This is a genomic window from Serinibacter arcticus (genome assembly GCF_003121705.1).
Lineage (GTDB): Bacteria > Actinomycetota > Actinomycetes > Actinomycetales > Beutenbergiaceae > Litorihabitans.
Window position 1 is genome coordinate 2,645,185 of record NZ_PYHR01000002.1, and the last position, 57,671, is coordinate 2,702,855.

Below are 57,671 nucleotides of genomic sequence, written 5' to 3' on the forward strand. Positions count from 1 at the left end.
GCGGTTCGCCGCGACGTCGCCGGCCTACGACGCGACGCGCGAGCGTGTGCTCGGGACGCCGCAGCTCGAGTGGGAGACGACCGGCACGGGTGGGGGCACCCCGCCCGAGGTGATCGCCGCCGCCGTGCTCGCCCACGTCGACGACCCGCGGGACGAGCGGCTGCGTCTGCTCGTCGGCGACGACGCTGCCGGCGCCGTGGTGGCGGCGCTGGAGGGCCGACGTGCCGACTACTCGCGCGACCCGGCGTTCGTCGCGGCCGAGCGAGCGGTCCGGGGTGAGGAGTGATGGCGCGGGCGTCGACCAGGCAGCGTGTGCACCGGGCCGTGCTCGAGCTCGCAGGTGAGGTCGGGTTCGGCGGGCTCACGATGGAGGCGATCGCGGCGCGGGCCGGCGCCGGCAAGCAGACCCTCTACCGGAGCTGGACGAACCCGGGCGCGATCCTGTTCGACGCGCTGCTCGACCGCGATCGAGGCGACGCCGGCGACGCGCTCGTCCCGGACACCGGTGACCTTCGCGCTGACCTCGTCGCGCTCGCGTCCGGGATCGTCGCCGAGCTCAGCGATCCGGCGAGCGACCGGCTCCTCCGGGCGGCGACGGCGCAGGTGCTGACCGACCCCGACCTGAACCTCGAGCTCCTGCACCGGTTGCTCGAGCCGCAGATGCGCGCGATCGGGGAGCGATGGCGGATCGCGGACGTCGACGCCCCGGACGAGCTCGCCGAACTCCTCGTCGGGCCGATCTTCCATCGCTGGCTGCTCAGGACGCGTGCGTTCGACGACGCGTGGCTCGGTCGCCACGTCGATCGGGTGCTGGCAGCCGCGACGCGCTGAGCACACGCGCTCGGACCGCGCCTCTCGAGCGGCGCGGAACGGAACCCCGCCTACCCGGCCCCGCCCTCGCCGTCGCGCGCCGCCCACACCATGCCCTGCTCGATCACCCGGAACACCCACGGGTCCGCGAGCGTCTCGACCGAGTGCCCGACGGTGCACGCGAACACGCGCCCGGCTCCCCACTGCCGCGTCCACACCACCGGCACGGTGACCGGCTCGCTCCACGGCTGCCCCTCCCGCACCGCGTGCGTGGTCTCCACGAGCACGTCGTCGGCCGCGTCCGTCTGCACCCAGTACTGCTCCGACCGCAGGGCGAGCGTCGGCTCGAGGCCCTCGAGCACGGGGTGCTCGGCACGGTCGGGCACCACCCGGATCTCGTGATCGATGAGGTCCCCGGGGTGCGCCACGAACTGCCCGCCCACCAGGTGGTGGAAGTCGGTCGCCCCGCGGAAGGAGTCGAGCAGGCCGCCGTGCCACCCCGCCAGGCCCGTCCCGGCCTCGACGGCGCGGCGAAGCCCGGCCAGCTCGTCGGCCAGGATCTCCCCGTTCGTCCACGCCTGCACCACCAGGTCGGTGCGGTCCATCGTGTCCTCGTCGGCGTAGACCTCCAGGGCGTCCTCGACCGTCACGTCGAAGCCCAGCTCCTCGAGCCTCGGGATGAACAGGTCGGTCGTCGGGACGGGGTCGTGCCCCTCCCAGCCACCGCGTACCACCAGCGCGCTTCGTCGCACGTCACTCCTCCTTGCTGAGAATGAGGCCCTCCACGGCCTCCGGTGAGAGAAAGCTGTCGATCACGAGCGTCGCGGCACCGACGATGCCCGCGTTGCTGCCCCCGCGCGCCGTGCCGATCTGGAGCCGGGCCGTGGCCAGCGGCATGCACCGCTGGTAGACGACCTCCCGGATCCCGGCGATGAGCTGGTCCCCGGCCAGCGCCAGGAGACCCCCGACGACGATGCGCGAGGGGTTGAGCAGGTTCACGGCGCTCGCGAGCGCGAGCCCGATGTCGCGCCCCGCCTGTCGCACGTGCGCGTTCGCGCGGACGTCGCCCACCCGTACGCGAGCGATGACGTCGTCGGTGGAGACCGGCGCGCCCTCCTCCTGGCCCAGGTTGCGGGCGATCGAGGCGAGCGAGGCCACCGCCTCGAGGCAGCCGTGGTTGCCGCACCGGCACAGCACGTCCTGCTTGCCCGGGAGCGACAGGTGGCCGATGTCCCCGGCCGCCCCCTGCGCACCGCGCCGCAGCGCACCGTCCATGAGGACGCCCGCGCCGATGCCGGTGGCGACCTTGACGTACAGCAGCTCGCGCTCGCCCGGGTAGATCATCCGCTGCTCGCCGAGCGCGATGATGTTGGCGTCGTTGTCGACGGCGACCGCGACCCCCAGCCGCTCCGCCAGGTGGCTCGGGACGTCGACGTCGTTCCACCCCGGCATGATTGGCGGGTTCGCCGGACGCCCGGTGAGGTGGTCCACGGGGCCCGGGACGCCGATCCCCACGCCGGCCAGGTCCGACGCCGGTCGCCCGATCTCCGCGAGCAGCGCCTCGGCGGTGTCGGCCACCCAGGCCAGCACCCGCTCGGGTCCGTCGGTGATCGCGACCAGCTCGTCCCGCTCCACGAGCAGCGTGCCCGCCAGATCGGTCAGACCGATCCGGGCCCGCGTGGCGCCGAGGTCGACGCCGAGCACCACGCGGGCGCTCGGCGCGAAGGCGAACGTGGCCGGTGGCCGGCCGCCCGTGCTGCTCGCCTCGCCGGTGGGCGCGAGCACGCCGATGCGGCACAGCGCGTCGATGCGGGCCGCCACCGTCGAGCGCGAGTGCCCGCTCTGCGTCATCAACCACGCGCGGGTGCGCGGGGCGCCGTCGCGGAAGAGCTGGAACGTCTCGCCGGCCCCCGTGGGTCGCGCCGGGAACTTCCTCAATGCGTCCATGAGCACAGTGAACCCCCTTGAGCTGCCGCGCGACGGCGCCGCGCAGCCGGCCCGGCGTCCTCGCCCGGCCCTTTGGTCTCCTTGAGATGAAAGTACTCGATCTTTTGATTGACGGCCAGCAAAAGTCTGCTTACGGTCGACGGGTGGTCAGAGGGGACCGCTCGTCGTCGCGTCGGGTCCGCCCGGTGGAGACGCCCTCCCGCTGACCTGCGTCCGCAGTCGTCGTCGACAGCCCGAGGTCCAGGAGGTGATCGACCCACCACCACCGTCAGCAGCACCCGTATGTGACATCAGACCAAAGGAGCTTCTGGTGAAAAACCTGCTCGCACGCAGGTCGCCCGGCGTCCGCCGCGCGATCGCGGCAGCCGCCGCCGCCACCGTGGCAGTACCCATGTCCTTCGCCGCGATGGCCTCGGCCACCGCGGTCCCCCTCCCCTCGCCCGAGCCGGAGATCGTCGTCGAGGAGGAGGACTTCTCCGTCCTCGTCTTCTCCAAGACCGCGGGCTTCCGCCACGACTCCATCCCCGCCGGCATCGCCGCGATCGAGAAGCTCGGCGAGGAGAACAACTTCGCCGTCGACACCACCGAGGACTCCACGCAGTTCACGGACGAGAACCTCGCCAACTACGACGCCGTCATCTGGCTGTCGACCACCGGCGACGTCCTCAACGCCGAGCAGCAGGAGGCGTTCGAGACCTACATCGGCAACGGCGGCGGCTACGCCGGCGTCCACGCCGCCTCCGACACCGAGTACGACTGGCCCTGGTACGGCGAGCTCGTCGGCGCCTACTTCGCCGGTCACCCCCAGAACCAGACCGCCACCATCAAGGTCGAGGACCACGCGCACGACTCCACCGCGCACCTGGACGACGAGTGGGTGCGCTACGACGAGTGGTACAACTTCCGCTCCAACCCGCGCGACACCGTGCACGTGCTCGCCTCGCTCGACGAGACGACCTACCAGGCCGGCGCCTCGGCCATGGGGATCGACCACCCCATCGCCTGGTGCCACACCTTCGACGGCGGCCGCTCCTGGTACACCGGTGGCGGCCACACGATCGAGTCCTTCGAGGAGCCCGACTTCGTGCGGCACCTGCTGGGAGGCATCCAGACCGCCGCGGGCGCCGTCGAGAGCGACTGCACCGCGACGCAGAGCTCGAGCTTCGAGCGCGTCGACCTCAGCGACTCCACGTCCAACCCGATGGCGCTGAAGGTGGCCGACGACGGCACCGTCTTCTACATCGAGCGTGACGGCCGGGTGCAGCGCATCGACGCCGACACCACCGTGACCACGACGGTCCTCGACCTCAGCGTCACGCAGAGCAACGAGGACGGCCTGCTCGGGATCACCCTCGACCCGAACTTCTCCGACAACGGCTGGGTGTACCTGTACTGGTCGCCCACCGACCTCGGTGGTTCCGGGCCGCACAACCGGATCTCGCGGTTCACCTACGACGCGGTCGCCCAGACGATCGACCCCGCGAGCGGCGTCACGCTGCTCGAGGTGGCCACGCAGCGCGACACGTGCTGCCACGCCGGCGGCGACATGCTGTTCGACGACGAGGGCAACCTGATCCTCGCCACGGGCGACAACACGAACCCGTTCGAGTCCGGCGGGTTCTCGCCGATCGACGAGCGCGCGGGCCGCTCCAGCTACGACGCCCAGGGCACGTCGGCCAACAGCAACGACCTGCGCGGCAAGCTCATCCGCATCACGCCGCAGGACGACGGCACCTACACGGTGCCCGAGGGCAACATGTTCGCGCCGGGCACGGAGCTGACCCGCCCCGAGATCTACGCGATGGGGCTGCGCAACCCGTTCCGGATCGGCATCGACCACACCTCCGGGAACCTGCTCGTGGCCGACTACGGCCCCGACAGCAGCCAGGCCTCGCCCACGCGCGGCCCGATCGGGACCGTGGAGTGGAACATCGTGGCCGAGCCCGGCTTCTACGGCTGGCCGCACTGCACCGGTGACAACGCCGGGTACAACGACTACAACTTCGCGACCGGGCAGTCCGGCGAGCCCTTCGACTGCACCGGCGGCGTGGTCAACGACTCCCCGAACAACACCGGGCTGACGGAGCTCCCGCCCGCCATCCCCGCGGAGATCTACTACAACGCGGGCGGCTCGCCCACGACGCCGGAGATCGGCGGCGGCGGTGCGCCCATGGCGGGCGACACCTACGTCTACGACCCCGAGCTCGTCTCCGACGTCAAGTGGCCGGCCTACTGGGACGGCAAGGCGATGTTCGGCGAGTGGAACAAGGGCACGATGTACTCGATCCAGCTCGCACGCGAGGACCGGACCGACATCGTCGACGTCAACCGCGTCCTGCCGGGCATCTTCGACCCGTCCGTCGGCTTCAACCGACCGATGGACTTCGAGTTCGGGCCCGACGGCGCGCTGTACGTCATCGACTGGGGCTCGGGCTTCGGCGGCAACAACCCCAGCTCCGGCATCTTCAAGGTCAACTACGTGCTCGGCGAGGTCTCGCCGATCGCGCGGGCCACGGCCGACGTCACGAGCGGTCTCGCGCCGCTGGAGGTCTCCTTCTCCTCGGATGGCACGCGCCACCCGAACGGCGAGGCGATCACCCTCCAGTGGACCTTCGGCGACGGCTCCGAGCCGAGCACCGAGGCCAACCCCGTGCACGTGTACGAGGAGGAGGGCAGCTACGTCGCCCAGCTCACCGCCACGGACGCGGAGGGCCGCACCGGCGTCGCGAACGTCACGATCGTGGTGGGCAACATCGCGCCCACGATCACGATCACGTTCCCCGAGAACGGCGGCTTCTTCGACTTCGGTGACCAGGTCGCCTACGAGGTCGTCGTGGAGGACCCCGACGGCACGGTCGACTGCGCCGACGTCACGCTGTTCACCGCGCTCGGCCACGACTCGCACGCCCACCCGTTCGAGGAGCTCTCGGGCTGCTCGGGAATGATCCAGACGGCGCGCGACGAGGGCCACGGCATCAGCGAGAACATCTTCTGGGTCATCGAGGCCAGCTACATCGACGACGGTGGCTCGGTCGGCGTGCCGCTGCGCGCCGACGACCTGCAGGTGCTCCAGCCCAAGACGCTCCAGGCCGAGTTCTTCACCTCGACCGGGCGCCTGGACTCCTCTGACGCGGCCGGCGACCCGGGCGTGGTCATCGAGCCGACGACGGACGTCGCCGGTGGCGGCTCCAACATCGGCTACATCGAGGCCGGTGACTGGTGGGCGTTCGACCCGATCAGCCTCGCGCAGATCGACACGATCGCCCTGCGTGCCGCGTCGCCCGACGGCGGCGGGACCGTCTCGCTCCGCTGGAACGACCCCGAGGGGCCGGAGCTGGCGAGCATCGACGTGCCGGCCACGGGTGACTGGCAGAGCTACGTCACCACCTCGGGCGCCCCGGTCGAGGTGCCCGAGGGCACCGGGACGCTCTACTTCGTGAGCCTGGACGGCGGACTCAACGTCAACTGGGCCGAGTTCAACGGCCGCGGCGTCACGGACAACGTGCGCCCCGACGTCGCGCTCACGATCGACGACGCCACCCCGACGGCCCCCGCCACCGTGACCGCCACGGCCACGGCGTCGGACCCCGACGGCGAGGACAGCGAGCTCACCTACGAGTGGGACGCCGGCCTCGGTGACGGCTTCGCCGACGGCGGGCCGGAGTTCACCTTCACCTACGAGCAGGCGGGCACCTACCGCCTGCAGGTGCGGGTCACCGACCCCGGTGGCGCGTTCGCGGTGGAGTACCTCACCGTCACGGTCGTCTCCGAGTCCTCCCCGCCGCCGATCTGCCTCACCGGCCGCTCGGACGACTTCCTGGGCGACGAGCTCGACGACGACCGGTGGACCACCGTGGTGCGCCGCGACCAGAACATCCGGGTCGCCGACGGCTCGCTGGTCATCCCGGCGAGCAAGACCGACATCTACGGGCCGGGCGGCGACGTCAGCAACATCGTGCTGCAGGAGCTGCCCGACGGCGACGTCGTCCTCACGACGGAGGTGAGCATCGCGGCCCGCGAGCAGTACCAGCAGGCCGGGCTGATCATCTACGGCGACGACGACAACTACGCCAAGCTCGTGATCCAGGGCCGCACCGCCTCCCCGGACGCGGGGGCACGCATCGTGCAGCTCGCCGTCGAGGAGAACGGCACGGCGCAGGAGGTCAACACCAGCGGTCTCGGTGTCGACTTCCCGGACACCGTGCAGCTGCGCCTCGCCCTGACCGACGGGATCCTCACGGGTTCGTACTCGGCCGACGGCCAGTCGTGGACGGAGCTGCCGGACACGCTCGAGCTCGGTGAGGTGAGCGAGCTCGGTGAGCTGAAGGTCGGCCTCACGGCGTTCGCCAACACGTCGTCGGTCAGCCCCGTGATCGACGCGTCCTTCGGCTGGTTCCAGATCAGCCCGGACGACACGGCCACGACGCCCGGACCGGACGACCTCTTCGACGGTGACGCGCTCGACGCGTGCCGCTGGAGCGTGGTCCGCGAGGACACCGACCGGTACCGCGTCACGGACGGGTGGCTCGAGCTCGACACCACCCCGACGGACATCTACGGCACCGACAACGGCGAGGTTCCCAACATCGTCGTGCAGGCCCAGCCCGCCCAGGACTGGACCGTCGAGACGATCGTGGACGTCACCGCGCTGGACCAGCAGTACCAGCAGGGTGGTCTGATCCTGTACGGCGACGACGACAACTACGTGAAGCTCGACGTCGTCGCCCGCAACGCGGTGGGGTCGGCGCGCGACCTCGGTCTGGAGCTGCGCAGCGAGGCCGGCGGCGTCGTGCTCAACCCCCAGCCGGGGGTCGACGGGCTGGAGGGCGACGTGTTCCACCTGCGCCTGACCAAGGAGGGCGACACCTTCACGGGTGCCTTCTCCGCGAACGGCGAGACGTGGACGCCGCTGGCCGAGGCCGTGACGAACACGGGACTGGCCGAGGCCAGGGTCGGTCTGTTCGCGCTCGGCGCGGCGGCCGAGCCGATCGTTCCGGTGCGCTTCGACCACTTCCTCGTGGTCGACGACGAGGAGGTGCCGGTCGAGCAGGCGTTCGTGGACGTTCCCCCGGGCACGAAGTTCTTCACGGAGATCTCGTGGCTGGCGTCCGAGCGCATCTCCACCGGCTGGGTGCTGCCCGACGGCACGGCGGAGTTCCGTCCGGTCACGCCGGTGGCGCGCGATGCGATGGCGGCGTTCCTCTACCGCCTGGCGGGTGAGCCGGACTTCCAGCTGCCCGAGGTGTCGCCGTTCGTGGACGTGCCGACGAGCAACCAGTTCTACACGGAGATCGCGTGGCTGAGCTCGGCAGGCATCTCCACCGGGTGGGACAACGGTGACGGCACGGCGAGCTTCCGCCCGCTGGAGCCGATCGCGCGCGACGCGATGGCGGCGTTCCTCTACCGCTACTCCGACGTCGAGGGCTACCCCGTCCCGGAGGTCTCGGCCTTCGACGACGTGCCCACGACGAACCAGTTCTTCACGGAGATCTCCTGGCTCGCGGAGAACGGGATCGCCACCGGGTGGATCGGTGAGGGCAACGACGGGACGGACATCTTCCGCCCGCTGAACCCCGTCAACCGTGACGCCATGGCGGCCTTCATGTACCGGCTGGAGCACATGGGCTAGCCGCAGGCAGCAGCACGCCGGGCACGCCCGGCAGCACCTCGGCGCGGGACTGGGATCTCCCGGTCCCGCGCCGGGGCGTCGGCTCCGCCGACACCTCATGACCTTTGCGACCCTTCACGACCCTTGCGACCCGGAGGCCCGACATGACCCGACCCCGACCCACGACCGCGGCTCGCCTGCGGGCGTCGCTCGCCGCCCTGCTGCTCGGACTCCTGGGCGCGGTGGCGCTCGGTCCCGTGGCCGCGCAGGCGCACGGTGGCCCGATCACGATCGAGCTCGGCACCGACGGCGGCGGGGGTGTCGACGCGTTCCTCACCTACGTCAACGACGGCCACCCCGTGGAGGAGAGCGCGGCGATCACCGTCGTCGCGGTCTCGGACGCGGGGGAGGAGGTCGGGCCGCTCACCCTGCAGTCGGCGACCTCGGGGGTCGGCTGGTACCGCTCCGACGCCGGCGTGCTGGGCGAGGGGCACTGGACGGTGACGGCCACGGTCACCGAGCCGTCCGAGGTCGAGGCCACGGTCGAGCTCGACATCGTCGCGCCGCCGGTGCCCGAGGCGGCGCCGGAGTCGGCGCCGTCCGAGGCTGCTCCGGAGGTCGAGGCGGGCGGCGAGTCCGACGGGGCCGCCGAGACCGCCGCCGAGGGCACGACCGAGGTCGGCGACGCCGCGTCCGACACCACCGCGAGCGCGGGTTTCCCCTGGCTCGTGGTCGGTGGGGTGGTGCTGGTCGCGCTCGGAGCGACGATCGCCGTCGTGCTCAGCCGGCGCAAGCGGGCCGCGCGCGCCTGACCCCGCCCCGGCCGCCTCTGCCCCGCGCGCCTCGCTCTCTGCGGACGGACCTCGCTCTCTGCGGACGGTTGCTGACGCCGTCGTGCGCCCAGGCCCCTGACCTGCGGCGATGCTGCGGGCCGCCGCCGCGGCCGGATTCTGTCCGCAGACAGCGAGGGCCGTCCGCAGAGAGCGAGGCCGAAGCTGCTCGACGGCGTCCCGGGACGCAGCGGGCCGCGACCACGACGTCGAACTAGCCTGACGAGATGACGCCGCTCTCGCGCCGCTCGCGCGCCCTTCCCCTCGTGATCGCCGCGAGCGGACTGATCCTCGTTGCCGGGTGCGGGGCGCCGGCGGCCTCGGAGTCGACCGCCACGTCGCCCGGAGGCGCGCTCGACTCTCCGTCGCCCCACGTCGACCCGTCCGGCTACGTGCCCTTCGACACCGACCTGTCGCTCGAGGAGGCGCAGGCGAGGGTTGAGTCCAACGGGCTGACGGACGACGTCATCGGCTACCGGTTCGAGAGCGACGCCTGACCCGAAGGGCCTCGCGAACGACCCGAAGGGCCTCGCGAACGACCCGAAAGGCCTCGCGAACGGATGGCGGACGAGCGGACGACCTCGACGGGCACACCCCTCGCCCCCGACGCGCGGCAGACTAGGCGGCGGCGAAGGACCGCGAGCGCGGAAGGGGGCGGGGTGAGCCGGACGTTCGGCACGTTCGTACCGCCGGGGAGGAGCCCGAGGCCCTCGTCGGCGCGCACCTGGACCGGCCGCTCGCCCGGACCCTCCACTTCGACGCGCTCACGCGCCCGGTGACGCAGGAGCACGTGGACGCGTTGCGCCGTCGGTCCCCGGTGCCGACCGGGAGATCCGCGACCCTGTGGCGCCGCGCCTGGCGCAAGCCCTGGCAGACGGGGGTCCTCGCCGGGGTGACGGGCGCCGTCGTCACCGCCGCGGTGCTCGCCGTCGCGACCTTCCCCGACGTCCGGCCGGCGCTCGCGGCCGCGGCGGTCGTCGCGCCGGCGTTCATCCTGCTCGGGGTCGTCGCGGCGGTCGTCACCGCCCGGCGGCAGCGACGCCGGTGGACGCCGTCGGACCGGCTCGCCGAGTTCGCGGCGGTGAACGGGCTGCAGCCCGAGCCCGACCCGCACGCGAGCCTGCTCCCGCCCGCCGTCACCGCCCCGCCCGCAGCAGCCACCGAGGCCCGGCCCGCGCCCAGGGACGTGCGCCACGTCCTCGTCGTCCGCGGGATCGTCCAGGGCCGGGCCTTCGTGATCGGCACGAGGACGTCGAGGTCGGGCGCGCCCGGGGCGGACGCGGTCCAGCACCTGCGCTGGGCGGCGATCACGAGGGACCCGACCCTCGAGCTGCCGGAGCAGGGGTGGGACACCTTCGTGGCCGGCTGCCGGGAGCTGCTCGGCGAGGGGGAGCTGCTGGTCGACCACGGCGATCGGTGGATCACCGTCGGGCTCGACGACGACGACGCGCGCTCGCTGCGCCGCGTGCGGTCGCTGGTCGTGGCGATCGACCTGCTCCTCGGGCTCGAGGACGCGATCGAACCGACGGACGCGCCGGTCGCGGAGTGACGCCGCCTCACGCCGGACGCCTCACGCCAGACCCTCGTCGTCGAGCTCGAACCGCACCTGACCGACCACCGTCCGGGCGTCGACCTCCAGCGGCATCCCGTCCGGCACGAGGCGCCGCGCCAGCGCGACGACGGCGTGCGCCGACGTCTCGATCGACGTCGGGTACCGCTCGGCCCACGTCGACCACACGACGACCTCCTCGGGCTCGCGGCCCGCGGTCGTGTCGACGTCGACGAGCTCGCCGTCGCGCACCGTGCGCACGAGGGCGGGCGCCCAGGGCACGGCGGTCCGCTCGCCGTCGTGACCGAGGGCCATCAGCGGCAGCAAGGTCTCGCGAGATACCGCATCGACCCCCGGCCTGAGCCGCCGACCAAACCCTGGCCTCGGCCGGGTCACCCACTCCGGGAGGAGGTCCCACGCCGTCCGGCACCGCAGACACGCCTCGGAGTAGGCGTACGGCATGAAGGAGCGCGGGGGGAGCTGCACGTGGGCCACCCGCCAGCACAGGTCGCACACCACCGCCGGGACGAGCCGGCACCCCACGAGCTGCCCGGGCGGTCGGCCGTGCGCGAGGCCGTGCGTGAGGCAGCCGCCGGTGCCGGAGGTCAGCCCGATCACGCGGACGCACGGGCCCGGCTCGGGGTCGCGACGTCGCACGATCCCGACGTCGACGTCCCGGCGCGCCACGTAGCGGAAGCCGACGCCGGGCTCGTGGTCGAGCACGACGTCCTTCGCCCGCAGCCAGTCGAGCCAGTGCCGGACCTCGGCCGTGTCGCGCAGGGGAGCCTCGCCGTCGAGCAACCGCGTGGCGGCGAGCACGAGCCCCCACTCGGGCGCTTCCAGCATCGGCATCTCGAAGGCCCAGGGCACGCGGTCCCAGTCGTGACCGAGGGTGGCGAGGACCGCGTGGGGCAGCACCACCTCGAGGCTCGCGTTGTCGGGGTGGTCGGCGTGGGCCATGGCGATCCGGGGACGACGAGACATGGAGGAGGCTCCTCAGGCTGACGCCGTCGATCACGACGGCGGGACGCGTCTTCCCGCCGCGGGCTGCGGCGGGCGGGTCTTCCTCCGGGAGCACCGTGTCGCGTGACGCGGTTGCTGGCCAGCAAGCCGGAGGGCTTGTCGCTGGGCCTCGTGACCGGGATCGAGTCTGCCACGACGGCGACGACGCCGCCCCCGGCGAGTCCGTGGACCCACCGGGGGCGGCGTCGTTCGTGCGGGTGGTGCGGGTCGTTCAGGTGGTGCTGAGGCTCAGCCCCGCTCAGCCGATGTCGGAGAACCCGGCGTCGTCGTAGCGGTGCAGGAACGCGGCCATCGCGTCACGGTTGATGGGCGCGACGGGCTGGTAGATCGCCGTCCCGTCGTTGCCCTGCCAGCCGGTGGCGATCTCCTCGTGCACGAGCCAGGTGATCTCCTTGTAGAACTGCGTCTGCGGAGTCACGTCCGTGAACGGGGAGGTCGCCGGGGCGGCGAACTCGGGCTCCTCGGCCATCCGGTAGAGGAAGGCCGCCATGGCATCACGCCCGATGGGCTCGAGGGGGCGGAACGAGGCCGTCCCGTCGCCGTTGTCCCACCCGGTGGAGATGCCCTTCTCCGACAGCCATGAGATCTCCTCGTAGAACTGGTCGGAGGGGGCGACGTCGCTGAACGGCGAGACCTCGGGGGCCGTCCACTCCGGCGAACCGGCCTGGCGGTAGAGGAACGCTGCCATGGCGTCACGGGCGATCGGGGTGAGCGGACGGAACTCGCGGGTGCCGTCGGCGTTCTCCCACCCCGTCGAGATGCCGTTCGTGAAGAGCCACTGGATGTCGTCGAAGAACATCGTCCCCTTCGGCACGTCGACGAACGCCGGCAGCGCCTCGCTGATGAGCGCGGTGCCGAACACGGCGGGAGCGCTGATCGTGAGGCTGGCGCCGCCCGCCGTCGTGACCTCGCCCGTGAGGGCGTCGGTGAAGGTGAGGTCCGCGAACTGCTCGGGGATCTCGACCGTCACCTCGCGGTCGGTCGTGCCGTTGTTGTACGCGGTCACGGCCAGGACACCCTCGTGCTCCCGGGCGAGGACGATGAGGTCCTCGTCGAGGTAGATCGGGGCGTCGATGCTGCCACGACGGAGCACGTCGTTGTCGTGCCGCATCGCGATGAGCTCCTGATAGTCCGCCAGCAGCGACTCGTCCGGGCTGCCGCCCTCGTCGGCCCACGGGTAGGTGCGACGGTTCTGCGGGTCCTCGCCGCCCGTGACGCCGACCTCGTCGCCGTAGTAGACCGCCGGGGTGCCCGGGAAGGTCATCTGGAAGAACACGGCGAGGCGCAGACGCTGCTTGGCCTGCTCGATCGTCGTCGCGGACGACGTGGTGCTGGTGTAGCCGAACTCGTGCAGGGCGCGCGCGGCGTCGTGCGTCGAGAGCAGGTTCATCAGCGCGTAGAAGGACTCCTCGGGGTAGGACTCCCGCATGAGCTCGATGTTCTGGTAGACCTCCTGCGCGTCACCACCGTTGGCGTAGTCGATGACGGAGTTGCGGAAGATGTAGTTCATCGTGGTGTCGAAGGTGTCACCGAGGAAGAACTTCGAGGAGTCGAACCAGGTCTCCGCGACCGCGAGGGCGTCGGGGTCGTCGGCCTTGAGGTTCGTGCGCCACTCGCGCCAGAAGTCGTCGCTCACCCATGGGGCGACGTCCATGCGCCACCCGGAGGCGCCGCGGTCGAGCCACGTGGTGGTGATGGAGTCGTCGTTGCGGAAGGCGATGTTCTTCCACGCCTCGGACTCGGCGAGCTCAGGCATCGAGGCGCCGCCCCAGCCCGCGTAGGACTGGCCGTCGAACTCGTACAGGTCGGCCCACGGGGACTCGGGCTGCACGGTGCCGCCCTCGAACGCACCGAGGTCGTCGTAGCGTCCGTAGCGGTCGAAGTACCGGCTGTCGGCGCCGCTGTGGTTGAACGAGGCGTCCACGACGACGCGGATCCCGCGCTCCTCGGCCTGCTGGGTCAGCAGCTCGAAGTCCTCGTTCGTGCCGAAGCCGTTGTCGACCTGGAGGTAGTCGGCCGTGTCGTACTTGTGGTTCGAGCCGGCCTCCATGATCGGCGTCATGTAGAGGATCGTGACGCCGAGCTCCTCCATGTAGTCGAGCTTCTCGGTCACGCCCGCGAGGTCGCCGCCGAAGAAGTCGTTGTTCCAGGTGCCGTCGAAGCCGTCACCGCTGCCGGGGATGGACGGACGGTCGTTCCAGTTCTCGTGGACCTCGACCGGTCCACCGAGGTAGGTGTCCGTGCCGGGGGCGGGGTTGTTCGAGCTGTCGCCGTCGCGGAACCGCTCCGGGAACATGTAGTAGTAGACGCCGTCCTTGGCCCACTCCGGGACGGTGAAGTCCTCGGCGTAGACGGTCTGGCGGTAGCGGCGGATCTGGTCGGCGCTGCTCGGGACGTAGGAGATGACGCCCTCGCCGAAGGTGCCGCGCTCGGCAGTCCAGTACACGGCGCTGTCGTTGTTCATGTAGACGTAGTCGCGTCCGGCGATCTCGAGCTCGAAGTAGTAGCCGTAGACCGCGATCGGGTCGAAGGTGTGGCTGCCGCTCCAGCGCTCCAGGCCGTCGCCGGCCGCGCTGCGAACGAGCGGGACCCGCTCCGCGTCGACGTAGTCGAGCACGTCGGCGTTGCCCTCGAACAGGCGCTTCTCGACGACGAGCGTCGCGCTCGTGACGCCGGGCAGCGCCTCGAGCGAGAAGTCGATGGCCGAGCCCTCCGTGACGGCGCCGAACGGCGCCTTGTCGGCCTCGTCGCGCGAGTCGAACGAGACGCTCTTGGCGATCGCGTTCGTCACGATGACGGGCACGCCGGGGTTGACGAAGGACCTGTCCCTGATCGTCAGCTGGGGCGTGCCCTCGGCCGTGAAGTCGACCTTGGCGGTGTGCTCGCCGGCGAAGGCGAACGTGAGGTCCGCGATCGAGGCGTCCTGCGCGGCGGACGTCAGCGCGAAGGGCTGGTCGGGCTGCACGACGGTGACGTCGCTGCCGGCGCCGAAGGTGGTCTCGGGCGTGGCGGCGTTGCCGACCTTGAAGGAGTAGGTGCCCTCGACGTCGAGGTTCTGGTAGTAGGCGTTGCAGGCCCAGACGAACGGCTCGCTGGCGGCCTGGCCGCCGAGGTCGCCGAGGAGGTCGATCTCGACGTCGCCCCACGGGCTCGTGGTGCACGTGTCCAGGCGCAGCGTCGGGGCGGTCGCGGACTGCGACACGTCGAGCGTCGCGAGGTGCTTGCCCGTGAACGTGTAGTTGAGGTTGCCGCCGCCCGCGGCGAGGGTGAAGGGGGTCCCCGTGGCGGGCTGTCCGGCGCCGCCGGGGCGTCCGAAGTCCGAGGAGGCGGTCCAGCCGGCGTCGGCGACCTTGAAGTCGAGGCGACCGCTCGCGTCGAAGAGCAGCTCGAAGCGGTCGCAGTTGTACACGAAGCGGTAGGACGGCGAGGTCCCCCAGCTGTTCATCCCGCCCCGGAGGAAGAGCTCGCGCTCGCCGTAGGGGTTGGGGATGCAGTCGGCCCGGGCGGCCGAGACCGCCTCGGCGGCGGCGGTGACGGCGGCGGAGGCGGGGAAGACCCCGCCGTCGTCCTCGGGGGTGATGTCGACGGCGTTGACGCCGTCGCTGGTCGGGGCGTTCGGATCGGCGGTGGCGGTGGCCATCACCGACAGTCCGCTCGCGGTCAGGACGAGGGCGACGAGCGCCCCGATCCCACGTCTGGGTCCAGCACGTCTCATCGTTTCTCCTTTGGCGATGACGGCGCCACGCACCCGGACGCCTCGAGGTCAGCCGAGGAGAGGGGTGGGTAGCAAGCAAGCGGCAATGCTTGCGCAAGCGGTTTCAGACTAGGGCGACCCGACGACGTGGCACAAGGGGCTGGCAAGCGTTTCCCTGCGCCGATCTGAACTTTTCCTTGAGGGCAGGCGAAGAGAATCGCGGAGCTCGATCTGCAAAGTACTGCAACAACTTGCGAGGCGTGCCGTCGGACGGCGCGGGCAGACCATCTCGCCTAGCGTGGAGCGCGCCGACGGAAGGACCCCCGTGCACGACGCCCCGAGCACCGACGACCTCGACCGCCCCTTGCTGGAGACCCTGCGCTACGACGCTCTCACCGCCACACCCAGCTCCACCGACGTCGCGCGGGTCCGCGAGCACGCCACGCTCGGCGCCTACGGCCCCGACCAGCTGGCCGCCGTCGACCGGAACGCGCCGAAGCCGCTCACGATGGGGCTGTTCGTCGGCGGGTTGTTCGCCGGGATCCCGCTCATCGTCACGCTCGTGTACCTCGTCCGGGGCGAGGGGGACACCGCGTTCGCAGGCCTGGTGCTGACGGCCGGGATCTTCGTGGTCCCCGGGGCGCTCGGAGTCATCGGCGCGGTCGTCTCCCGCCGGAACCGGTGGCGTCGACACACCCGGGTGGCCCTGTTCGCGGAGGCGAACGGGCTCGGGTTCCGCCCCGTGGCCGACGCCGCGCTCGTCCCGCCCGCGGTGCGGTCGGCCGGCTCTCCCACCGACGTGATGCACGCGGACCTGGTGACCGGACGGGTGCAGGGGCAGCAGGTGAGCCTGGGGGTGCGCACGTCCCGGGTCACGACGAAGGACCCCCAGGAGACCCACCACCTCGTGTGGGCCGCGCTGCAGCTCGACCCGCTCTGGGCCGGACGGGCGACGGGCTGGCACCGCCTCGCCGCGCGCGTGGGCGAGCTCCGGCCGGACAAGACCGAGTTCGACCTGTGGCGGGACGAGGAGTGGGTCGTGGTGGGGTTCACCAGCCAGACGGGTTCGCTCGACGTCGTCCCGGCGCTGATGGCGATGATCGACGTGGCGCTCGCGACGCAGAACGGCGAGGCGGCCTGAGGGGGGCCTCCGCCGTCGCCGTCGCCGCGGGATCGGCCCCCTGGCCCGCCCCCTCTGACCACACCGGTGCTGCGGTGGTTGCGGATGGCGGGTCGTCAACCGCAACCAGCGCAGCAGCGGTGTGGGGTGGGGGAGTGCGGGCGGGCCGCGTGGGCTGGACGCCGCCGGATCAGTCGTAGCCGGGCTCAGGACCGGTCGGGGGTGTCAGCCCGGTCGGGCGCGACGATGAACCCGTCGACGTCGTCGCCCCACACCCGCAGCGCCGTCGACCCGGTGCCCCAGAGCCAGGCGAGGTGGGCGCAGAAGATGCCGTCGAGCTCGTCCTCGAGGCGCTTGAGGTCGACGGGGCGCGACGCCGTCGCGAGCGTCGCGCGGTGCGCCCGCCACCGCGGGTGCCCGGCCAGGGCGAGCGGCTCGAGGGCCTCCAGGTGCGCCATCAGGACGCCGAGCGAGACGCGGCGGTCCTCGATCGTGCGCGTCGACCGCGGCTTGTAGGGAATGACGCGGTCGAGCCCGAAGAGTCCGACCATCGCCGGGTGCGGGTAGACCTCGATGCAGGCAGCGGGCACGACGGCGGCCGAGGTGTCGAGGGAGGGGCGGGCGGTACCGATGCGCCAGCCGAACCGGGTCGCGAGGGTCTCGCCCCGGGGCGGGTCGAACAGAGGATTGGTGCGGTTCGACGGATAGGTGCCGGCGTCGGCGGAACGGTAGGCGCGGGTGAGCTCGCGCTCGACGGGCCGGGAGCCGGTGGCGTTGGGGACGACGAGCGGGGCGTCGACGGCGACCACCGCGAGGTCCGCCAGGTGCGGGGAGAGCCAGGCCGCGACGTCGTCGTCCGAGATCACGGTCGCCGAGTCGATGAGGCGGCCCGTGGCGTCGACGACGGCGATCCCGCTCGCGTTCCGCGCGGACCACGCGAGGTCGAGGCCGAGGTAGCGGGCGCCGGACTCCGTGTCTCTCACGGGACGAGCGTCGCACGACGACGCCGACGCGAGTGGCGCGTTCGGCGCGGTTCGGGCCGCCGATCCGCGCCGGACGCGCCAGTCGTGCGGCGGATCCGCGCCGGACGCACCAGTCGACCGGCCGGACCAACCGCCCGCCTCGACCGCCCGACCTGCCGTGGGGACCTCTCCCCTTGATCCACTACGCGAACAGAGGCAGGCTCGGCGAGGGCCGCCAGGCCCCGACGACACGAGGGAGCACGCCGGTGAGCAGCGAGAACGAGGGAGCACGCCGGTGAGCAGCGAGAACGAGGGGTCGGCCGCCCGTCCGACGAGGCGTCGCGAGGGATGGATCGTGGTGGGCGCGCTGGTGCTCGCCGTCGCGACGTGGCTCGTGATCTCGTACCTGAACGACGACGCGCGCCAGGTGCGTGGCACGGTCGCCTCCTACCTCGCGGCGCTCGAGGAGGGCGACGCCGAGACGGCCGTCGCCCTGATCGCGGGGCGGGGACAGGGCGAGTGCCCGGACCTGCTGACCAGCGCGGTCTACTCGACGGTGGCCGCGCGCCCGACCGACGCGGAGATCACGGACGTCCGGGTCAACGCCGACGACGACGGCCCGGCCGCGAGTGCCTCCGTCTCCTACGCCCGGGGCGAGGACGGCGAGCGGGCGACGGCGCAGCTGACGCTGTCGCGCGACTCGGACGGGTGGCGGCTCGACGGCGACTCCGACCTCGTGCCGTCGCCGACGCAGATCGTGGCGAACGGCCCCGGCGAGGTCTGGGTCAGCGGCGGGTGCGGCGTCGTCGACGGCCGCGTCCTCCTGGCCGAGGCCCTCCCGGGCACGTACGACGTGATCTACCGCGACCCGTTCCGCGTCGCGGAGGCGGCGCCGGTCGAGGTGACGATCCCGACGACAGGCCGGACCGAGCTCGACCCGGCGCCCGCCGCCGAGATCGTCGACACCGTGACCGCGCAGGTGACGGGCTGGGTCGAGGAGTGCCTCGCCTCCGGCTACGCCGGGCCGGTGTGCGGGGAGGAGAGCGTCCCCGCGGACTGGCTCGACGTCACGAGCACGCGGGAGGGGTGGGACCCGGACCTCGGGATGTCCGTCCACGAGGACGGCTGGCACTTCCAGGCGCTCCCGATCCTCGAGGTCGAGGGCACGCTGAGCTGCGAGGGCGACGCCTCTCCGTCGTGCGTGCCCGGTGAGCCCGCCGACGCTCGCGCCTACCTCGTCCTGCGCGGCACGGTCGCGGTGGACGACAGGGGTGCGGTGACGGTCACGCGGACGTCGTGAAGGCGCCTCAGCCGGCGGAGAGGTCCCAGGTCCCTGCGCCCTCCACCGACACGGAGTCCAGCGTCTGACCCTCGGGCACGACGAACACGTGGCAGCTCACCAGGGCGTCCGCCGCCGGGTCGTCGACGACGCCGGGGCAGTCCGCGGCGCTCCAGCCCCCGACGGAGGCGGCCGCGAGCGTCAGGGTCGACGACGTGCGTCCCTCCCAGGCGTCCGCGTTCAGCGCCGGCGCGTCCTCGAACGAGAGCCCCTCGCGGGCGCCGGGCTCCAGGTCGACCCGGTAGTCCACGAGCCAGGGCACGCCGTCGAGGTCGGTGCCGAGCAGGCCGGCCAGCCCGAGCTCGGCGGCGTCGTGGGCGGTCGCCGCCGTCACGGTGAGGGCGACGGCGGGGGCCTCGCCGTCGAGGTCGACCGTGTCGCCGAGCGTCTGCGGCGCGGCGAAGGCGCTGCACGCGCTGAGGGCGACGGCGGAGGTCGCGGCGAGGGCGACGAGGGCGGGCTGGGCGTGGCGGGACGGTGTGGAGCGGAGCATCCCTCCACGCTACGAACTCGACCGGGGGCCGGGGAGCGCAGAATCGACGACTCCCGGACCCCCGCGGCGGCTGCTAGATCAGGGCGGTGACGGCGGTTTCGATGCCGCGGAGCTCGGCGAGGCCGACCAGGCGTCCGATGAGGGGGTAGCCGGGGTTGGTGGTGCGGTGCTGGTCGTCGAGCATCTGGTGGCCGTGGTCGGGACGCATCGGGATCCGGGGACCACCCTGCGGCAGGGCCGCCCGCCGACGCTCCTCCTTCACCAGCGCGGTGATGACCCCGACCATGTCGACATCACCCGCGATGTGATTGCCCTCGTGGAAGCTGCGCGGATCGTCCTCGCGCACCGTGGAGCGCAGGTGGGCGAAGTAGATCCGCTCAGCGAACTCCCCCGCCATCGCGACCAGGTCGTTCTCGGCCCGCACCCCGTAGGAGCCCGTGCAGAACGTCAACCCGTTCGCGACCGACGGCGCCGCCGCGAGCACCTCACGAGCATCGGAGGCGGTGGAGACCACCCGGGGAAGACCCAGCAGCGGTCGGGGCGGGTCGTCGGGATGGATCGCCAACCGCACCCCCAGCTCCTGCGCGACCGGCACCACCGCCTGGAGGAAGGCCGCGAGGTTGGCCCGCAGGTCAGCCTCGGACACGGTGTCGTAGGCCGCGATCGCCGCCCGCAGGGTCTCCAGGGTGTGATGCTCCTCCGACCCCGGCAGCCCCGCGATCACCGTCTCGACCAGCTCGGCGCGCCCGGCATCACCGAGCGCGTCGTAGACCTGCCGCGCCTGCTCCTGCTCGAGGTCGTCATACTCCCGCACCGCCCCGGGCCGCTGCAGGATGAACAGCTCGAACGCCGCGAACGCGTCCTGGTCGAACCGCAACGCCCACGCCCCGCTGGGAAGGCGGTGACGAAGATCGGTCCGGGTCCAGTCCAGGACCGGCATGAAGTTGTAGCAGACCACCTCGATCCCGGCCGCGGCCACCGCCCGCAACGACGCGATCCACGTCGCGACAGCCTCGTCCCTACCCGCGTCGCCGCGCTTGATCGACTCCGTGACCGGGATCGACTCCACCACCGACCACGTCAGCCCGGCCTCCTCGATCAGCGCCTTGCGCTCCAGGACCGCCTCCAACGGCCAGGGCCGGTCGTTGGGGATCTCGTGCATCGCATGCACGATCCCCGTCGCCCCCGTCTGACGGATCTCCGCCAACGTCACCGGATCCTCCGGCCCGAACCAGCGCCAGGTGTGCTCCACAGTCGTCTCCCTCGTCAGCGATCGGTGGTGGTGGGATCAGCCGCGCGAGAACCGCAGGTGCATCGACACCGGCGCCGCGTGCAGCTGGGCGTTCGGGAGGACGCCCGGCCCGCAGGCCGCGCTGCCGACGCCGTGCTGGGCGACGTCGAGGTGCAGCCAGAGCTTCCCGTCCCGGGCGAGCTCGTGCGGGTGCGCGGCCTCCTCCAGCGCGAGGTCGGACCACGGCCGGGCCGACAGCTCGATCCCCAGCTGCGGCTCGCGGCCTCGCCGGACCTCGCCGACCTCGATCACCAGCGGCCCGTCGGGCAGCGCGATCTCGGCGCGGGTCACACCGCGACGGGCGCCGTTCTCCTGCGGGTGCGTGTAGCGCGTCTGCAGCTCGCCGAGCGTCCGCTCCCACGCGCCGCCGCGGGCCGCGCGGCCGGAGTCCGCGTAGGACTCCTCGGGGCCGAACCCGTGCCAGGCGACGCGGGCGTCGTCGGGCACGTCGACGTCGAGCACCAGCAGCAGGCCGAGCCGCGCCACGCTCTCGGGCCAGCGCCCCTCGGGGTCGATGGTCACGTGGAGGTCGACGGCGTCGCTCCCGTCCGCGACCGGCCGCCACGTGTAGGCGGTGCGGAAGCCAGCACCCGTGGTCGGGCCAGCCGTCCGCGCCTCGACGCTCACGGCCTCGTCGCGCACCGCGGCCCGGACCTTCCGCTCCGCCAGGAGGTGGAGGCCGACGCTGCGCCACCGCTCCTCGTCCGAGGGGCCGGTCCACATCCCCGAGCGCCGGTCGTTGTCGGTCGGGGCGCGCCACGCGTCGACGCGGAGCTCCTCCACGCCGAGGCCGAGCAGCTGCGTCAGCGATCCGCGACGGTCGAACCGCGCACCGCCGGCGACGAGCGCGCCGTCCGCCTCCGCCGTCGCACGTCCCGTGGCGGGAGCGAGCGCGGCGGGGGCGGCGAGGAGCACCTGGCCGCTCGCGATGGCGTCGCCGTCCGCGAGCCACTCGCGCTCGAGGCCGCGGGCCTCGCGCTGCACGGCGGCGAGGGTCCACCAGACGGGCGCGTCGCCGTCGTGCGGCACCGCGAGGTCCGACGGCGGGGCCACGCGCGCGGACGCCCCGGGCTCCAGGTGGAGGTCGATCTCGCCGGCGGCCAGCGTCTCCTCGCCCCGGTGCGCCGTCCACGTGAACGCCAGGTGCGAGGTGTCGCGGAAGGAGTACCGGTTGCGGACCAGCAGCGCGGCGCCGTCGTCGGTCGGGTCGAGCCGCACGGGCGTGAACACCGCCGCGGTCTCGATCAGCGACGGCGCGGGGGTGCGGTCGGGCAGGACGAGTCCGTCGGCGATGAAGGTCCCGTCGTGGAACCGCTCGCCGAAGTCGCCGCCGTACGCGTGGAACTCGCGGCCCTGCTCGTCCGTGCGCAGCAGGCCGTGGTCGATCCACTCCCAGATGAAGCCACCCATGAGGCGCGGGTAGCGGTCGAACAGCGCGTCGTAGTCGCTCAGCCCGCCCGGGCCGTTGCCCATGGCGTGCGCGTACTCGCACTGCAGGAACGGCATCCGGCGACGGCGGGCGTCGAGGTCCGCGCGGGCGAGCGGCGCCTCGACGCCGCGGCCGATGAGCTCGGTCTCCTGGCTCGTGGCGTACATCCGCGAGTAGACGTCGACCTCGTCGCTGGAGTAGTCGCCCTCGTAGTGCACGGGGCGGGTCGGGTCGAGCTCGCGGACGCGGTCGGCCATCGCGGCGATGTTGATGCCGCGGCCGGCCTCGTTCCCGAGCGACCACATCACGATGCTCGCGTGGTGTCCGTCGCGCTTGACCATGCGGGTGACGCGGTCCACGAGGACGTCCGTCCACGCGGGGTCGTCCATCGGGTTGCCGTCCCAGGTGAACGTCTCGAAGGAGGCGCCGTCCTCGGTGGTCGCCTTCATCGGGAGCCCGACGTTGCCGACGTTCTCGAACCCGTGGGTCTCGAGGTCGTTCTCGTCGATGACGTAGAGGCCGTACCGGTCGCACAGGTCGAGGAAGTGCGGGTGCGGCGGGGAGTGGCTCGTGCGGACGGCGTTGACGTGGTGCTTCTTCATCAGCAGCACGTCCTCGAGCATCCGCTCGGGCGTCACGGAGCGGCCGCGCAGCGGGTCGAACTCGTGCCGGTTCACGCCGCGGAGCTTGACCGGCCGACCGTTGACGAGGAACACGGCGTCCTCGATCGTGATCCGGCGGAAGCCGACGTCCAGGCGCACGGTCTCGCCGGCGGTGGTGACCTCGACGGCGTACAGGCGCGGCGTCTCGGCGCTCCACGGCTCGACGGCGACCTCCACGGCGGTGGACGCGTCGGCGTCGACACCGAGCTCGGCGATCCGCACGCGGACCGCCGCGGGGTCGATGCGCCCACCCAGCAGCGACTCGGCGGTGACGGCGAGGCTGCCCGTCCCGGTCGTGTGGTCGTAGTCCGCGACGACGGCGACGTGGTCGAGCCCGTCGACCGGCCGGTGCTCGAGGGAGACCGAGCGGAAGATGCCCGAGAGCCACCACTGGTCCTGGTCCTCGACGTAGGACAGGGCCGACCACTTCGTCACGCGCACCGCCAGGAGGTTCTCGCCGGGCTGCACGCGCGCGGTGATGTCGACCTCGGTGGGCAGCCGGGAGCCGTGGGAGTGGGCGATCGACTCGCCGTTGAGCGCGACCTCGAACCACGAGTCCACGCCCTCGAAGCGGAGCAGGGTCGCGCCGTCGGCGGGCCAGTCCTCCGGGAGCGTGAACGTCAGGCGGTACTCGCCGGTGGGGTTGTCGTCGGGGACGAACGGCGGCTCGACCGGGAACGGGAACAGCTTGTTCGTGTAGGCCGGGGTGCCGTAGGGCCAGGCCGTCGGGGCCTCGGCGAGCTGCCAGTGGCCCGGGACGGCGAGGACGTCCCAGTCGGCACCGGCGTCGTCGCGCGTCACCCCGGTGTCCGGGTGCGGGAAGAGGCGGAACCGCCACTCGCCGTCGAGCGACCGCGACGACGCGGAGGACGCCCCGGTCGGGGGGCGGAAGCGGGGGGCGACAACCCCCAGGGGCGGGCTGACGGTCTCGTGCGTGACGGTGGTGGCCATGTCTCCTCCTCGAGTGCGTTCAACGTTGTACCCTAGCAAGACACTCATAGTCCGACGTTGAACTAGCCAGGTCAGAGAGGACCCGTTCCTTGCCTTCCGCACACATCACCATCGAGCCCGCGTTCACCGTGGGTCCGGTCCGCCGCGGCACCTTCGGGAGCTTCGTGGAGCAGTGGGGCCGCGCCGTCTACAGCGGCATCTACGAGCCCGGACACCCGACCGCGACCGAGGAGGGCTTCCGCGGCGACGTCCTCGAGCTGGTGCGCGAGCTGGGCATCTCCACCGTGCGCTACCCGGGCGGCAACTTCGTCTCCGGGTACCGCTGGGAGGACGGCGTCGGACCGGTCTCCGAGCGTCCGGTGCGCCAGGACCTCGCGTGGCACTCGCTCGAGACCAACGCCTTCGGCCTGAACGAGTTCATGGCGTGGGCGCGCAAGGCCGAGATCGAGCCGATGATGGCCGTCAACCTCGGCACGCGCGGGCTGCAGGAGTCGCTCGACATCCTGGAGTACGCCAACGGCACCGAGGCCACGGCCCTGGCCGACCTGCGCCGCAGCCACGGCGTCGAGGACCCGTACGGCATCACGTTCTGGTGCCTGGGCAACGAGATGGACGGGCTCTGGCAGATCGGCCACAAGACGGCGCGGGAGTACGGCCGCCTCGCGTCCGAGACCGCGCGGGCCATGCGCCGCGCCCAGGCTGACCTGACGCTCGTCGCGTGCGGCTCGTCGTCCTCGAACATGCCGACCTTCGGGGTCTGGGAGCGCGAGGTGCTGGAGGAGGCCTATGACGAGATCGACCTCATCTCCGCGCACGCCTACTACCGCGAGGAGAACGACCTCGGCTCGTTCCTGGCGAGCGCGCTGGACCTCGACTACTTCGTGGAGTCCGTGGTCGCGACGGCCGACGCGGTCGGCGCGGCACGCAAGTCGCGCAAGCGGATCAACCTCTCCTTCGACGAGTGGAACGTCTGGTACCACGAGGAGGAGGACCCGAGCGTGGTCACCGGCGGGGCCTGGCCGCACGCCCCGCGGATGGAGGAGGACGTCTACACGGTGGCCGACGCCGTCGTGGTGGGCGGGCTGCTCATCGCGCTGCTGCGCAACACGGATCGTGTCCACTCGGCCAGCCTCGCGCAGCTGGTGAACACGATCGCGCCGATCATGACCGAGCCCGACGGCCCGGCGTGGCGGCAGACGATCTTCCACCCGTTCGCCCTGACGTCGGCGCACGCGCGCGGCGAGGTGCTGCGGGTGGCGATCACCTCCGACACCTACGACACGGCGCGCTACGGCCGCGCCGACCTGGTCGACGCCGTCGCCACGCACGACGCCACGACCGGCGACGTCGTGCTGTTCGTGATCAACCGCTCGCTCTCCGACGCCACCACCGTGACGCTCGACGCGCGCGCGTTCGGCGGCGCGAGCGTGGTCGAGGCCGTGACGTACGCGTCGGCGGACCACCACTGGCGCGCGACGGCGGAGGACCCGACCTCGGTGCTTCCCGCGCCGAACGCGTCCGCGGTGGTCGAGGACGGGCGCCTGCGGGTCGAGCTCCCGGCCGTGTCCTGGAGCATGGTGCGGCTGACGACGGCGGCGGTCGCCCCCGCGGGGGTCGCCCCCGCGGCGAGCTGATCCCGGGCGCACGACGACGTCGCTGACGTCGTCCGAAGCCCCGCCGGCCCTCGGCCGGCGGGGCTTCGTCGTGCTCGGGCGGGGGTGGGGTGCCGGGAACGCAGGAGCCCCGGACCCGCAGCGCGGATCCGGGGCTGGTCCCGCGGGCGTGGCGCCCGCACGGCGATCAGTTCAGCGTCGCCAGCTCGGAGGCGGGGTCGGCGCCGTTGGCGATGTTCTGCAGCACGATGCCGAGGTCGGTCTCGAGGCCGCCGTTCTCCGACGTCAGCTTGCGCGCGTGGCTGGCGCCCTGGATCGCGTCGGTGACGGCGGCGACGCTCGCCTTTGCCGTCTCCGACTCGTCGTCCGCGAGCTCGACCGTCACGTCGGACGCGGCGGGGAAGCCCTGCATCATGTCGACCCAGATCTGCTGGCCCTCGCCGACGGCCATGAACTCGGCGAACGTCGCGGCCGCCTCGAGCTTGGCGCCCTCGAGCTCGCCGCTCAGCGCGATCGCGTAGTCGACGCCCGTCGTCGCCGACGCCTCGTTCTCGCCGAGGGTGGGCATCGGCAGCATGCCGAGCACGTCGTTCTCGACGGCGCTGCCCGGCGTCTCCGTGTTGTCCGCCAGCGTGGCGCTCACGTGCCACGAGCCGGTCGGCATCGCCAGGGCGCGGCGGGCCATGAAGTAGTCGTCGCGGGCGGCCGGGTAGGTGACGGTCGACGTCGCGCCGTCCTGGAACACGCCGTCGCTGAACAGGCTCTGCCACGTGGTGGCGGCAGCCACGAGGTTCTCGGAGTCCCAGTCGAGGTCGCCGGCGGCGGCGGCGTAGACGTCCTCGCCGTCGCCGTACTGGGTGGTCAGCCAGACGAAGAGGTCCGAGGCGTGCCACGCGTCGGCGGCCCCCATCGCGAACGGCGTGTAGCCGGCGGCGCGCGCCGCCTCGCTGAAGGCCAGGACGCTGTCGAGGTCGGTCGGCAGCTCGAGGCCCAGCTCGTCGATCAGGGTCTCGTTGTAGAGGAAGAACTCCGAGCCCGCGGTGAGGATCGGCAGCGCGGCGACCGTGCCGTCCGACGTCGTGGTCGACTCGAGCAGCTCCGGCTTGACCTGGTCGATCCAGTCCGCGGCGAAGTCGTCGGTCGGCAGCGCGTACTCGGCGTAGTCGTCGAAGGCCGAACCGACCTGGATGCCGTAGATGTCGGGCACCTCACCGGCCAGGATCAGGTTGTCGAGCTCGCCCAGGTAGTTGCTCGCGCCGTCGGCGCCCTGGAAGTCGATCCTGATGTCGGGGTTCTCGGCCTCGAACGCCTCGACGATCGGGTTCCACTGCTCGGCGGAGGGGATCCAGGTGCGGAAGGTGAGGGTGACGGAGCCGTCCTCGGCGACGTCGTCCCCCGAGCCGCCGCCGCAGCCGGCGAGGACGAGGGCGGCCGTGAGGGCGGTGGCGGTGATGCTGGTGGCGCGCAGGCGCCGGGAGCGGACGGGGTTCATGAATCCTCCTTGATCGATGACAGGTGTGTCGGGATGAGGGGTGGGGTCAGCTCTTGACGGCACCGGCGGTGATGCCCGCCTGGAGGTACCGCTGGCTGAAGAGGTAGACGATCACCGAGGGGATCGTCATGAGGATCAGGCCGGCGTACAGCTGACCGATCTGCTCCTGGCTCATGCGCTCGAACTGCAGGAGCGAGATCGCCTGGGTGACCGGGTACATGCCCGGGTCGGAGATGAGCAGGTTCGGCAGCAGGTACTCGTTCCACGAGTACACGAACGACAGGACGGCGATCGTCGCCAGCGCGGCCCCGCTGAGCGGCAGGAAGATCCGCCAGAAGATGCCGAACATCGAGCTGCCGTCGAGCGTCGCCGCCTCCACCAGCTCGTGCGGGATGCCGTCGAAGTGGTTGCGCATGAGCAGCAGCATCACCACGACGTTGAACGCGACCAGCGGCAGGATCACGCCGATGTAGGTGCCGCGCAGGCCGATGGTGTTGATGGTCGCGAAGAGCGGGGTCACCACCGAGGCCACGGGCACCGCGAGGCAGATCAGCAGCACGCGGTACAGGACCGTGCGGCCGCGGAACTGCATCTTCGAGAACGCGAAGGCAGCCACGCTGGCGATGATCACGATGATGACCGTCGTCCCCCGGCGAGGAGGAAGCTGTTGCCGATGGCGGCCCAGTAGTCGAAGTTGTCGTGGTTCAGCACGGCCGAGTAGTTGCCCCAGCCGCCGACGTCGAAGGACTTCACGATGGCGACGACGATCGGGTACATCCACATCGCGACGAGGATGCCGATGGCGGCGTACATCGCGGTCCACGCGAGGAGACGCTTCTTCCGCATGACTCACTTCTCCCGGTTCGAGACGCGCATCTGCGCGAGGGCGAGGGCGAAGGCGAGCGCGAGGATGATCACGCCGATCGCCGAGGAGTAACCGGCCTCGCGGCCCTGGCGCTCCTGGTAGAGGAACGTGCTCAGGACGTGCGTCGAGACGCCCGGCCCACCCATCGTCGTCAGCCAGACCGTGTCGAAGGTCTTCAGCGAGCCGACGATCCCGAGCAGGATCAGGACGTTCGTGGTGCCGCTGAGGGATGGGATCGAGATCGCGACGAGGCGACGCCACCAGCCGGCGCCGTCGATCTCCGCCGCCTCGTAGAGCTCCTCCGGGATCGACATCAGGCCGGCGTAGTAGACCATCATCGAGAAGCCCATCCACGAGAAGATCCCGATGATCGCGATCGACACGATGCCCAGATCGGCCCCGAGCCACTGGACGATGTCTCCCTCGCCGAGGATCCCGAGGCTGCGCAGCGTCTCGTTGAGGGAGCCGTAGTTCGCCTCGAAGATGAACTTGAAGACCGTGGCGATGATCGCCGGTGCCATCGCGATCGGCAGGAAGAACACGGCCTTGAAGACGTTGCTCCCCGGGATCCGCTCCTTCGCGATGACGGCGACCAGCAGGCCGAGGACCGCCTGCAGCACCACGGTGATCACCATGAAGACCGCGGTGTTCCGCAGCGCGATGTAGAAGGTGCGGTCCTGGAACATCTGGACGTAGTTGTCGAGGCCGACGAACTCCATCCGGGTCAGCCCGTTCCAGTCGGTCGTGCTCGCGTAGAGGGCGAAGCCGATCGAGTAGTAGAGGAGTCCGCCCGCGATGAGCACGACGGGTGCGACGTAGAGGTAGGGCGTCCACCGCCCACCGAATGTCTTCATGCCAAGCCCTCCAGTGCAACGTTGAACTACGAAGCACGGCGACAGGGTCGAATCTCGGATCCGCCGGTGGTGGCCGGACCGTAGTTCGACGTTGAACTGAACGTGTTCTGGGAGCGTAGCACAGCCGCTCGGGACGGCCGCCGCGAGTCGGGTCGCCGCGTCATTGCGCCGTTCGCGGCCCGTCGAGCCTCCTACACTGAGGGTCAGGGCGCGGCGAAGCGGCCCGTCGGTGGGTCGGAGCTACGGAGGTCGGATGGCGCGCGTCAGACTCGTCGACATCGCCCAGAAGGTGGGCGTGAGCACGAAGACCGTGTCGAACGTCGTGAACGGCACCGGCTGGGTCGGTGAGAACGTCCGGGCCCAGGTGCTCGCGGCGATCGACGAGCTCGGCTACCGGCCCAACCTCGCCGCGCGGCAGCTGCGGAGCGGCTCCAGCGGGCTCCTCGGACTCTGCGTGCCCAACCTCCAGGAGCCGTACTTCGCCGAGTTCGCCTCCGAGCTCGTCGACGCGGCCCAGGTCCGTCGTCTCACCGTGCTCGTCACCCAGAGCAAGGGCGACCGCGCGGTGGAGCTGGACATGCTCGACGGCACGAGCCTGCCCGCCCTGGACGGGCTCGTCTTCAGCCCCCTCGCCGTCACGCCCGACGACGTCCGCAGCCGTCGCAGCACCGTCCCGCTCGTGCTCATCGGCGAGCACGGCGAGACGCTCGCCTCCGACACCGTCTGCCACGTCGGTCCCGACAACGCCGCCGCTGCCGAGCACGCGACGCGCTACCTGCTCGAGTCGGGTCGCCGTCGCATCGCCGCGATCGGCCTCCAGACGCACGTCGCCGACACCGCCGTCCGTCGCTTCGAGGGCTACCGCCGCGCGCTGGCGACGGCGGGGGTCGAGCTCGACCCGGACCTCCTGATCGAGGTCGAGCGCTACAACCGCGCCGAGGGGTCGCAGGCCATCGAGCGGCTGATCGCCCGCGGGGTCCCGTTCGACGGCGTCTTCTGCTTCACCGACACGCTCGCCTTCGGCGCCCTCCACACGCTCGGGATGCACGGGATCGCGGTGCCGGACGACGTCATGCTCGTCGGCTACGACAACATCGACGAGAGCCGTTTCACGGTCCCGCCGCTGACGACCGTCGACTCGGGGGTCTCGAAGGCCTGCTCGCTCATCCTCGACGTGCTCGCGGGGACGAACGAGATCCCGACGGACGGCCGGATCACCGTGCCGCACGAGCTCGTCGTGCGCTGAGACCGCTGCTCGCCGGACCCGACTCGTTAGCCTGACCCCGACCACGTTCGCACGACGTCGGGGGAGCGCCATGTGGGGCAGGAAGAAGCAGGACACGGTCACCTCGACCCAGGTCGATCCGGCCACCCCGGCGCTTGTCGTCGAGCCGCTCGACGCCGACTGGACCGAGAACCTCACCCGGATGCGGGAGTGGGTCGCCTCGTGCGTCGCCGGCAACGACCCGCCGCTCGACCTCGCCCACGTGCCGACGGCGCTGTCGGTGATCGACGCGCTGCTCGCCGACGGGATCCGCGCGGACGAGACGTGGAAGCTGCAGGCGCTCGGCGCGGTGCTGGGCGACGCGATGGCGCGCGACCTCGGCGTCCCGTGGCGCCTGGTGACCGACCAGTGGGGCGCGACGCTGGGACTCCACCTGGGTGGTGAGATCGTCGCCTACCCGCTGACGATGATCGCCAAGCGGGTCGAGGCGGGGGAGCCGGTCGACGTGCGGACGCTGTTCGTCACCGCGACGGACCACGTGCGGGGGCTGCTGGCGCAGTCCTGAGGGTCGAACGGCGCCGGCCCCCAGCTCTCGGCTCTCAGCCCTCAGCCCTCAGGTCTCGGACCGCGCCGAGACCGGGTGCCGTTGCCGACGTCGCGGATGGCGCGGCTGCAGCCCGCGCAGACGCTGCGCCACGACCTCACCCAGCGTGACCCCGGCCGCCAGCCCGAGGCCGATCATCCCGGCCTCCAGCAGCATCGACACACCCTGGGCGGTCTCCTCGTCGGAGACGATCGCGAGCATCCCGCGGTAGATGGTCAGGCCCGGCAGGAGCGGCACGATGCCGCAGACCGTCGTCACCAGGGCGGGCACGCGCAGCTTGCGCGCCGACGCGTCGGCCGCGAGACCGAGCGCGACGGCGGCACCCGCGCTCGCGATCGGCGCGCCCAGCCCGGCCCGGGTCAGGAGGTCGAAGACCAGGTAGGTCAGGCCGCCGGCCACCGCGGCCACGACGGCGGCGCGGCCCCGGCTGTAGGACGCGGTGGCCCACGCGGCGGAGGTCGCGGACGCGGCCAGCACGAGCACCACCAGCGGCCACGGGTTGGGCGGCAGGTCGAGCAGCACGAGGTTGACGCCGCTGCGCCGCGCCAGGTCGAGCACACCACCGATGCCGATCACGATGCCCAGCGTCAGCAGCACGACCTCGAACAGCCGGCCGCCAGCCGTGATCGGGAACCCGTTGATCGCGTCGTCCGCGGCGCCGACCATCGACATCCCGGCGAGCAGCGCGACGATGCTGGAGGCCACGACGAGCGACGGCGGCAGCGTCGTGAACTCGACCGGCAGCCCCGGGATGAGGGTCAGGAGGGCGACGGCGACGCCGGTCGCCACCGCGGCCCCGGCGATCTGCAGGAAGAAGGGCGGCAGCTGCCACCGCGCCAGGAGTCGCAGCACCGTGTCGATCAGTCCTGTCGTGACGGCGGCGACCGCGGCGACGATCAGGCCGCCGCCGAGCAGCACGCCGACGCTCGCCGCGAGCAGCGCCATCGCGGCCGTGACGACCAGCCGGCGGTAGGGGTGGGGCGCCGTGACGATGCGGTCCAGGGCGCCGTGCGCCTCCTCGAGCCGCTCGCGCGTCGCCCGCTCCCACTCCTCGACGGGTGCCTCGCGCAGGGGCGGCGCGGAGGCGACGTCGCGCGCGAGGTCGACGACGCGGGACATGCGCCCGTAGTCGGTGGCCTGCTCGTGCACCACGCGCAGCACGTTGGTACCGGTGGACTCGTGCTCGATGAGGATCGAGGTGAAGGTGAGGTCGATCTGGCAGCGCAGGTCGAAGGACCGGCAGACGTCGCGCATCGTGCCGAAGACGTCGGAGGCGGACGCGCCGAGGGACAGCATCGCCTCGCCCAGCCGGGCGGCGAGCTCGAGCGCGTCGCGCACGGTGCGCGGGTCCCGCGTGGTCGGGTCGGAGCGCCGACCGGTCGGGGTGACCGGCGGCTTGCCGGCCGTGTGGGCGGCCAGGCGGCGGGCGATGCGGGGCAGACTCACCTCTCGACCCTAGGTCGTTCCCGACGCCCCACGGACACCCCGCCTAGTCGCAGCTCGGCTCGCTGACCTCGACCGCCGACACGTCGGAGAGGCGGGTCATCGCCGTCTGGATCAGCACCTCGTCCGGCCCCACGGCGTCGAACGCCAGCTCGACGGTGTCGGCGACACTGCCCTCCTGGAGGAACTCGACCGCGATCGTCAGCTCGTCGCAGCCGGTGGTCGTGACGACCTCGACGTCGGCGCACGTCGGGCTGACACCGCTCGTGCACACGCCGTGCTCCCACCGTGCCAGGACGGTCCCGTCCAGGGACGTGAAGCCGTCCTGCTCGTGGCGCTCGACGATCTCGTCCGTCGACGTGCTCGGAGCCGACCCGCCGTCGTCGGTCCCACCCGTGCACCCGGCGAGCACCAGCGGGGCGAGCAGCAGCGGAGCCAGGAGCGGTCGGGCCCCTCTCACAGCACCACCAGGCTGACCACCAGGAGCACCACGGCCATCCCCGCGACCACGCCTCCCACCACCAGGAACACGCCGCCGCGGTGGTAGAAGGTGTCGATCACGGCGCGCTCGGGCCGATGCGGGTCGTAGGTGATCGGGACGGGACCGCTGGGGGAGAACGAGGTGGCGTTCATCCACGGCATGATCTGGCGGACCTGACCGTCGTCCGCGACGTACTCCACCTGCCAGGAGTGGCCCAGGAGCGCCCGGCCACGGATCCACCAGCCCATCGTCCGCGCCCAGCCGCGCCGCCGACCCCGTCCGGCGGCGAAGCCGACGAGCCAGAAGATCACGCCGAGCGCCAGGAGGGAGCCGGCGATGATGAGCAGCACGTGTCCCGGTTCCATCTTCTCGACGCTACCAAGCGTGCACCGGTACCGCCCGGCGCCGAGAGCCGAGCGCCGTCGTCGTCACGCGGCGTCGTCCCCCGGCGGCAGCGCCGGCCCCCAGCTCTCAGGCACGTCAGACCCGGCGGGGTAGTCCTCCAGCGGCACCTCACCGTCGGCCCACGCGGCGAGCACCTCGTCGCACAGCCGCCAGCACTCCTCGGCCGCGTCGCCGCGCACCGTGAGCATGCCGTTGCCGTCCAGGATCCCCGCGAGCACCTCGCCGTAGGGCCGCAGCGTCGCGTGCCGCATGTCGGCCCGCAGCACGCTCTGGGTGAGCGCGAGCGAGTCGTCGGCCGCGTTCGTGGTGATGCGCAGCTCCATCGTGTCCGGGTTGAGCCCGATGACCAGCCGGTCCTTCGGGTCGGTCCCCGTGAGGCCGGAGGGCAGGTGGCGGACGTCGGCGAACGTGATCACGACGTGCTTGTGCGTCGTTCCGAGCGCCTTGCCCGACCGCAGCGTGATCGGCACGCCGGCCCACCGCGAGGTCGCGACCTCGACCGTGATCTGAGCGAGCGTCTCGGTCTCGCGCGACGGGTCGACGCCGTCCTCGTCGACGTAGGACGGCACGCGTCGGTCGTCGGTGACGCCGGCCGTGTAGCGGGCGCGACGGCTGGCGGTCCGGGCGTCGCCGCCCCACAGCCGCGTCGCGCGCAGCACCGCCGCCTTCGCGTCCCGCAGGTCGCGCTCGGTGATCGACGACGGCGGTTCCATGGTCACCAGCGCCATCACCTGCAGCAGGTGGGACTGGATCATGTCGCGCAGCGCGCCGGCGTGGTCGTAGTAGCCGGCGCGACCCTCGAGCGCGAGGGCCTCGTCGTAGGCGATCTCGATGCTCTCGATGTGCTCCGCGCTCCACACCGCCTGGAACATCCGGTTGGCGAACCGCAGCGCGATGATGTCCAGCACCGTGGACATCCCGAGGAAGTGGTCCACCCGGTGCACCCGGTCCTCGGGTACGAGGCGTTCCACCAGCGCGTTGAGCGCGCGGGCCCCGGCCTCGTCCTCGCCGAACGGCTTCTCCATCGCCAGGTGCAGCTCGGCGGGCAGGTCCAGCGGCTGCAGCGCCTCGCACACGCGGGCGGTGACGGCCGGGGGCAGCGCGAAGTAGAGCACGACGCGGCGGGCGCCGTCGCCGTCGCGCGCCCCGCCGTCGCGAGCCCCGCCGTCGTCCTCGACCCCGGACGCGAGCGCCAGCAGCTCCTGCAGCTGCGCGGAGTCCGTGGCGTCGAGGCAGCGGTACGACGACGACGCGGCCACGCGGTCGATCACCTCGTCCGCGGCGCCCCCCTCCGCCAGCGCCTCGCGCAGCACCGCGTCGAAGGTCGACGCCTCGACCTCGACGCGGTCGGCGCCGACCACCCGCACGTCGCGGTCGGGCTCCTGCGCGAGCAGCGAGCCGATGCCGGGCAGGAGGAGGCGCCGGGTGAGGTCGCCCGAGGCGCCGAGGACGACGAGCGTGGCGGGGAGGTCGCTCATGCGCTCGGGGTCCGGTCGGCGAGCGGGCCGGCGTCGGACGCCTCGGCACCCGCCGCCAGGGCGGCCTCGGCCGCCTCGATGGCGTCGGCGGCGCGGATGAGTCCGAGGTGGGAGAACGCCTGCGGGAAGTTGCCCATCTGACGGTCGTCCACGGTGTCGAACTCCTCGGCCAGCAGCCCGAGGTCGGTGCTCAGACCGACGAGGTGGTCCATGAGGCTGCGCGCGTCGTCCATGCGGCCGCTGTGCGCGTACTGCTCCACCAGCCAGAAGCAGCAGATGAGGAACGGGTGCTCGTGGCCCTCGAGGCCGTCGGTCCCGTCGGTGCGGTAGCGCAGCAGCAGGCCGTCGTGCAGCAGGTCGCGCTCCATCTGCTCCACCGTCGCGAGCATGCGCGGGTCGTCGTAGGGCAGGAAGCCGGTCTGCGGGATCTGGAGGAGCGACGCGTCGACCTCGGTGTTGTCGTAGGTCTGCGTGAAGCCGCCGGTCTCGGAGCTGACGCCGCGCTCGAGGATCTCCTCGCGCAGCTCGTCGCGCACGCGGGTCCACTCCTCGACGGGCGCGTCCAGCCCGTGCTCGGAGCACGCGCGCACCCCGCGGTCCAGGGCGGCCCAGATCATCACGCGCGAGTGCGTGAAGAAGTGCGGGTCGCCGCGCATCTCCCACAGGCCCTGGTCCATCTCGGGCAGCCGCTCGACGGCGAAGTCGACCATCGCGCGCTGGAGCGGCCAGGAGAAGTCGTCCTCGGGGACGCCGGCGTCGCGCAGCTGAGCCAGCGCGATCATCACCTCGCCGACGACGTCGGCCTGGAACTGGTCGACGGCGCCGTTCCCGACCCGCACCGGGCGCGAGTCCAGGTGCCCGACCAGGTGGTCGAGCTCGCGCTCGGGCAGCTGCCGCTCACCCGCGATGCCGTACATGATCTGCAGGTCCTGCGGATCTCCGGCGACGGCGCGCAGCAGCCAGTCGCGCCAGTGCAGCGCGACCTCGGTCCGGCCGTGCGCGAGCAGGGCCTCGAGCGCGAGGGCCGAGTCCCGCAGCCACACGAAGCGGTAGTCCCAGTTGCGCACGCCACCCGGGTCCTCGGGGAGCGACGTCGTGGGGGCCGCGACGATCCCGCCCGTGTCGGTGTGGGTCAGGGCGCGCAGCACGAGCAGGCTGCGGCGGACGGCGTCGGCCCACGGCCCGGAGACCTCGACCTGGGCTGACCAGTCCCGCCAGTAGGCGCGCGTGGTGGCCAGCGCCTCCTCGACGTCGAGCGGCTCAGGCACGCTGCTGTAGGACCGGGCCCACGCCAGGTCCCAGACGGCCTCCTCGCCGGCGGCCAGCGGGATGTCGCCCGCGTGGTGGTGGTTGTCGGGCGTGAGCGCCGGGCCGCGCAGCACGTAGGCGTCGGGGCCCGCGATCGCGAGGAGGTAGCCGTCGCCGTCCTCGCCGTCGTCCGTGACCCTCCGCACCCACGGGCTGGAGGCGCCGTACTCGGGGCGCAGCCGCAGGTCGTGCTCGATCCGCACCTCGCCCTCGGTGCACCGCGCGATGCGCACGAGGTCGGCGCGGTCGGTCCCGACGGGCATGAACTCGATGATCTCGGCGCGTCCGGTGGGCGTGCTCCAGGTGCTGCGCAGCACGAACGTGTCCTGCTCGTACTCGCGGTGCTCGAGCACGCCGTCGACCGGCGCGAGGCGCCAGCGGCCGTCGTCGGGCGTGCCGAGGATCGCCGAGAAGACCGCGTCCGAGTCGAACCGGGGCAGGCACAGCCAGTCGATGCTGCCGTCGGAGGAGACCAGGGGTCCGGTGCGGAGGTCGGCCAGCAGGGCGTAGTCGCCGATGGAGGAGGTCATCTCTCCAGGCAATCACGCCTGAGCCGCCCAGGAAAGCGGCGTGTTCGTCGGCGGGGCGCTCGGGGGCGGCGGGAACAGGTTCATCCAGATGAATGTTGGACCGGACATGAAGAAGATCGGGTTCCTGTCCTTCGGTCACTGGACGCCGTCGCCGCACTCGCAGACGCGGTCCGCGTCCGACGTGCTGCTGCAGTCCATCGACCTCGCCGTCGCCGCGGAGGAGCTGGGCGTCGACGGTGCCTACTACCGCGTCCACCACTACGCCCGGCAGCTCGCCTCCCCGTTCCCGCTGCTCGCCGCCGTCGGCGCCCGCACGAGCCGCATCGAGATCGGTACCGGCGTGATCGACATGCGCTACGAGAACCCGCTCTACATGGCGGAGGACTCCGGCTCGGCCGACCTCATCTCCGGCGGACGGCTGCAGCTCGGCATCAGCCGGGGTTCACCCGAGCAGGTCATCGAGGGCTACAAGTACTTCGGGTACGGCGCCCCCGACGGGCAGTCGATGGACGACGTGGCGCGCAGCAACACGGAGGTCTACCTCAAGGTGATCGACGGCGCGCGGTTCGCCGAGCCGAACCCGCGCCCGATGTTCCCCAACCCGCACCCCGGGCCGCTCGGCCTCGAGCCGCAGTCGCCCGGCCTGCGGACGCGCATCTGGTGGGGCTCCGGCTCGAACGCGACCGGCGAGTGGGCAGCGACGCTCGGGATGAACCTCATGAGCTCCACGCTGAAGAACGACGAGACGGGCGAGCCGTTCCACGTCCAGCAGCGCAAGCAGATCGAGGCCTATCGGGCCGCGTGGGCCGCGGCCGGTCACGAGCATGAGCCGCGGGTGTCGGTCAGCCGGTCGATCTTCGCGCTGGTCGACGACACGGACCGCGCGTACTTCGGTCGGGACGGCGGGAGCGAGGACCAGATCGGCAACATCGACGCGCAGACCCGGGCGATCTTCGGCCGGTCGTACGCGGCGGAGCCGGACAAGCTGATCGAGGAGCTCGCGCAGGACGAGGCGATCGCGGCCGCGGACACCGTGCTGCTGACGGTGCCGAACCAGCTCGGCGTCGACTACAACACGCACGTGCTCGAGGCGATCCTGGAGCACGTGGCGCCGGGGCTCGGCTGGCGCTGACCGACGGCCCCACCCCGGCGAGGGGTTTCTGCACCGCCAGCGAGGGGGTTGCGCACCACCCGCGAGGGGTTTCCGCATCGGCGGGTGTGCCGAAACCCCTCGCGGGTGGTGCGCAAACCCCTCGCCGGGGGTCGCGCCCTACGATCGGGGCGATGACCACCCGATCGGCCCGAGACGCTCCGCCCGACCCCCGCACCGCCGGCCGGCTCGGCCGGATCGCGCTGGCTCTCGCCGTCGCGAGCGTCGTCCTCGTCCTGGTCCACCGCTGGATGATGGGCGACGGCAGCGACCTTCCCATCGGCGCGGTCGCTCAGCAGTTCCGCGGAGCCCGCCCACTCGTCCTGCTGGCCTTCTTCGCGACGTCGATCACCAGCCTCACCCTCGCGGCCGTGAGCCTGTCCGAGGCCGGGCGCCCGCGGTTCGCCTCCGGCACCGCGCTCGTCCTGACGGTCGGCGCACTGATCGGCTTCGTCGTCGCGATCTGAGCACCGTCGGGTGCGACCGTCTCAGGGGCACTGCTCGCGCTCGTGGTCGGGGGAGTCCGACCCGACGAGCAGCCGGTCGCGCAGCACGGTGAGCGGCGCGCGGTCGGGGTCGGCGCAGACGTCGTCGAACGTCAGCGCGTCGTCGAGGGTGTCGGAGTACTCGATCTGGAGCACGTGCTCGCCGTACACCTCGCGGTAGGCGCCGCACTCGTCGTAGACGGCGCACTCCTCCACGACGGCGAAGTCGAAGCCGGCCTCCTCGCGCGCCGCCTCCCCGACGTCGGCCGCGTTCTTCTGCCCGACGGCGAGACCAGCGTCGTGCGCCCGGCCCACGTACTCGCTGGCCAGGGCGAGCGCACCCTCGCGCGCCACGCCGTCGAACCGCAGGAAGGTGTCGAGGTTGTCGAGCTCGACGGCGTCGAACCCCTTTTCCGCGCACGTGTCGATCTGCGGTCCGACGACGGCGAGGATCGCCTCGCGCTGATCCGGCGTGGTCGGGTCGAGGACGGCCTCGTCGGGCCAGTCGGGGTCCATCACGAGCGCGCCGTCCTCGCGCAGCAGCGCATCGGGGTGCTCGTCCTCCCAGCTCGTCAGCGCGCCCGGCTGGGTCTGGAAGCCGTTGAGGTAGCAGACGTTGTACGCCCCCTCGAGGGGATCGGCGGTGACGTCGCGCCCGACCACGGCGAACTCGCCCGCCTCGCCGTACGGCTCGCCGAGCTGGTAGTCGAACGGACCGGAGGTGGGCGGGAGTGCGGGCGTGGCTCCGCCGTCGTCCACCGCGGGTGAGCAGGCGGCGAGGGCGAGCGTGCACGCCAGCGCGAGGGTCGCCGTCGCCGTCGGGGAGGTGCGCATGCACGACGGTAGACCGCGTCGGCCTTCGGGGTGTGCGGCGGGGCTCTCCCCGGTAGCGTGGGAAGGGCCGGGCTCAGGCTCGGCACGAACGGCCGGAGCCGGTGCAGGGCGACCCCGGACGTCGCGCCCGCAGTCCCCAGCAGTGCCAACCCTGTGACGGCCTCATGAACCCGCCTCCGCTGCCCACCGGTCTCGCCCGTCGGCGCGCCCTCGTCGACCAGATCCGCGACGCCCAGGGGCTCTGCATCGTGCGCGGGGGGATCGGTGTCGGCAAGACGTTCCTGGCCGGGATGGCTGCGGTCGAGGCCAGGGAGGCCGGCAGCCTGGTCGTGTGGGCCGACGTCGCGACCCTCGCCGGCGACGGCGGGAGCGGCGCGGAGGTGTGGGCCGCGGTCGCTCGTCACCTCGAGCGGATGGAGACCCCCCTGAAGGCCGGGCCGATCGTGGTTCCCGCGCCGGTCGAGAAGCCGGTGTCCGCCGCCGAGGCGACCGATGCGGTGAGGCGGGCGGTGCTCGCAGCGGGCGGTGGGGTCGTGCTCGTGCTGGACGACGTCGACCGGTGCGAGGATCCGGCGCTCGCCGAGTGGGTGGTCGGTCTCGTGCGGCGCCTCCCCGGAATTCTCGTCGTGGCGACGTCGCGCCAGGTGACCGCGCTCGAGTCGCGGCTGGTCCGGGCCCGGGTCGACGTGACGCGGATCGGCCCCGACCTCGCCCTGGACGCGGCCGACGTCGCCGAGCTCCTCGGTGACCGCGACACGTTCGACGACGAGACGGCCGCCCGACTTCTCGAGGCGACGGGTGGGCACGCCCTCACCCTCGGGATGCTGCTCGTCGTGCTCGCGGAGACACGCCGCGACCCGGGCGTCGCCACGGCCCAGGAGCTCGGGCGGGAGGCCGCCAGGTGCGCCGGCGAGATCCTCGACTCCACCGTCACGCCCGAGCAGCAGCGCGCGCTCGGACCGCTCGCCGTTCCCCTGCGTCTGACCCGCTACCTCGCCCGGGCGATCGCCGGCGACGCCGCGCTCGACCTCCTCGACCAGGCGCAGGCCAGCGGGCTCGGGGCGTGGAGCGCGCGGACCGCCGCGCTGGTCGACTCCGACGACGGAGGTGTGTTCGACATGCTCGGCGTCTTCCGCCGAGCGCTCCGGGACGGGCTCCGACGCGAGAACCCGGGCAGAGAGAGCGCGTTGCTCCCGGTGGTTGTGGACGCCAGCCTCGACGAGCGCGGGTTCGCCGTGGCCGCGCTGGCCGCGGTGGACTCGGGGGAGCCGAGACTCCTCGAGGAGGTCTGTCGTGCGGCGTGGATGGAGCTGCGCCACGCCGATCTGAGTCTTCTCGCCCGCGTGATGTCGCCCGTCCAGGCCTGGCCCGTGGAGCGCTACCCGACGGTCGCCCTCACCCTCGGACTGATGATCTACCAGGACCCCGCGCGACAGCGCCAGGCCGAGCACTTCTTCCAGCTCGCAGCATCGGGGCTGGGGCTGTTCGCGCCGAGCGACAGCGCCGAGCGGGCCTACCTCGGCACGGTCCGCAGCATGGCGCAGCGCTTCCTCGGGCTGCCCGAGGAGGCTGCCCTCAGCGCCACCGCGGCGCTCGGGTCGTTGCGCGAGGTGACGATCGACGACGGAGCCCGACTGCCGGGTCACGCGTTCCTCGTGCGCAACATCGCGAGCGCGCTGTTCGTGGCCGGCTACAGCGACACCGCCGGCATCCTGCTGCAGGAGGCCTACGACGAGGAGGATCCCGACTCCGACTCGGCCCTCCTCACGGCCTGCCTGCTCGCGCTCGTGCTGGGGTGGGGCGGCGAGGCGGCGGCCGCCGAGCGGCTCACACGGTCGCACCCGCCGATGGCGGAGGCCGTGGCCGCGCTCGGCTCCTACGGCGCGAACGCCCTGCTGCGGACGCGGGCGATCCTCGCGCTCGAGCGTCGCGACGGCGAGGCGCTCGCCGCCGCGCTCGAGGGGGTGCGGTCGCAACCGACGCTGCTCGACGAGTTCGCGCCCCTGGGGGTGATCACCGAGATGCTCGCCGAGCTGAGCCGGGGAAGGCTCGCCGCCTCTCTCGAGGTCCTCGCGTGGGCCCGCGCCCACGAGTCCTACGCCTCGACCGCCCCCGTGTGGCGGGCGCGGCAGGATGCGCTGGGACGTCTCGTCCGGACGGCCGCCGGGGACGGCGCGGACGTGCTCCGCGAGCTGCAGGCCGCCCGGCAGGGTCCGCCGGAGCCCGGTGACCGGTTCGTCCACCTGCTCGACGCCGCGCTCCTGCTGGCGGCCGACGACGTCGAGGGCGCCCGGTCGACGATCGGCGAGACGCTCGGTGACGACGACGGGAAGCTCACGGTGGCGAGGCTCCTGGAGGCGGCGATCGCCGTGCGTGCCGGGGACCGGGAGAAGGCCGGACGCATGCTGGCGATCGTGCGCGAGCGGGCGCACGAGGGCTCCCTGCGAGGCTGGCTCCTGCTCACCCGTGCTGACCGCGAAGCTCTCGAGGCAGTGGACCCCGATGCGGTCGCCCACCTGGTGAGTCGGAACGTGCCGGTGGTGCTGCCGGTGGCTGAGGCGCCGGGCGGCGTGGGGTCGGGTGCTGTGGGTCCGGGTGCTGTGGGTCCGGGGGAAAACGACGGGACCGATGTCGGTGACGGTGGCTAGCGTTGGGGTCATGACCGACCAGAACGCTGCTCAGCCGTCCGACCTGTCCGACCTGTCCGCGCTCGACGCCGGAACGGTGCCGCTCGACCCCGCCTCGACGGCGGCGCTCGCGGCGGTGGGGCTCACGTACCGGAAGGTCGACGTCGCCGGCGAGGACTTCGACCGCTTCGCGCTCGCGATGGACCGCGGCTTCCTCGGCCAGCGCGGGACGCCCGAGCAGCTCGAGGGCTTCCGCGGGGCGATGGACGGTCGTCGCCCGATCGGGGTCTTCGACGACGCGGCGGTCGAGTCCGGCGTGCCGGTCGCCACGGTCGACACCTGGGTCGAGGAGGTGACGGTCGACGTCGGCCGCGTCCTGCCGATGTGGGCGATCAGCGGGGTGACGGTCTCGCCGACGCACCGGCGGCGCGGGATCGCGCGCGCGATGCTCGAGGGCGAGCTGCGGTCGGCGGCGGCGGCCGGATTCCCGATCGCCGGGCTCACGGTCTCCGAGGCGACGATCTACGGGCGGTACGGCTTCGGCCAGGCCGCGACGGCGACGTCATGGTCCGTCGACGCGCGTCGCGCGGGGTGGATCGGACCGCGTCCGACCGAGGGTGAGCGGCCCGGCCGGATCGATCCGATCGAGCGGGAGCACGCGCGCGAGGACGTGACGGCGCTGCACGACGTCGTCCGCCGCGGGCGACCGGGTGAGATCCGGGCCTGGGCGAACCTGTGGCGCTTCACGGTCGGTCTCGGGGCCGGTCAGGAGGGCGCCGCGAAGGTGCGCGCCGTGCGGTACACGGACGCCGACGGCGTGCGTCGTGGCGTGCTCGTGTACGAGATCGAGAACCACCCGGACGACTTCACCAAGAACACGCTGGCGGTGCGGTCGCTCATCGCGGACGGTCCGGAGGCCTACGCGGCGCTCTGGCGGTTCGCGCTGACCCACGACCTCGTGGCGACCGTGAAGGCCGAGCTGCTCTCGGCCGACGAGCCGTTGCGCTGGCTGATCGCCGACACCCGGGCGGCGACCGTGACGGAGCGGGACCACCACTGGCTGCGGGTGCTCGACGTGGCTGCGTGCCTCGAGGCGCGCACCTACCGGGTGCCGGGAGCGGTCACGTTCGTCGTGTCCGACCCGGTGGGGCTGACCGACGGCGCGTGGACGCTGACGATCGACGAGGACGGTGCCGGCTCGGTGACGGCGGGGGAGGCCGGTGCGGGCGCCGGTGGGCACGAGGTGCACCTCGGGATCGCGGAGCTGTCGGCGCTGCTCGTCGGGGGTGTCCGCGCGACCACGCTGCGCGCGGCGGGCCGCGTGGAGTGCGACGGCGATGCGGCCTCCTGGCTGGACGTCGCCCTCGCGCCGCTCGCGCAGCCCCGCCTGAGCGTCTGGTACTGACGAGGGGGTAGTTCCCGCCCCTCGAGGGGGTGGTTCCTGTCCCTCGAGGGGGTGGTTCGTGCCCTTCGAGGGGGTGGGTGCGGTCGTACTCGGGGGCTTCCTCAGCCCTGCGCGGAGGCGATTCTCCCCCGACCCGGGATGGCTCAGGCGAGCCCGAAGAGGTGGAGCTTGGCGGCGACCTCGAGGTTGGACGGCTCGACCTGGTGGGACCCGTCCGGGTACACGACGACGGGGATGTTCGTGCGTCCCGAGATCCGGTGGGCCTCCTTGGCGGCCTCCGGCTCGACGACGAGGTCGACGTAGGTGAAGTCGACGCCGAGCGAGATGAGCTGCGCCTTGGTCCGACGGCAGTCGCCGCACCAGTCGGCGCCGTACACGGTGAGCGTCGGGGTGGTGGGCGTGGGGGTGTCGGTGGTCATGGACCCATTCTCCGCCGAGTCGACGGACGGCAGAAGCACGGCGCGTCTATGGCGCCTTGGTGGTCGTCAGGTTGACGGGGCGGTCGGTCACGGCGACGTCGATCGTCTCGGTCAGGGTGTGATCGAAGGATCCGGCCTGGGTCGGGCCCTGCCAGTCGATCGTCCACGCGCTGGTGGCCTCGAGCGCGTACGTGCCCGACGACGTCCAGGTGTGGCCGCACACGGGCGTGCCCTGGAGGGTCATCGACGCCGGCGGCGCGGCGACCTCATCGCGGGTGCAGGTGACGGTCGTGCCGTCACCGGTGGTGAAGTCGACGCTGGCGAACGTGGCGGCGAGCGTGATCGTCAGGCCGTCCTGCGTCACGGTGGTCGTGAGCGGGCCGATCGCCGGGGTTCCGCCCTCGGCCCAGAAGTAGGCCGGGGCTCCGATGAGGACATTCGGGTCGACGAGGTCGGGCGCCGGAGCCATGCCGATCGTGATGGGGTCGAGGTCGAGCTGCGCGACGGCTCGACGCGCGGCCCCGGGTTCGTCGACCGGAGCGGCTGCGGGGGCTGCTGGTGCCCAGTAGCGCGAGATCGTCGGGCAGTCGGGGATGGTCGCGCCTGTGGTGTTGACGCATGGGTAGGGCGTGCATGTGACGATGACGCCTGTCGTATTCCCGGCCCAGACCAGGGCATCAAGTGGGGGTTGCGGGTCTGCGACGGCTACGTAGCAGTTTCCGATCCACGACCCGGCGGCATTTGCGCACGGTACGACGATGGCGCCGTAGGCGCAGACCCGAGGACCCGAATCCGCACCCTCCACTGGCGACAGGACCGGGTTGATCGGGTTGGCGCTAGAACCCCCTTGTCCGCCGCCAAGCGCCGAGCAATCGACGCCGACGACGTTGCCAAGAGCGTCGATGATGCTGCAGTCGCCGTTGCTCGGGTTCGAGGCAGCCTCGACGACGAAGGATGGTAACGCCCAGAGCGCAAGCGTGACGGCCACTAATGCCGAGTTTGTGAGCCGTCTCAACATGACTGCTCAACGAGCGCCTTGGCCTCGTTGATCGTCCAGTTTCCGGTCTGCTGATGCTGCATCAGCACTTCCCAGGTAAATCGGGAGGGAGTGGTCCTGGCGATCGGCATTCCCCCGCTATCGAGCGTGGACAGTTCGGAATAGTCGGCGCAGTACTGCAGTCGGATCTGTTCGTAGCCAGCGCCGCTGGGATCGGGGATGTACTCGATCAGAGACATGCTTGGGATCGCGGTCGATCCTTGAGTGCGCTTACTGTCGTCAGCGCTCGATTGGAATGCGGCACCCATGGCGTTCGAAATCTCGGGGGATCCCCAGTACATGTAGAGCTTGTCAGTCCAGGTCGCGAAGCCCTCGGCGCCGACCTCATCTGCACGCCGGTGGTAGTCCCGCACCGTCTGCTCCGCCTCGGCGACGTGCTGCTCCTCCACCGTCGGCGGGGTCTCCGTCTCCGTCGGCGTGGGCGCCTCGGTCGTCTCGGTCTCGGTTTCGGTCGGCGTCGCCTCCGTTGTCGTCTCGGAGGTCTCCGGCTCGCCCGGCTCGTCCTGTGGCGAGCACCCCGCCAGCGCGAGGATCACGGCGACCGACCCGCACGCCGTCGCCACCCACGTCCGTCCGCCCACGTCTCGCCGCCCTTCGTCCGCCCCGATGCCAGCCGACCCTAGAGCACCTCAAACGCCGAGCGATAGGACGAACGAGAATCTGTGGACAACCCCACCGACCCGGACCTGGATGTCGGACCTCGGTGCCAGGATGAGCCATGGCCTCCACCCCCGCTCCGACCGACGAGCTGGTGCTGCGCGAGCTCGCGGGAATCGCGGAGATCTCCGCGGCAGCAGCGCTGATCAGCGCCGTGTTCGGAGCAACCGACGGTGAGCCGGTTCCGGCCGACCTGATGATGGGCATCGCGCTGTCGGGAGGCTATGTCGGCGGGGCCTTCCTCGGCGGCCGCCTGGTCGGCGTCGCCGTCGGCTTCGGCGAGATCGCCGCCCCCGGCGCACCGTCGGCGTCGCCCTCGATGCACTCCCACGTCGCCGCCGTCTCGACCGCCGCCCGTGGGCGCCGCGTCGGCAGGTCCCTCAAGCTGCACCAGCGCGACTGGGCCCTCGACCGCGGCATCGGCGCCATCGAGTGGACGTTCGACCCGCTCGTGCGCCGGAACGCCTTCGTGAACCTCTCGCTCCTCGGCGCGACGGGCGTCCGCTACCTCCCGAACCTCTACGGCGAGATCCCTGACGCCCTCAACGCCGGGCAGGAGAGCGACCGCGTCCTCGTCCGCTGGGACCTCACCAGCCCCCGGGCTGCGGCCGCCGCCGTGGGAGACCTCTCCGAACCCGTCGTGACCGACGACGAGATTGCGACGGCGTCGCTCCCGCCGGGAATCGACCGCGACACCCCCGCGGCGCCACACCCGCACCGCGAGCGGGACACCGACGACACACCCGCACCAGGCCCGCCGCCGCGCACCCCGCAGCGCCACCTCTGCGGCACCCCCGCCGACATCGAGCACCTGCTCCGCAGCGACCCCGACGCAGCCCGAGGGTGGCGGGCCGCGCAGCGCGCCGTCCTGCAGCCGGCGATCGACGGCGGCGCCCACCTCACCGGCATCACCCGCACCGGCTGGTACGTCCTGGAGGAGAGCGCATGAAGATCGAGGCCGTCCACCTGCGGCGCATCACGCTCCCGCTCGTCACCCCGTTCCGCACCTCCCAGCACGTCGAGACCGAACGCACGCTCGTCGTCGTCGAGCTGGTCACGGACGTCGGTACGGGCTGGGCCGAGTGCTCGACCGACGACGAGCCCGTCTACTGGGCCGACTACCTCGAGGCGGAGATCGACGTCCTCGTGCGGCACTTCGCCCCAGCGCTCCTCGCGGGCACCGGCGGACCGGCCGCCCAGGCCGTCACGCCAGCGTCGGTCGCCGAGATCCTGCAGCGCTTCAAGGGCCACCGGACGGCGAAGTCGGCGCTCGAGGCCGCGGTCCTCGATGCCTGGACCCGGGCCGCCGGCACCAGCCTCGCCGACCACCTCGGGGGCGTCCGCGCGACCGTCCCGACCGGCGTCTCCGTCGCGATCTCGGACTCCATCCCCGAGCTCCTCGACACCGTGGACGGCTACCTCGAGGCCGGCTACGGCCGCATCAAGCTCAAGATCGAGCCCGGCCGCGACATCGCCGTCGCGCGCGCGGTACGCGAGCACATCGGACCCGACGTCCTCCTCCAGGTCGACGCCAACGCCGCCTACTCCCTCGGCGACGCCGCCCACCTCGCCAAGCTCGACGACCTCGACCTCCTCCTCATCGAGCAGCCCCTGGCGTGGGACGACCTCCACCAGCACGCCGCCCTCGCCCGCCTGATCCGGACGCCCATCTGCCTGGACGAGTCGATCACCTCGGCCCGGTCTGCCGCGGCCGCGATCAGCGTCGGCGCCTGCCGGATCATCAACATCAAACCGGCGCGCGTGGGTGGGTACCTCGAGGCGAGGCGCATCCACGACGTCGCGCAGGCCCACGGCGTGCCCGTCTGGTGCGGCGGGATGCTCGAGTCCGGACTCGGGCGCGCCGCCAACCTCGCTCTCGCGAGCCTCCCTGGCTTCACGCTTCCGGGCGACATCTCCGCCACCTCCCGGTACTACGCGCAGGACATCACCGAGCCGTTCGAGCTCGACGCCGACGGGCGCATGGCCGTGCCCACCGGCCCGGGGGTCGGCGTGGAGCCCGACGGTGCGGTGCTCGACGCCGTCACCACCTGGCGCACGACCGTCACCTGAGGCGGTGGCCCGTGACCGCCACAGGACTCGATCTACGATCGATCCGTGCCTTCCGCCGCCGCGACCCGTCCGCGCCGCACCTACCGGACCGGCCTGGCGACCCAGATCCTGCGCGGACTCGCGCTCCTCGGGATGCTCGCCGTCACGATCGCGGTGCTGCGGGCCTACCCCGACCTCCCCGACACCGTCCCGACGCACTTCGGGGCGAACGGGCAGCCCGACAGCTACGGACCTCGGTGGTCGCTCCTCGTTCTCGTCGGGATCTGGTGGGTGCTGCTCGCGGGGATCGGATGGCTGTCCGCGCGGCCACGGATGCTGAATTACCCGTTGGTGGTCACCGAGTCCAACGCGCAGCTGCTCTACCGCGAGGCCGAACGCATGCTCGTCTGGCTGATGATCGCCCTGGTGGTCGTCGGCGTCGCGATGATCGTCGGAGTCCTCGGCCATCAGGTCGGCTGGCTCATCTGGGTCGGCCTCGCAGGCACGTTGGCCGTCACGGTCGCCGGGATCGTCCGGATGATCCGCGTCGACGGTCGAACCGACCCCGACGCCTGACCCGCGCCCGCACCGGCCCCCGACGCCCCGCCCCGAGTCCCACTCCACCCGTGACTCAGCGGTCCTCGCGGGTTAGCGTCGAGCATGGCCGAAACGAAGCACGAGGAACCCGCGAGCACGTCCGCCAAGATTCTCTACCGTCCGTTCGGCATCGTCTCCTCGATGGCGGGCGGCCTCATCGCGTCGGCCGTGTTCAAGCAGGTCTACAAGCGCGTGGTGAAGGGCGACAAGCCCAACGCCCCCGGGCCGCTCCAGTCCGAGTACAACCTGCGCCAGATCCTCGTCGCCGCTGCGATCCAGGGCGTCATCTACTCCGTCGTCAAGGCCGCGATCGACCGCGGCGGGGCGCGCACGTTCCAGAAGTGGACGGGCGAGTGGCCCGGGAGCTGACGCCCGCGGTCGCCGACTGACGCTCGCCGTCGCCGGCTGACGCCCGCCGTCGCCCGCCGTCGCCCCGCCCGCGCCGTCCTCCCAGGAACACCAGGGATGATGGAGCGATGAGCGCAGACACCCTGGACCTCTCCCGCCTGCGCCGGTTCCCGGACATCGAGGCGCCCAACCTCGTGGCCGTCGACGCCAGCGACCGGCTGATCCTCGACGAGGCCGCCGACGCCGTCGCGTCCGCCGCGCCCGGAACCGTCGTCGTGATCAACGACCACTACGGCGCCCTCACGCTCGGCGCGATCGGCCTGCACGGCGCGAGCGACGTCCGCGTCCACGTCGACATGCTGACCGGCGAGCGCGCCCTCGACACCAACGCCGAGGACTCCGGTCTCGCGGGCACCTACCGCCACCTCTCCCTCGTGCCCGAGCTCGTCGACGGCGCCCGCGTCGTCCTCGTCCAGCTCCCGCGCGGCCTCGACGCCCTCGAGGAGATCGCCCAGCTGATCGCCGCCCACGCCCACCCGGACGTCGTCGTCATCGCCGGCGGCCGCGTCAAGCACATGTCCCGCGGCATGAACGACGTCCTCGGTCGCTCGTTCAGCAGCGTGACGGCGACGCTCGGTCGCCAGAAGTCGCGCGCCCTGGTCGCGACCGGCCCGACCGCGTCCGACGCGGTCTACCCGAAGAAGGTCGTCGACGACGAGCGCGGGCTGTGGATCGTCGCGCACGGCGCCGCGTTCGCGGGCCCGCAGGTCGACGTCGGCTCGCGCTACCTGCTGACCTTCCTCGACACCATGGGCCCGACGGCGAGCACCGCCATCGACCTCGGCTGCGGCACCGGGGTGCTCGCCACCGAGCTGGCCTCGGCCCGCCCCGACCTCACGGTCACGGCGATCGACGCCTCCGACGCGGCCGTCCGCTCGACCACCGCCACGCTGGAGGCCAACCACCTGGCCGGACGCGTCGCCGTCGTGCGCGAGGACGGACTCGGTGAGCGCGCGGCGGGCTCGGCCGACCTCATCGTCTGCAACCCGCCGTTCCACGTCGGCGCGACGCTCGCCCCCGACGCGGCGCTGCGCATGATCCGCGGCGCGGCCCGCGTGCTGACCGACGGCGGTGAGCTGTGGACGGTCTTCAACTCGCGCCTCGCGCACGCCGGCGCGCTGCGCCGCATGGTCGGCCCGACCGAGATCATGGGCGACAACGGCACGTTCACCGTCACCCGGACCGTCCGTCCTGCCCGCAAGGCCGCCCGATGACCGCCCGCCCCGCGCGCTTCCGGCGGCTGGTCGCCGTCGCGAGCCTCGCCGTCGCCGCCCTGGCCGTGACGGGTTGCTCGGCGATCAGCGAGAGCGTCTCGGAGGCCACCGATCAGGCCGCGTGCGCCCTGATCACCCCGATCGCCGAGAACCTCGGAGCCCAGGTGCAGGTCGTGGCCGACGACATCGCCGTCGACCCGAGCGGCGCGATCGCGACGCTCGAGGGGCTGCAGGGGCAGGTCGACACCGCCGCCGCCACGACCTCCGGCGGGACGCGGACGACGCTCGAGAACATCTCCACCTGGCTCGGCGACCTCAAGGCCCAGGCCGAGACCGCGCGCGACGGCGGCGTCGTCAGCCAGGAGACCGTCGACGGGATCGAGGCCCAGGTCGTCCAGTCCGTGACGTCGCTCGCCGGGGGCTGCTGACGCCGGTCAGATCCGCGCCGGCGACGCCGGGGGTCGCTCGAGCTCCCCAGCGACCGCCGCCTCGGCCGACACCACCGGCTCGGTGACCCGCGCTCGACGGCGGAGCGTCGCCACGAGCACCCCGACCACCAGCACCGCGCCACCCACGGCCTCGGCCGCGGTGGGGTGCTGCCCGAGCAGCAGCGCGGCCGACAGCATCGCGACGACCGGCGCCAGCAGCACCCACGGCACGACCGCCGACGACGGGTTCCGCCCCAGCAGCGCGTTGAAGATCGCGTAGCCGACGAGCGTGCACAGACCTGCGGTGTAGAGCGTCGAGAGCGCCGGGCGCCAGCCGAACGCCGCGAGCCCGGCGGCGACGGCATCGCTCCCGTCCACGACGAACGACAGGCCGAGCGCCGGCAGCGGCACCACGAGCGAGGACCACACGGTCAGCGACAGCCCGCCGACACCCCTCGCGCGCCGCGAGATGACGTTGCCGACCGCCCACGAGAGCGCGGCGAGCAGGCAGAGGACGACGGCGAGCAGCGGCGCGTTCCCGCCCCGACCCACCGCGACGATCGCGAGGCCGACGGACCCGACGGTGACGCCGACGATCTGGGCCGGTGAGGGCCGCTCGCGCAGCACCCCCGCGGCGATCAGCACGGTGAAGACGACCTGGGCCTGGAGCAGCAGCGCCGCGAGACCCGGCTGCAGGCCGGCGGCCATCGAGGTGTAGAGCAACCCGAACTGTCCGAGCGACATGAACAGGCCGACGCCGACGATCGTGCGCCAGGACATCGCCGGCCGCGGGACGACGAACGCCGCGAGGGAGACGATCGCGAACCGGATCGCGACGAACAGCAGCGCCGGGATCCCGTCCATGCCCCAGTCGATGACGACGAAGTTGAAGCCCCAGAGCGAGGCGACGAGGGCGGCGAGGAGCATGTCGCGTCTGTTCACCTGCTTACTCGACCACGTCCGATCGCGCAGCACCAGCGATCATGTCGAGGCGTGATTCGGTAGCATCGCTGCATGATCGATCTCGACGCCGTGGTGGCGCTCCGCGCGGTGGCCACCCAGGGGAGCGTGGCCGCGGCCGGGACCTCGCTCGGGTTCACCCCCAGCGCGGTCTCGCAGCAGATCAAGCGCCTCGAGCGCTCGACCGGCGTCGGACTGCTCGAGCGGGTGGGGCGCGGGGTGGTGCTGACCGACGCCGGGCGTCGCCTCGTCAGCGCGTCCGGGGCGCTGCTCGCCGACCTCGAGCAGATCGAGACCGACCTGCGCGCGAGCGTCGGCGAGGACGCCGCCGAGGTGACAGGTGAGGTTCGCCTCGCGGTGTTCTCGACGGCGGTGCGCGGCCTGGTCTCCCCGGTGCTGGCGGAGCTGCGGTCGAGCCGCCCGGGCGTGCGCGTCCCCCTGCTGGAGTCGGAACCGTGGGACACGGTCTCCCTGGTGGCGTCGGGGCAGCGCGACCTCGGCGTCGTGCACCGGTGGGGCGGCGTGGCGCTCGCGATGCCGAGCCATCTGGTGGCGACGCCCCTGGTCACGGACGTCGCCGACGTCCTGCTCCGGCGCGACCACCCGCTCGCCGGTCGTTCCGAGCTGCGGCCGAGCGACCTGGCGGACGAGGACTGGATAGGCACGCCGGAGGCGACGATCTGCCGGCAGTGGCTGCGGAGGCTGTTCGACGGCGTTCCGAACGCCCCGCGCGTGGTCCACGAGTCGATGGAGTTCGCCAACCATGTCGATCTCGTACGGGCCGGGCTCGGCGTCGCGCTCGTGCCGCGGCTCGGGCGGGGTCCGCTCGGCGACGACATCGTCGCGATCCCGACGACGCAGCCCGCCTCGACCCGCGACGTCGTGGCCCTGCACCGGCGCAGCCTGGGGGAGTCGCCGGCGCTGCGCGCCGTGCTCGACGCGCTGGTCGCGGCGGCGGCGCAGCTGTGACAGCCTCGCCGAGCACGCGCGTCGCTGCTGTATCGCGCCGATAGAGCAGCCAGACGCGTGCTCGGCGGAAAAGGGTGGTCAGGCGAGGAGGGTGCGGATGTCGTCGGCGCCCAGGCGGGCACCGGACCCGGCGGTGCCGGCACCGGCGCCCGACCCTGAACCGTCCGGACCCGACCCGCTCCCGAGCACGCCGGCCACGAGCGCGCGCTTGCTGTCCTGCAGCGCCATGACCTTCTCCTCGATCGTGTCGGAGGCGACCATCCTGTAGACCATCACGGGTCGGGTCTGACCGATGCGGTGCGCGCGGTCGACCGCCTGGGCCTCGGCCGCGGGGTTCCACCAGGGGTCGGCCAGGATGCAGTAGTCGGCCATGGCCAGGTTGAGCCCGACCCCGCCCGCCTTGAGGCTGATGAGGAACACCGGCTGCGTGCCCTCGGCGAAGCCGCGGATGACCTCGGCCCGCTTCGTCGTCGACCCGTCGAGGTAGGCGTACGGGATGCCTTCCGCGTCGAGGCGCGCGGCGATCTTGCCGAGGTAGCGCGTGAACTGGCTGAACACGAGCGCGCGGTGCCCCTCGGCGGCGGCCTCCGTCAGCAGCGGCATCAGCACGTCGAGCTTGGAGGAGGGGACGTCGGCGTACTCCTCGTCCACGAGCGACGCGTCGATCGCGAGCTGGCGCAGCCGGGTCAGGGCGCTCAGCACCTCGACGCGGTTGCGCTCCATGTCCTTGACCAGTCCGAGCACGCGCTGGCGCTCGCGGCCGAGGTGGCGCGCGTAGACCTTCCGGTGCGCAGGATCCAGCGTCACGGTGAGCACCTGCTCCTGCTTCGGCGGCAGGTCGGGTGTCACCTCCTCCTTGGTGCGGCGCAGCAGGAACGGCGCGACCCGCTTGCGCAGCCGCTCGAACAGGCCGAGCTCGGCGCCGTTGCCCCGTTCGATCGGCGCCGCGTAGACCTCGGTGAACTGCTGCGGCGTGCCGAGCAGCCCGGGCGCCGCGATCGCGAACATCGCCCACAGCTCGGCGAGGTTGTTCTCCATCGGGGTGCCGGTGACGACGAACTTCACGTCGGCCGGCAGCGTCTTGGCGTGCGCGAACCCGCGTGAGGTGCGGTTCTTGATGTTCTGCGCCTCGTCGAGCACCAGCCCGGCCGGCACGATCGCCTCGTACTCGTGGTGCTCGAGGCGGAAGAGCGCGTAGCTCGTGACGATCACGTCCGCCGTCGCCGCCAGCTCCGCGAGGCTCTCCCGGCGCTTCTTGCCGGTGGCCGTCACGACGGCGACCCGCAGGTCCGGCGCGAACCGCGCCGCCTCCGTGGCCCAGTTGGGCACGACCGACGTCGGCGCGACGACCACAAATGGTCGCTGGCGCGGCATCCCGTCCCCTGCCGTCGACTCGTCGACCGCCTCCCCGGGCACGGGCGCCGTCAGCGCGCCTGAGTCCTTCGCGTCGAGGATCATCGCCAGGGTCTGCAGGGTCTTGCCGAGGCCCATGTCGTCGGCGAGCACCCCGCCGAGCCCCGCCCGCCGCAGGCGCGCGAGCCACTCGTAGCCCGCGCGCTGGTACGGCCGCAGCTGGGCCTGCAGGCCGGCGGGCACGGCGGGCGGCTCGCCGTCGAGCGACGTCGCGGCCTTGACGCGGTCGAGCCACTCCTGCGCCTGCCGGTCGATGACACCGAGCGCCTGCAGCTCCTCCCACCAGGAGAGGTTGAGCCGGCTCACGCGCAGCCCGGTGCGCCGCTGGTCCTGGAGCTCGCGGCCCTCCTCCAGCAGCTGCCGGAGCTGGTCGAGCTCGGGCCGGTCCAGCGAGACGTAGGCGCCGTCCTCGAGGAACAGCGTCTGCTCCTTGCGCGCGAGCGCGGTGATGACGTGACCGACCGGGACGTCGCGGTCGGTCAGTCGCAGCCGCACCTCGAGGTCGAACCAGTCGCGGTTGGTGCCCACGACGTCGACGGCGATCTCCGGCTCCCCGAGGTCGCGGAAGGTCGGCAGCTCCTCCTCGGGGAGGTCGACGTCGATGCCCTCGATGCGCTGCAGCGCCGGGATGACGTGATCGACGAGCTCCACCACGGAGTGGCCCGTGACGACCATCTCCTCGAGCGGCAGTCCGTCGCGCGAGAGGAGCGAGGGGAGCGTGCCCATCGCCGCCGCGGCGCGGTGCAGCAGCACGTTCTCGGCGATGTCGTCGCGCTCGGTGCGGCGCGGGTCGGTGGGCAGGGAGTAGGTGAGCGCGAAGGGGTTGTCGGAGTCGCCGTAGCGCCACTCGCACTCCACGGACGCGCGCGGGCTCGCGCCCAGCGCCGTCCACAGCAGCCGGATCCGCACCACGAGCGTCGGGCCGGGCGGCACCTCGGGCGCGAAGTCGCCGGCGGCGTGCCAGGTCTGCTGCCGGATGCGCGGCAGGATCGTGCGCTCGAACAGCGTTCGCTCCGACGCGGGGACCTGGATCGCGCCGCTGCGCCGCAGGTCGACCCACGGTCGCGTCGCCGGGGTCTCGAGCGGGACGAGCGTGAGCGTGCCGGTGGCGTCGCGCCCGACGAACCCGTGGGTCGGTCGCCCGAGCAGCAGCGTCTCGGTCAGCGTCGAGGGGTGGTCGATCGTGGCCGCGACCTCGAGGTCGGGCCCGCCCGGGGAGGGGGCGCCGCCGTCGTCGTCCACGGACGAGACCGTCACCGCGGTCAGGGCCGCGACGTCGGACAGGATCGCTGGCTCGCCGTCGACCTCGAGCAGCTGGACGCCCGAGTCCGCGATGTCGCGCAGGACGGTCCAGAGCGCGCGGCTGGGGATCGTCTGCAGCGAGAGCCACGTGGGCACGCCGTAGGCGTAGACGTCCGAGGCCTGGTGCAGGCGGACGAGCGAGGACAGCGCGTCGAGCTGGGCGGGATCGGCGTCGTCGATCGCCGCCCGGGTGACCTCGTGCCAGGCGGCCCCCGTCGCGATCCACTGCCCGCGCTTGCCGAGCCGCATCGCGCGGGCCTCGAGCGAGCCCTCGTGGACGGCGCGGTAGCCGCCCATGCCCGTGCGCTGCGGCCCCGCGAGGCTCGGCGGCGGGGTGAACTGCAGGCTCAGGGCCAGCGGGGACCAGACCTGGGTCGTCGGGTCGGGGAAGATCCCCTCGAGCTGGGAGCGCCACTGGCTCACGACGACGGTGCGCGCCTGCGCGGCGCGCTCCTGCTCGAGCGCGGTGATCAGCAGCGCGACGGTGTGCTTGCAGTCGACCTGCACCGGGCACGAGCAGCGGCCGTCGAAGAAGTCGACCGTGCCGTTCCGCGTGAAGCCGTAGTAGGTGGTGGCGGTGTAGACGTGGCGCCCGCTGCCGTCGACCGAACCGACGACGACGCGCGCCTCGGCGTCGTGACGCCGGACGACGGCGCGGTGCTGACGCGCGTAGGACGACCCCGCATCGAACGCGTGCCGGCCCACGAGGCCGACGAGCTCGATGGGTGCGTGCATGGAACGAGCCTAGGCGCGCCCTCCGACACCTCCGGCACGGTGTCCGAGGGCGGTGGACGACGGGGCGCCGTCACCGCCTGGGGACAGCGCGCACCGGGACCGGGCCTCAGGTCAGGCGCGTGTACTGCCGGCGGTAGATCCGCGAGGCGGCCCACGGGACGGCTGCGGCCGGGATCACCACGGCGAGCACCGAGTACGCCACGTAGAGGTAGGGCGCGGCGCCGCTCTCCCCGGCGATCCCGTCCACCAGGGCGATGCCGCCGACCAGGACGACGGTCACGGCCGCCAGTCCGACCACGACGCCGACCAGTCCAGCGATCGCGGCGAGGGCATGTCCGCGCAGGCGGACGTCCGCGCGCGAGCGGGCGAGCAGCAGGGGCGTCAGGAGCGTCAGGACGACGAGGGCCACGACGGCGCCGACCGCCACCGCGACCGGGGAGAACGCATCCTCCCCGCCGGATCCGAGGATGACGCCGAGCACCACCAGCGCCGCGGCGACCACGGCCGCGAGACCCGAGCCGACGACGGCGTTCAGCACCTGTCCCCAGGTCGCGGCCTCGCGGTCGCTCGCGGCGGAGGAGGTGGAGTCCCAGAGGGGGTGGGTGGAGGGGCCCTCGCCCGCGGGCGGGGCGTCGCTCCAGGCCAGGGCCTCGCTCAGTCGGGACGCGCGGTCGGAGACGGCGGGTCGGTCTGGTGCGTCGTTGCTCACGGGTTCCTCGCCATCGCCGGTCGGTGTCGCGCCAGTCTCCCACCCGACCCTGGTCCGATGTCACACCCCGGCTCCACGATGGAGACATGACCACCGCGAGCTACGAGCCGGGCTTCCTCGGCGTCGACGTCCCGCTTCCTCGCCCCCTCGACGGCCGCGAGGTCCTCGAGCTGACCTACCCGCGGTTCTCCGTGCTGCTGGATCCGGTGCGGCGGCTGGCGGTGACCACCGGCGTCGTCATCGACGGCGCGACGCTCCGCGACGTCCCGCGCCGCGGAGACTGGCGGCTCGATCCGCGCGCTCCCGCCGAGGCACAGGCCGGTCCGGAGATCTACTCCGGCAACGACCTCGACCGCGGCCACCTCGTGCGACGCCGCGATCCCGGCTGGGGCACGGACGAGCAGGCGCGCGTCGCGACGGCGGCGACCTTCGCCTATCCCAACGCGGCGCCGCAGGTCGCCTCGTTCAACCAGAGCAAGGAGCTGTGGCTCGGGCTCGAGGACCACGTCCTGGAGCACGCGGACGCCGAGGACCTGCGCGTGTCCGTGTTCACGGCGCCGGTGCTCGACGACGACGACCCGCCCTACCGCGGCCTCCAGGTGCCGCTGCGGTTCTGGAAGATCGCGGCGTGGTCGTCGGTGCGGGCAGCGCGGGCGACTCCGGCGGGGGTCTCGGACGGGCCCGACGGCGGACCGGTGCTCGCGGCCGCCGCCTTCCTCCTGGACCAGTCCGACCTGGTCGAGCGCGTGACGGCGAGCGTCAGCGGCGCGGCAGTCCCGCCGCTGGGTGCCTTCCGCACGTTCCAGGTGCCGGTGGCGGAGATCGGCGACGTGGCGGGGCTCGACGTCGGGCCGCTCGCCGCCGCCGACGTCCTCGAGACGCCGTCGGTCCGCGGCGCGGGTGCGTGGCGCGAGCTCGCCGTCCCTGACGACATCCGCCTCGCCCGGCCACGGCCGTGACCACGCCGGCGGCCGGTGGACACGCTCCGCCGCATGGGGCAGGGTTGATGGCCGTGTGTGACCGGTCACACACCACCCGACGAGGAGGTCGAGCATGACCACCACCCCGCCCACCACCACACCGCCCACTGCCATCCCGCCCACCCCCACCCGCCGCGCGCTCGTGGTCCGTGGCGGCTGGGACGGCCACCAGCCCGTCGCCACCACCGACGCGTTCCTCCCGTTCCTGCGCGAGAACGGGTTCGCCGTCGAGATCACGGACGACCCCGAGGTCTACGCGGACGAGCACCTGATGGCCGCGACCGACCTGGTGCTGCAGTCGGTGACGATGGGTCGGGCGAGCGGCGAGGCCGTGACCGGCCTGCGCACCGCCGTCGAGAACGGCACCGGGTTCGCCGGCTGGCACGGCGGCATCGCGGACTCCTTCCGCGAGAGCTCCGACTACGTGCAGCTCGTCGGCGGCCAGTTCGCCACCCACCCCGGTCGGTCGCCGAGCGAGCGGGTCGGCGACCCCTCCGACAACTACGTGCCCCACACGATCGAGATCACCGACCTCGGCCGTGAGCACCCGATCACCGCGGGGCTGAGTGACTTCGCCCTCGACACCGAGCAGTACTGGGTGGTCCACGACGACCTCATCGACGTCCTCGCCACGACCGAGCACCCGGTCCGGCCGTGGAGCCCGTGGCACCGACCGATCGTCTCGCCCGCGGTCTGGACGCGTCGGTGGGGCGCCGGCCGGATCGTCGTCGCCACCCCCGGCCACACCCCCGAGGTGCTGGCCGACCCGAACGTCCGCACCATCGTCGAGAGGGGTCTGCTGTGGGCCAGCCGCACAGCGTCGGAGTAGTCGGTCTCGGCGTCATCCTCGACGCCTACCTCGCCACGCTCGCCGACCACCCCGGCGTGCGGATCGCCGCCGTGGCGGATCTCGACCCCGACCGCGCGCGGGCCGTGGCCGAGCGCACCGGCGCCCGCGCCGTCGCCGTCGCCGAGCTGATGGCGAGCGACGAGGTCGGCACCGTGCTCGACCTCACCACCCCCGGCGCGCACGCGGAGGTCGCGCTCGCCGCCGCGGCGCACGGGAAGAACCACTACGGCGAGAAGCCGCTGGCCGCCACCCTGGCGGACGCGCGCGAGGTCGTCGGGGCGACGACGGCGGCCGGCACCGTCCTCGGGTGCGCCCCCGACACGGTGCTCGGCACCGGGATCCAGACGGCGCGCGCCGCCGTCGAGGCGGGCCGGATCGGCCGCCCGACGGCCGCCGTCGCCACCTGGCTCTCGCCCG

Annotated in this window: 49 protein-coding genes and 1 riboswitch (2 of these 50 only partly in view); of the genes, 25 read left to right on the forward strand and 24 right to left on the reverse strand. The window is 72.5% G+C overall.

From position 1 onward, the window contains the following. Window positions 1–286, forward strand: the 3' portion of a protein-coding gene (locus C8046_RS11900) for an SDR family NAD(P)-dependent oxidoreductase (RefSeq protein WP_109229630.1). 557 nt of this gene lie to the left of the window's left edge; the window shows 286 of its 843 coding nt (coding positions 558–843); its start codon lies off the left edge, out of view; its stop codon occupies window positions 284–286. A 38-nt stretch (window positions 287–324) separates the two neighbouring features. Further along, window positions 325–831 carry a TetR/AcrR family transcriptional regulator gene (locus tag C8046_RS11905; RefSeq protein ID WP_235866305.1) on the forward strand — a complete coding sequence of 169 codons (507 nt, stop codon included), beginning with the start codon at window positions 325–327 and terminating at the stop codon, window positions 829–831. Between the two features lie 50 nt (window positions 832–881). On the opposite strand, the gene C8046_RS11910 is transcribed toward C8046_RS11905, so the two are convergent. Continuing rightward, window positions 882–1,562, reverse strand: coding sequence for a ThuA domain-containing protein (locus C8046_RS11910; protein WP_109229632.1), 681 nt, complete (start codon window positions 1,560–1,562; stop codon window positions 882–884). 1 nt (window position 1,563) lies between these two features. Further along, entirely contained in the window at window positions 1,564–2,757 is a 1,194-nt protein-coding gene (locus C8046_RS11915; RefSeq protein WP_109230911.1) for an ROK family protein, read from the reverse strand. Between the two features lie 310 nt (window positions 2,758–3,067). Here C8046_RS11915 and C8046_RS11920 point away from each other — a divergent pair, with 310 nt between their 5' ends. The 4 genes from C8046_RS11920 to C8046_RS11935 all read left to right on the forward strand — a co-directional run bounded on the left by C8046_RS11920 (window position 3,068) and on the right by C8046_RS11935 (window position 10,744). Continuing rightward, window positions 3,068–8,386, forward strand: coding sequence for a ThuA domain-containing protein (locus tag C8046_RS11920; RefSeq protein ID WP_146197147.1), 5,319 nt, complete (start codon window positions 3,068–3,070; stop codon window positions 8,384–8,386). 143 nt (window positions 8,387–8,529) lie between these two features. Further along, entirely contained in the window at window positions 8,530–9,177 is a 648-nt protein-coding gene (locus C8046_RS11925; RefSeq protein ID WP_109229634.1) for a hypothetical protein, read from the forward strand. Between the two features lie 245 nt (window positions 9,178–9,422). Then, window positions 9,423–9,692 carry a hypothetical protein gene (locus tag C8046_RS11930; protein ID WP_109229635.1) on the forward strand — a complete coding sequence of 90 codons (270 nt, stop codon included), beginning with the start codon at window positions 9,423–9,425 and terminating at the stop codon, window positions 9,690–9,692. Between the two features lie 278 nt (window positions 9,693–9,970). Beyond that, a complete protein-coding gene (locus tag C8046_RS11935; protein ID WP_146197148.1) occupies window positions 9,971–10,744 on the forward strand; it encodes a hypothetical protein in 774 nt (257 codons plus the stop codon). 21 nt (window positions 10,745–10,765) lie between these two features. Here the strand turns inward: C8046_RS11935 and C8046_RS11940 are convergent, their stop codons facing one another. Beyond that, window positions 10,766–11,728, reverse strand: coding sequence for a hypothetical protein (locus C8046_RS11940; RefSeq protein WP_146197149.1), 963 nt, complete (start codon window positions 11,726–11,728; stop codon window positions 10,766–10,768). A 41-nt stretch (window positions 11,729–11,769) separates the two neighbouring features. Next, window positions 11,770–11,884: riboswitch (SAM riboswitch) on the reverse strand. Window positions 11,885–12,005: 121 nt separating this feature from the next. Next, window positions 12,006–15,482 (reverse strand): alpha-amylase family glycosyl hydrolase, encoded by a 3,477-nt coding sequence (locus tag C8046_RS11945; protein ID WP_109229638.1) that lies wholly within the window; start codon window positions 15,480–15,482, stop codon window positions 12,006–12,008. Between the two features lie 304 nt (window positions 15,483–15,786). On the opposite strand from C8046_RS11945, the gene C8046_RS11950 reads away from it, so the two are divergent. Continuing rightward, window positions 15,787–16,602, forward strand: coding sequence for a hypothetical protein (locus tag C8046_RS11950; RefSeq protein WP_109229639.1), 816 nt, complete (start codon window positions 15,787–15,789; stop codon window positions 16,600–16,602). Between the two features lie 185 nt (window positions 16,603–16,787). On the opposite strand, the gene C8046_RS11955 is transcribed toward C8046_RS11950, so the two are convergent. Beyond that, the gene (locus tag C8046_RS11955; RefSeq protein ID WP_158277207.1) at window positions 16,788–17,564 is read right to left on the reverse strand and encodes a DUF429 domain-containing protein; all 777 of its coding nucleotides are present in this window, start codon (window positions 17,562–17,564) and stop codon (window positions 16,788–16,790) included. A gap of 274 nt (window positions 17,565–17,838) precedes the next feature. Between C8046_RS11955 and C8046_RS11960 the strand changes: the two genes are divergently transcribed. Then, on the forward strand, window positions 17,839–18,843 hold the full coding sequence (locus C8046_RS11960; RefSeq protein WP_158277208.1) for a hypothetical protein: 1,005 nt from the start codon (window positions 17,839–17,841) through the stop codon (window positions 18,841–18,843). 7 nt (window positions 18,844–18,850) lie between these two features. On the opposite strand, the gene C8046_RS11965 is transcribed toward C8046_RS11960, so the two are convergent. The 3 genes from C8046_RS11965 to C8046_RS11975 form a co-directional block, all read right to left on the reverse strand. Continuing rightward, complete coding sequence (locus C8046_RS11965; protein WP_109229642.1) at window positions 18,851–19,375, reverse strand: hypothetical protein; 525 nt, start codon at window positions 19,373–19,375, stop codon at window positions 18,851–18,853. A gap of 73 nt (window positions 19,376–19,448) precedes the next feature. Continuing rightward, window positions 19,449–20,627 carry a mannonate dehydratase gene (gene uxuA / locus C8046_RS11970; protein WP_109229643.1) on the reverse strand — a complete coding sequence of 393 codons (1,179 nt, stop codon included), beginning with the start codon at window positions 20,625–20,627 and terminating at the stop codon, window positions 19,449–19,451. Window positions 20,628–20,663: 36 nt separating this feature from the next. Continuing rightward, window positions 20,664–23,708, reverse strand: a complete 3,045-nt coding sequence (locus tag C8046_RS11975; protein ID WP_109229644.1) for a glycoside hydrolase family 2 TIM barrel-domain containing protein — start codon at window positions 23,706–23,708, stop codon at window positions 20,664–20,666. 89 nt (window positions 23,709–23,797) lie between these two features. Between C8046_RS11975 and C8046_RS11980 the strand changes: the two genes are divergently transcribed. Further along, window positions 23,798–25,342 (forward strand): alpha-N-arabinofuranosidase, encoded by a 1,545-nt coding sequence (locus C8046_RS11980; RefSeq protein WP_109229645.1) that lies wholly within the window; start codon window positions 23,798–23,800, stop codon window positions 25,340–25,342. A gap of 166 nt (window positions 25,343–25,508) precedes the next feature. Here the strand turns inward: C8046_RS11980 and C8046_RS11985 are convergent, their stop codons facing one another. The 4 genes from C8046_RS11985 to C8046_RS11995 are packed head-to-tail and all read right to left on the reverse strand — an operon-like array spanning window position 25,509 to window position 28,532. Then, on the reverse strand, window positions 25,509–26,813 hold the full coding sequence (locus C8046_RS11985; RefSeq protein ID WP_109229646.1) for an ABC transporter substrate-binding protein: 1,305 nt from the start codon (window positions 26,811–26,813) through the stop codon (window positions 25,509–25,511). A gap of 46 nt (window positions 26,814–26,859) precedes the next feature. After that, a complete protein-coding gene (locus tag C8046_RS11990; protein ID WP_199224461.1) occupies window positions 26,860–27,444 on the reverse strand; it encodes a carbohydrate ABC transporter permease in 585 nt (194 codons plus the stop codon). Then, the gene (locus C8046_RS18805; RefSeq protein WP_199224462.1) at window positions 27,441–27,659 is read right to left on the reverse strand and encodes a hypothetical protein; all 219 of its coding nucleotides are present in this window, start codon (window positions 27,657–27,659) and stop codon (window positions 27,441–27,443) included. The genes C8046_RS11990 and C8046_RS18805 overlap by 4 nt, the downstream gene beginning before the upstream one ends. Window positions 27,660–27,662: 3 nt before the next feature. Further along, on the reverse strand, window positions 27,663–28,532 hold the full coding sequence (locus tag C8046_RS11995) for a carbohydrate ABC transporter permease (protein ID WP_109229647.1): 870 nt from the start codon (window positions 28,530–28,532) through the stop codon (window positions 27,663–27,665). A 253-nt stretch (window positions 28,533–28,785) separates the two neighbouring features. Here C8046_RS11995 and C8046_RS12000 point away from each other — a divergent pair, with 253 nt between their 5' ends. Further along, window positions 28,786–29,778 (forward strand): LacI family DNA-binding transcriptional regulator, encoded by a 993-nt coding sequence (locus C8046_RS12000; RefSeq protein ID WP_109229648.1) that lies wholly within the window; start codon window positions 28,786–28,788, stop codon window positions 29,776–29,778. 70 nt (window positions 29,779–29,848) lie between these two features. Next, a complete protein-coding gene (locus C8046_RS12005; protein ID WP_109229649.1) occupies window positions 29,849–30,322 on the forward strand; it encodes a DUF3806 domain-containing protein in 474 nt (157 codons plus the stop codon). Between the two features lie 48 nt (window positions 30,323–30,370). Here the strand turns inward: C8046_RS12005 and C8046_RS12010 are convergent, their stop codons facing one another. From C8046_RS12010 to C8046_RS12030, 5 genes are all read right to left on the reverse strand, one after another. Beyond that, window positions 30,371–31,807, reverse strand: a complete 1,437-nt coding sequence (locus tag C8046_RS12010) for a threonine/serine ThrE exporter family protein (protein WP_109229650.1) — start codon at window positions 31,805–31,807, stop codon at window positions 30,371–30,373. Window positions 31,808–31,850: 43 nt separating this feature from the next. Next, window positions 31,851–32,264, reverse strand: coding sequence for a hypothetical protein (locus C8046_RS12015; protein WP_109229651.1), 414 nt, complete (start codon window positions 32,262–32,264; stop codon window positions 31,851–31,853). Then, on the reverse strand, window positions 32,261–32,650 hold the full coding sequence (locus C8046_RS12020; protein WP_109229652.1) for a DUF3592 domain-containing protein: 390 nt from the start codon (window positions 32,648–32,650) through the stop codon (window positions 32,261–32,263). The genes C8046_RS12015 and C8046_RS12020 overlap by 4 nt, the downstream gene beginning before the upstream one ends. A gap of 63 nt (window positions 32,651–32,713) precedes the next feature. Then, on the reverse strand, window positions 32,714–34,168 hold the full coding sequence (locus C8046_RS12025) for a glucose-6-phosphate dehydrogenase (protein ID WP_109229653.1): 1,455 nt from the start codon (window positions 34,166–34,168) through the stop codon (window positions 32,714–32,716). Then, window positions 34,165–36,006, reverse strand: a complete 1,842-nt coding sequence (locus C8046_RS12030) for a glycoside hydrolase family 15 protein (protein WP_109229654.1) — start codon at window positions 36,004–36,006, stop codon at window positions 34,165–34,167. Before C8046_RS12030 ends, C8046_RS12025 begins: the two co-directional genes overlap by 4 nt. A 106-nt stretch (window positions 36,007–36,112) precedes the next feature. Here C8046_RS12030 and C8046_RS12035 point away from each other — a divergent pair, with 106 nt between their 5' ends. Continuing rightward, entirely contained in the window at window positions 36,113–37,138 is a 1,026-nt protein-coding gene (locus C8046_RS12035; RefSeq protein WP_109229655.1) for an LLM class flavin-dependent oxidoreductase, read from the forward strand. Between the two features lie 152 nt (window positions 37,139–37,290). Beyond that, a complete protein-coding gene (locus tag C8046_RS12040; RefSeq protein WP_109229656.1) occupies window positions 37,291–37,623 on the forward strand; it encodes a hypothetical protein in 333 nt (110 codons plus the stop codon). A 21-nt stretch (window positions 37,624–37,644) separates the two neighbouring features. On the opposite strand, the gene C8046_RS12045 is transcribed toward C8046_RS12040, so the two are convergent. Next, a complete protein-coding gene (locus C8046_RS12045; protein ID WP_109229657.1) occupies window positions 37,645–38,475 on the reverse strand; it encodes an endo alpha-1,4 polygalactosaminidase in 831 nt (276 codons plus the stop codon). Window positions 38,476–38,639: 164 nt separating this feature from the next. Between C8046_RS12045 and C8046_RS12050 the strand changes: the two genes are divergently transcribed. Both C8046_RS12050 and C8046_RS12055 read left to right on the forward strand, forming a co-directional pair. Continuing rightward, the gene (locus C8046_RS12050) at window positions 38,640–41,123 is read left to right on the forward strand and encodes a hypothetical protein (protein ID WP_109229658.1); all 2,484 of its coding nucleotides are present in this window, start codon (window positions 38,640–38,642) and stop codon (window positions 41,121–41,123) included. A 10-nt stretch (window positions 41,124–41,133) separates the two neighbouring features. Then, on the forward strand, window positions 41,134–42,507 hold the full coding sequence (locus tag C8046_RS12055; RefSeq protein ID WP_158277209.1) for a GNAT family N-acetyltransferase: 1,374 nt from the start codon (window positions 41,134–41,136) through the stop codon (window positions 42,505–42,507). Between the two features lie 143 nt (window positions 42,508–42,650). Here the strand turns inward: C8046_RS12055 and C8046_RS12060 are convergent, their stop codons facing one another. From C8046_RS12060 to C8046_RS12070, 3 genes are read right to left on the reverse strand one after another with little or no spacing between them, the layout of a single operon-like run. Further along, the gene (locus C8046_RS12060) at window positions 42,651–42,926 is read right to left on the reverse strand and encodes a glutaredoxin domain-containing protein (protein WP_109229660.1); all 276 of its coding nucleotides are present in this window, start codon (window positions 42,924–42,926) and stop codon (window positions 42,651–42,653) included. Window positions 42,927–42,972: 46 nt separating this feature from the next. Continuing rightward, window positions 42,973–43,914, reverse strand: coding sequence for a hypothetical protein (locus C8046_RS18100; protein ID WP_146197151.1), 942 nt, complete (start codon window positions 43,912–43,914; stop codon window positions 42,973–42,975). A gap of 23 nt (window positions 43,915–43,937) precedes the next feature. Then, the gene (locus tag C8046_RS12070) at window positions 43,938–44,519 is read right to left on the reverse strand and encodes a hypothetical protein (protein ID WP_146197152.1); all 582 of its coding nucleotides are present in this window, start codon (window positions 44,517–44,519) and stop codon (window positions 43,938–43,940) included. A 182-nt stretch (window positions 44,520–44,701) separates the two neighbouring features. Here C8046_RS12070 and C8046_RS12075 point away from each other — a divergent pair, with 182 nt between their 5' ends. The 6 genes from C8046_RS12075 (at window position 44,702) to C8046_RS12100 (ending at window position 49,336) form a co-directional block, all read left to right on the forward strand. After that, complete coding sequence (locus tag C8046_RS12075) at window positions 44,702–45,589, forward strand: GNAT family N-acetyltransferase (protein WP_109229663.1); 888 nt, start codon at window positions 44,702–44,704, stop codon at window positions 45,587–45,589. Continuing rightward, window positions 45,586–46,710 (forward strand): o-succinylbenzoate synthase, encoded by a 1,125-nt coding sequence (gene menC / locus C8046_RS12080; RefSeq protein WP_109229664.1) that lies wholly within the window; start codon window positions 45,586–45,588, stop codon window positions 46,708–46,710. Before C8046_RS12075 ends, menC begins: the two co-directional genes overlap by 4 nt. 45 nt (window positions 46,711–46,755) lie before the next feature. After that, window positions 46,756–47,265, forward strand: a complete 510-nt coding sequence (locus C8046_RS12085; protein ID WP_109229665.1) for a DUF1648 domain-containing protein — start codon at window positions 46,756–46,758, stop codon at window positions 47,263–47,265. Between the two features lie 84 nt (window positions 47,266–47,349). Further along, a complete protein-coding gene (locus C8046_RS12090; RefSeq protein WP_109229666.1) occupies window positions 47,350–47,655 on the forward strand; it encodes a DUF4235 domain-containing protein in 306 nt (101 codons plus the stop codon). Window positions 47,656–47,762: 107 nt separating this feature from the next. Next, window positions 47,763–48,908: a class I SAM-dependent methyltransferase gene (locus tag C8046_RS12095; protein WP_109229667.1), complete on the forward strand. Its 1,146-nt coding sequence runs from the start codon at window positions 47,763–47,765 to the stop codon at window positions 48,906–48,908. Further along, window positions 48,905–49,336 carry a hypothetical protein gene (locus tag C8046_RS12100; protein WP_109229668.1) on the forward strand — a complete coding sequence of 144 codons (432 nt, stop codon included), beginning with the start codon at window positions 48,905–48,907 and terminating at the stop codon, window positions 49,334–49,336. The genes C8046_RS12095 and C8046_RS12100 overlap by 4 nt, the downstream gene beginning before the upstream one ends. Window positions 49,337–49,342: 6 nt before the next feature. Here C8046_RS12100 and C8046_RS12105 read toward each other — a convergent pair whose 3' ends face one another. Further along, window positions 49,343–50,278 carry an EamA family transporter gene (locus C8046_RS12105; protein WP_109229669.1) on the reverse strand — a complete coding sequence of 312 codons (936 nt, stop codon included), beginning with the start codon at window positions 50,276–50,278 and terminating at the stop codon, window positions 49,343–49,345. A gap of 72 nt (window positions 50,279–50,350) precedes the next feature. Between C8046_RS12105 and C8046_RS12110 the strand changes: the two genes are divergently transcribed. Next, window positions 50,351–51,265: a LysR family transcriptional regulator gene (locus tag C8046_RS12110; protein ID WP_109229670.1), complete on the forward strand. Its 915-nt coding sequence runs from the start codon at window positions 50,351–50,353 to the stop codon at window positions 51,263–51,265. 78 nt (window positions 51,266–51,343) lie between these two features. Here C8046_RS12110 and C8046_RS12115 read toward each other — a convergent pair whose 3' ends face one another. Both C8046_RS12115 and C8046_RS12120 read right to left on the reverse strand, forming a co-directional pair. Continuing rightward, entirely contained in the window at window positions 51,344–54,715 is a 3,372-nt protein-coding gene (locus C8046_RS12115; RefSeq protein ID WP_109229671.1) for a DEAD/DEAH box helicase, read from the reverse strand. A gap of 106 nt (window positions 54,716–54,821) precedes the next feature. Next, window positions 54,822–55,424: a hypothetical protein gene (locus C8046_RS12120; RefSeq protein ID WP_109229672.1), complete on the reverse strand. Its 603-nt coding sequence runs from the start codon at window positions 55,422–55,424 to the stop codon at window positions 54,822–54,824. An 86-nt stretch (window positions 55,425–55,510) separates the two neighbouring features. Between C8046_RS12120 and C8046_RS12125 the strand changes: the two genes are divergently transcribed. The 3 genes from C8046_RS12125 to C8046_RS12135 form a co-directional block, all read left to right on the forward strand. Beyond that, the gene (locus C8046_RS12125) at window positions 55,511–56,383 is read left to right on the forward strand and encodes a DNA/RNA non-specific endonuclease (protein WP_109229673.1); all 873 of its coding nucleotides are present in this window, start codon (window positions 55,511–55,513) and stop codon (window positions 56,381–56,383) included. Window positions 56,384–56,477: 94 nt separating this feature from the next. After that, window positions 56,478–57,233, forward strand: coding sequence for a ThuA domain-containing protein (locus C8046_RS12130; RefSeq protein WP_109229674.1), 756 nt, complete (start codon window positions 56,478–56,480; stop codon window positions 57,231–57,233). Further along, window positions 57,206–57,671, forward strand: partial view of a Gfo/Idh/MocA family protein gene (locus C8046_RS12135; RefSeq protein ID WP_109229675.1) — the 5' end (the start) only. 668 nt of this gene lie beyond the right edge of the window; the window shows 466 of its 1,134 coding nt (coding positions 1–466); its start codon is at window positions 57,206–57,208; its stop codon lies off the right edge, out of view. The genes C8046_RS12130 and C8046_RS12135 overlap by 28 nt, the downstream gene beginning before the upstream one ends.

Excerpts from the sequence above, each read along its gene's own strand:
- C8046_RS11915 (WP_109230911.1), bottom strand. The coding sequence starts at position 2,757 with ATGGACGCATTGAGGAAGTTCCCGGCGCGACCCACGGGGGCCGGCGAG.
- C8046_RS11925 (WP_109229634.1), top strand. The coding sequence starts at position 8,530 with ATGACCCGACCCCGACCCACGACCGCGGCTCGCCTGCGGGCGTCGCTC.
- C8046_RS11930 (WP_109229635.1), top strand. The coding sequence starts at position 9,423 with ATGACGCCGCTCTCGCGCCGCTCGCGCGCCCTTCCCCTCGTGATCGCC.
- C8046_RS11940 (WP_146197149.1), bottom strand. The coding sequence starts at position 11,728 with ATGTCTCGTCGTCCCCGGATCGCCATGGCCCACGCCGACCACCCCGAC.
- C8046_RS11945 (WP_109229638.1), bottom strand. The coding sequence starts at position 15,482 with ATGAGACGTGCTGGACCCAGACGTGGGATCGGGGCGCTCGTCGCCCTC.
- C8046_RS11965 (WP_109229642.1), bottom strand. The coding sequence starts at position 19,375 with ATGCTCCGCTCCACACCGTCCCGCCACGCCCAGCCCGCCCTCGTCGCC.
- C8046_RS11975 (WP_109229644.1), bottom strand. The coding sequence starts at position 23,708 with ATGGCCACCACCGTCACGCACGAGACCGTCAGCCCGCCCCTGGGGGTT.
- C8046_RS11985 (WP_109229646.1), bottom strand. The coding sequence starts at position 26,813 with ATGAACCCCGTCCGCTCCCGGCGCCTGCGCGCCACCAGCATCACCGCC.
- C8046_RS18805 (WP_199224462.1), bottom strand. The coding sequence starts at position 27,659 with ATGCGGAAGAAGCGTCTCCTCGCGTGGACCGCGATGTACGCCGCCATC.
- C8046_RS11995 (WP_109229647.1), bottom strand. The coding sequence starts at position 28,532 with ATGAAGACATTCGGTGGGCGGTGGACGCCCTACCTCTACGTCGCACCC.
- C8046_RS12000 (WP_109229648.1), top strand. The coding sequence starts at position 28,786 with ATGGCGCGCGTCAGACTCGTCGACATCGCCCAGAAGGTGGGCGTGAGC.
- C8046_RS12005 (WP_109229649.1), top strand. The coding sequence starts at position 29,849 with ATGTGGGGCAGGAAGAAGCAGGACACGGTCACCTCGACCCAGGTCGAT.
- C8046_RS12020 (WP_109229652.1), bottom strand. The coding sequence starts at position 32,650 with ATGGAACCGGGACACGTGCTGCTCATCATCGCCGGCTCCCTCCTGGCG.
- C8046_RS12025 (WP_109229653.1), bottom strand. The coding sequence starts at position 34,168 with ATGAGCGACCTCCCCGCCACGCTCGTCGTCCTCGGCGCCTCGGGCGAC.
- C8046_RS12030 (WP_109229654.1), bottom strand. The coding sequence starts at position 36,006 with ATGACCTCCTCCATCGGCGACTACGCCCTGCTGGCCGACCTCCGCACC.
- C8046_RS12035 (WP_109229655.1), top strand. The coding sequence starts at position 36,113 with ATGAAGAAGATCGGGTTCCTGTCCTTCGGTCACTGGACGCCGTCGCCG.
- C8046_RS12040 (WP_109229656.1), top strand. The coding sequence starts at position 37,291 with ATGACCACCCGATCGGCCCGAGACGCTCCGCCCGACCCCCGCACCGCC.
- C8046_RS12045 (WP_109229657.1), bottom strand. The coding sequence starts at position 38,475 with ATGCGCACCTCCCCGACGGCGACGGCGACCCTCGCGCTGGCGTGCACG.
- C8046_RS12050 (WP_109229658.1), top strand. The coding sequence starts at position 38,640 with ATGAACCCGCCTCCGCTGCCCACCGGTCTCGCCCGTCGGCGCGCCCTC.
- C8046_RS12055 (WP_158277209.1), top strand. The coding sequence starts at position 41,134 with ATGACCGACCAGAACGCTGCTCAGCCGTCCGACCTGTCCGACCTGTCC.
- C8046_RS12060 (WP_109229660.1), bottom strand. The coding sequence starts at position 42,926 with ATGACCACCGACACCCCCACGCCCACCACCCCGACGCTCACCGTGTAC.
- C8046_RS12075 (WP_109229663.1), top strand. The coding sequence starts at position 44,702 with ATGGCCTCCACCCCCGCTCCGACCGACGAGCTGGTGCTGCGCGAGCTC.
- menC (WP_109229664.1), top strand. The coding sequence starts at position 45,586 with ATGAAGATCGAGGCCGTCCACCTGCGGCGCATCACGCTCCCGCTCGTC.
- C8046_RS12090 (WP_109229666.1), top strand. The coding sequence starts at position 47,350 with ATGGCCGAAACGAAGCACGAGGAACCCGCGAGCACGTCCGCCAAGATT.
- C8046_RS12095 (WP_109229667.1), top strand. The coding sequence starts at position 47,763 with ATGAGCGCAGACACCCTGGACCTCTCCCGCCTGCGCCGGTTCCCGGAC.
- C8046_RS12100 (WP_109229668.1), top strand. The coding sequence starts at position 48,905 with ATGACCGCCCGCCCCGCGCGCTTCCGGCGGCTGGTCGCCGTCGCGAGC.
- C8046_RS12110 (WP_109229670.1), top strand. The coding sequence starts at position 50,351 with ATGATCGATCTCGACGCCGTGGTGGCGCTCCGCGCGGTGGCCACCCAG.
- C8046_RS12115 (WP_109229671.1), bottom strand. The coding sequence starts at position 54,715 with ATGCACGCACCCATCGAGCTCGTCGGCCTCGTGGGCCGGCACGCGTTC.
- C8046_RS12125 (WP_109229673.1), top strand. The coding sequence starts at position 55,511 with ATGACCACCGCGAGCTACGAGCCGGGCTTCCTCGGCGTCGACGTCCCG.
- C8046_RS12130 (WP_109229674.1), top strand. The coding sequence starts at position 56,478 with ATGACCACCACCCCGCCCACCACCACACCGCCCACTGCCATCCCGCCC.